The following is a 43,491-nucleotide window of genomic DNA, read 5'->3' as shown; positions in this document are numbered from 1 at the left end:
TACGGCGGTCATGGCGGAGGGGAAACGCCCGGTTACATTCCGAACCCGGAAGCTAAGCCCTCCAGCGCCGATGGTACTGCACTCGTGAGGGTGTGGGAGAGTAGGACGCCGCCGGACAAACTTCCAGAAAGGCCACCCCGTATGGGGTGGCCTTTCTGCGTTTCAGTGGTCCCCGGACTGCGGCTGGTTGATCGACTCGGGTATCTGAAAGTCGTGGTGTCCCGGGTCATTTGTTGGCCCGCTTCGCTGAAACCGCGGATTGGAAGTGCGGCGGCGCAGTCCTGGGTCTGCCGTCTGCGGCTAGTCTCGGCAGGTGGATGACGTCCTGATACCCCTGGTGTTCGCCGGCTGCGTGGCGGCGATCCTGTGGGCTCTCTGGTGGCTCGCCTCCCGGGTCCGCCGTCGGGGCATCGGGGGCGAGGTCATGGGGCCGTTCGAGGAGATGTGGCACCCCGCGGCGCACCGGTTCCGAGCCGAGATCCGCGTGCACGAGACCGGCACCGTGCCGATGCCACCGCAGGGCGGCAAACGCGATGGGCGCGGCGGTGACGTCACCGAGCTGACCGCGGAACCGAGCTGACCCCAGAGGACCCACCTGCAGGGCCGAGCTCGGAGCGGACCTCAGGAGGGCTTCGGTCCGCAGACGTAGCGGGGCTCCGCGTCGTAGCGCCAGGTGAACTTCTCCCGCTTGACCACCACGCCGCCCTTCTTGATGACCCGGAAGGCGTCCTGGGTGAAGCCGTTGATGCCGTTGGTCTCGATGCACGAGGGGCCGGGGGTCAGGTGGATCTGCTTCGGCGTCGTGATGTTGCGGCGCGGGCCGTACTCCGTCTTGACACTGTCGTAGATCTTCGTGCTCCAGATCGACACGGTGACCGAGCTGGAGGTGTACGACGTGTCGATGAGGACGCCGTAGTCGGTGTTGTTGCGGAACTTGAAGTCCAGGTTGGGCCAGAAGATGGTCGACTCGATGACCGCCGGGTACCTGTCGAACCAGTACGAGTGCGGCTTGTGCTCGACGTCCTCCAGGCCGGCGTAGTAGGTCGCGTTGAACAGCGTGGTGGTGAACTGCGAGGTGCCGCCGCCGACCCCCGGCACCAGCTTGCCGTCGAGGATGACCGGTGCGTCCCGGTAGCCCTGGGCGTAGCCGCGTTCCCCGGTGTGACCGTTGAGCGAGAACGTCTTCCCGGGCAGCACGACGGTGCCGTCCACCTTCTTCGCGATCGTCGCGATGTTCTGGCTGCGTGACGAGGCCATTCCGCCGGTGAACCGGGTGGTGAAGGTGGAGACCCGCTCCTTGATGCCCAGGCCGGCGAGCTTCTCCGCGGTCAGCTGCGGCGGCGTCGGCTTCAGCTCGCCGGTCACCTCGCGGCCGTCCGCCTTCGGCAGCACGGCGAGCAGGTCCCGACTGAGCGCCGCCGTGTCCAGCTGCTGCCCGGACTGTCCGTCCTTGACGGTGGGCCGGCCACCGGAAATCGCCATCGTGGCGTCCTTCGGCGGCACCTCGATGGCGGCCAACTTCTCGCCGAGCGCGGTCCGCAGGCGCTTCACGTCCACCGTGGGGGTCAGCTTGCCGGTCTTGTCGGCGTTGAACCGCAGGCTCTTCGCGATGGCGGCGGGCGGGACCGTCACCGAGCCCTTGGTGGTGCGCAGGGTGACCGGTGCGGCCACAGCCGGCTTCGCCAGCTCGTCGACCAGCCGATCCAACTCCTCCGGGGTGGTGGCCGGGTGGGTCTCCACCAGGGGCACGGTGACCGGCTCGCCGGCCAACCAGCCGGCGCGGACCACCTCGGCGGAGCGTTCCGGGTTCAAGGCCAGCCCGGGCTTGGGCTGTACGACCTTCGGCGTGGTGCCCTGATAGGTGATCGCCGGCATCGTCATCCCCTGAGCCTGGTCGCCGAGCACCTTGCGGAGCGCGTCGTCCAACCGGCCGACGTCGACTGTCACCACCGGCTCGACGGTGCGGGAGCCGACCAGCCGGCTGACCGGGTGCGCGTCGGCCTCAGCCGCCGCCGCGACGGTCGCCGGTACGTCGACGGCCAGCCCCACATCGGCCGGCTTGATCTCGGCGGTACGCCCGTCGACGGTGACCTTCAGCGGCGTGGTCAGCGTCGCCGCCCGCCGGTCCAGCTCCGCCCGCAACTCCCGGTCGGCGTCCGCGCGGCTCCGGCCGCCCAGCTCGGTGCCGAGCACGCTGGTGCCACGGGGAACGTCACCGGCGTACGCCCAGGCGCCGGCACCCGCCACAGCGGCGAGGACACCACCGGTGATGCCGGCGGCGAGCAGCATCCGCACCCGACGTGACCGGCGCGGGCCGTTGTCGGGTTCGCCGGGAGCGGCTGTCGTGACCGGCTCAGATCCATCGTCCGGCCAGGTGACGGCGGTGACCTGCACGGTGGGCCGGTCGTCGACAGGTGGACTGTTTTCGCCGTACAGCGTCACTGCAACCTCGATCGCCAGGGTGCCGCGGGAGGTCCTCCCTCCCGGAGGCACCTACGGTAACCAATGCCCAGCCGTCCTCGTAGCTGCGCCCACCAGGCGCTGCCACCGCGTGTCGTACGGCGTGTCGCACCGACCCGGGGGCGGTGCCGGGGGTGGATCACCGGCGTGGCACGGTGACCGGGTGGGCACTGCGGAGCGGGTGTTGGCGTACGGGGGCGGCTGGCTGGACCGGGCAGGCCCGTTGCGCACCGACCCGACACGGTTGAGCGAGCTGTTCGCCGAGCCGACCACGGTGCTGCTGGCCATGTGGCGGGACCGCTGTCTCGTCGACGGCGACGGGCCGGTTCGGCTCAGCGCGGAGCGCGCGGCGCTGGTCCGATCCGCCGCCGGTGAGACCGTCTTCCTGGGGCTCGACGCGGAGGTCGCCGTGTTCGCTGCGGACCTCTCCGACCTGCCCGAGCGGTCCGCCCTCGAACTGGCCGGCGCGGTGCGGTCCGTCGACGTGCGGGCCCTGGTCGGGCGGCTCGAACCCGGTCACGCGGCCGTCCAGGCGTACGGCAGAGGTTTGTTGCACTGGCACCGGCAGCAGCGGTTCTGCGGGACGTGCGGCGCGGCGGCCGTCACCGGCGGCGGCGGGCACCTACGGACCTGCACCGGCACGGCATGCGGGCGTCTGCTGTTTCCCCGGATCGAGCCGGCGATCATCGTGTTGGTCGAGGCACCCGGTCCGCCGGGGCGGTGTCTGCTGGCCCGGCACGCGGGTGCGGCCGAGGACGCGTACTCGACGCTTGCCGGTTTCGTCGAGGTCGGCGAGAGCCTGGAGGATGCGGTCCGCCGGGAGATGGCCGAGGAGGCGGGAGTGACCGTCACCGACGTGACCTACCAGGGGTCGCAGGCGTGGCCGTTCCCCGCCGGCCTGATGGTGGGCTTCCGGGCCACCGCCACGTCCGACGAGGTACGCGTCGACGGCGAGGAACTGCTGGAGGCGCGCTGGTTCACGCGGGCGGAGCTGCGGGACCGGGTGGCCTCGGGGCGTCCGCTCGGTCGGGTGGACGCGATCGACCACCGTCTCCTGGCGGACTGGCTCGCGGAGGGTTAGTCGGGCTCGCCCACCGGTGCCCGGGCTGGCCGACGGGCCGCCACCGCCATCGTGGCGGTGACGACGACAGCCGTGCCCAGGGCGGCGAGAACGAGACCGGGGACGGTGTGCGGCCGGAGCGTCGCGGTGACGGCCAGCAGACCGGCCATACCCACCCACAACGGTGCCGCCGCCCACCGTGCGCCGGCCGCGAGACGGTCGTTGAGCAGCACGAACGTCACCGCGTAGAGGGCGCCGACCGCCGCGAAGAGGGGCGCGTACCGGCCGAGGTGGTCGTAGTCGGGCCCGCCGGCGAGGCGGAAGGCGAGCCCACCGGCGAGCGCCGAGGCGAGCACCAGCACCAGGCCGCATCCGCCGGTCACCGCGAGCGCAACAGTTCGGCTGCGCCGGTCGCCGCGGGCCAGCCGCGGTAGGGCGAGGACGGCGGCGACCTGCGGCGCCCAGAGCGCGCCCTTGCTCAACACGGTGCCGACCGAGTACGCCCCGGCGTCCGACGGGGGCAGCAGTTGCCGGGCCAGCAGCAGATCGGCGTAGGAGACGACGAGCATCGCCAGCGTCGCACCGCAGCCGGCGACAATCTGAGCGACGGTCAACGGTGGGACGTCGGACTGTCGGCCGGGCTCGCGGGCGAGTCGGGCCAGCACCGCCGGGGTCAGCGCGGCGGTCAGCGCGCCGGCCGCCAGCGCGCCGGTCGGTCCCGCGCCGAGTAGCAGTCCGGCGATCACGCCGCCGTAGCGGCCGGCGGCGAGCACTGCCATCCCGATGGCGAGTCGTACGAAGCGCTGGCCACCCTGCAACTCTCCGAGGGACCGGGAGGAGAACACGATCGCCGCCGTGGTGACCGCCAGCAGCGCGGGCGTCTCGACCGGGAGGTCCAGGGCGGTGACCAGTAGTGGCGTCGCCGCGATGAGGGCCCCCGCGCAGACGGCCGCGGTGATCGCGGTGAGCCGTCGGGTGTCGGAGGACCCGTGCCGGGCGTGGTGAACGGCGACGGCCAGTTGCAGACCGAGCCCGGGCACACCGGCGATGGCCACCAGAGCGAGGGCGGCGGCGAGCGCGCTGAGGTCGGCCGGGTCGAGCCGCCGGGCGGCCAGCACCGGCACCAGGTACGCCAGGCCGTTGACGAGTACGCCGGCCAGCGTGACGCTGATCCCGGCCGCGCCGAGACCGTTGTTCCGTCGGACCGGTTCCGCCGGCTCCTCCGTCTCCGCCGGCTCCTCCGTCCGCTCTGTCGCCTTCGGACGGACGGGTCGCCGAAGGCTCACGTGATCTCCGAGAAGGTCGGCCGCTGCCCGTCGGCCGGTCCGGTCGCCTGGTCCGGGCCGGTCGCTGGGTCGGGCTCGGCCTGGTCAGGTTCGGCCTGGTCAGGCTTCGCCGCGTCTGGTTTCGATTCCTCAGCGACCAACGCAGCCGCCGCAACGGCCGAGGTCACGGCGGTCGGCGTGGTGCGGCGTACGGGTCGTCGACGGGCGGTGGTGGAGAGCCAGAGAGCACCCAGGGCGACGACGATCATGAGTTGCAGCAGGGCGTCGGTGTTGCGTTGCGCCGAATTCAGGTGGAGCCACCCGGCGAGCACTACGAGCGCGCCCGGCAGCCAGGTCTCCACGGCCCGGCTGATCGTCCTGTCCCGACGTGGGTCGGCTGACCAGGGCAGGCGGCGCGGGCCGGGCACCGCCAGCATGAATCCCGCAGCGACCAGCAGGCCGCCGATGAGGCCGCTCCACAGCACCAACGCGCCGGCCCCGACCGCCAGCAGCGGCAGCGAGCGGGTGACCCGGCGTCTGCCGCGCGGTACGGGACTCGTCGAGGTTCGCCCGGTGGGCTGTCGGGCGGGCAACACCGCGAGGAGGACTACCGCCGCCAGCAGGATGCCGCCGAGCAGAAGGCCCGCCCGGTACGTCGTGTCCGGGGCGAAGCGGAGTACCACCTCCCCGGAGGTGCCAGCGGGAAGAATCCAGCCCTGCTGCCATCCGTCCACCACCAGCGGCTTCAGCGTCCGCCCGCCGATGGTCGCCTCCCAGCCGGTGTTGGTGTTCTCCCGTACGGCGAGTACGCGGTCGACGGGGTGGTCGGCCACCCGTACCCGTCGTTCGGTGGCTGCCCAGGAGCCGACCTCGATGGCGCTGGCGACCGCCGCAGGGGCCGGCGTGGGCGTCCGGGGCACCAGGGCGACCCGAGTGGGCGAGGCGAGCTTGCTCGGTGTGGTCACGATGCGGTGCTCCCCGCGGCCCAGGTCGAGCTGTCGGGGCGTGTTCCGCCCGCACGGTGTCACCGCCATCTCGCGCAGTTCCAGCAGGTCGCGGAGTGTGCCGCGGAGCGTGGTGGTCACCCGGGACGCACCGATCTGCAGCGTCGGACCCGACCCGCAGGCCAGCGTCAGGGGTGCGTCGGGGCGCGGTTTGACGATTGACGCTCCGGGCAACACCGTCACCTCGCCGACCGCGACGGGCAGCTTCTCCGGCAACCGCAGCTTGTACGGGTCGATGCTGGTGGCGGCCGGCTTGTCGAGGAACTGGATGGTGATCTCGTCGGTCCGCATCGGCGGGTCCAGGCGAAGGAGCCCGTCGTCGCCGAGCAGGCTGCTTCGGAAACCGTCGTCGCCGACCACCCGCACACTGCCGAGGCGGGTGGTGGCCGCCTCGTCGTCCACGGAGAACCGGAGCCCGGTGATGGTCTGCGGCTTGAGCCACTTGAGGCGCAGGATCGGTGCCTCGTCGCTCACCGCCGGTGACCAACTGGTGGTCGGGTCCCCGTCGAGTGCCGCGCCGGCCCGACCGGTCGGGTCGGCGACGGCCGTTGAGGAGGCGCTGACCTGCGCTGCGAGGCGCAGCGGCTGTGCGTCGGCCACCAGATTGTCGAGAGTGGTGTCCAGGTCCGGACCGGCCGTGGGCCGCGCCCACAGCTTGGCGTCGTAAGACCCGGCGGCGGGCAGGGTGAGGGTCCGGTCGATGCTGGAGGCGTCCTCGGATCCGCGGACGGCGTCGGTGGAACAGTGGGGGTGGCCGTCGACGGTGAAGCAGGCCGGTGTGGTGGGCGCCGCCGACACGACGACGGTCGCCGGCCGGTCGGTGGCGGGTGCGGCGGGAAGGACAAGGGTCCGGCTCGTCTGGACGCCGGGAATCGTGATCTCGGCGAGGCCGACCGACCCGTTGCCGAACGAGCGGAGGTCGTACGCGTCGTCGATCGAGATCTTGACCGTGCGGGTGGCGTGGACGCCGGGCAGCTCGAAGACCATGTGATCGCTGAACTGTTCCACGGTGCGGCTCTCGTACCCGGCGGCGACGGTCACCGTCGTGGGCAGGGCGTCGGCCTTCAGGTCGAACCAGACCTCGACCCGGGTGATCCGGGTCGGGTTGGCGAGGCCCACCTCGACCCACTGACGGTCGCTGGGCGAGTACGGCGCGGACTGCCAGGACGTTTCCGGATTGCCGTCCATCGCCGCGTACGGCTGGTGCTCGGGGCGGGCACCGCCGGGGGAGTCCACCTGCGAGCGGGCGGTCGACGCGCGGATCGCGCTGATGCCCTCGAAACGGGCGACGGTGGACTGCTGCGCCCCCCACTCGGGCAGGTAGTCGTGGGCGGGGGCCGTCACCTCGAAGGTGTCGTCGGCGGTGAGGGTCTGTGAGGCGTTGTCACGCGATCGGCCGAACGACACGTCGCGCCTGCGCAGCCCGTCGGTCATCGCGACCGGCCCGGCGATGCCGGCCGCCGTCGCATCGCCCGCCAGGACCGTCGGCGCCGCGCCGAGCTGCCCTGCCGCGGCGAGGTCGAGGAGCGACTCGGGGCCGCCCACCACGGTGGTCACGGCGTCACGGTCGTACGCGACAACCGGCTCGACCGGCCGGTCGACCCGGTAGACCTCCAACGCCCGCACGGGCACGTCGAGCCCCTGGTCGCGGAACTCGTCCGGGGACGAGGGCCCGCCGCGCACCGGGCCGAAGGAGGTGACGCGGGTCAATCCGGGTGAGCGGTCCAGTGCCTGGCGGACCACAGCCGGGCGGGCCGTGTCCGAGCGGCCGTGGTCAAGGTCGGCGCGGAACAGGACGTGGCTGATCCCGGACCGGGCGAGCAGGTCGGCCAGGCCGGCCGACCCGGCGCCGGTGGCGAGTGTCGACTCGATCGCGTCCAGCAGCCGGATCGTGGTCGGTGGGGTGAAGGGGATGGAGTTGCGTACCGCCCACCGGCTGTTCAGCAGCGGTTGGGCGATCTCATCGGTGGTGTTACCCCAGTCGTACGAGGGGAAGCGCGCCCCGGGTACGACGAGTACCCGCCCGCGCCCGGTGTTCGCGTCGAGCCAGTCGGTGGCCTCGTGCCAGTAGCCGGGCACCGCCTTGACGCCGCCGGGCGTGGCGAGACCGCCGGCGAGCGCGGGCGTGGCAACCGCCGTGACGGCGACCATGGCCACACCGGCTGTGAGCCAGGCGCGTGCGACAGTTCGTGGGCGGTGCTGCTCGGGCGCGGTGCGTGCCGCGCGGATGGCCAGGCCGATGAGGTGCGCCATGCCCAGGGCCAGGGGCAGGCGGAGCAGGACGTCGAACTTGTGCACGTTACGCAGGGGGGCACCGATGCCGTCGAGGAACTCCCGCTGCGGGCCGGCGAGGATGTTCGGCAGGTCACCGACGTGCCCGAGACCCACGAGCGCGGCGCCCAGCACCAGACCGGTGATGAGGAACCGGCGGTGCGGCATTCCGCGTCGGGACAATCCGAGGACACCGAGGGCGGCGACCACCAGTGTGGCGGCGATCAGTAGTGCCTCGTTGGCGAGTCGTGCGCCGGCCGGAAGGATCGGCCCGAACGGGGTGGCGAGGTAGGCGAGCCAGTAGGAGGCGCCGCGGAGGGTCGTCACCGCGTCGGTGACGCTGGTCGTGTTCCGGGCGGTCTCGATGTAGTCCAGGAAGGGTGGGCTGTACCGGCCTAGAACGAGCAGCGGAACCAACCACCACGCCGTGGCGAGCGCCACCGCGCCACACCAGGCGGCGATGGCGGTGACGCGGCGGCGTACGGGCTGGAGGGTGGCGAGCCAGAGCAGGGCGAGTGGCACCACCGCGGCCACGGCTGTGGCGTTGACTCCACCGGCGCAGGCGACGGCGACGGCCGACCCGGCGACGGCGCGCCGCAGCGGGGTGCCGCCGGCGAGGCCCACCAGCGGGATGAGCACCCAGGGGGCGATGGCGCTGGGCCAGGACTCCACCGAGGCGTAGCCGAGTTGGGTGAGGATGCGGGGTGACAGCGCGAAGGCGACACCGGCGATCATGCGTCCGGCGGGCGTGCCGATACCCAGCCTGCCCGCCAGCCGTACCACTCCCAGGTAGGCGACACAGAAGATCAGCGCCCACCACAGCCGTTGGACCACCCACGGCGCGATGCCGAGTTCCGATCCGAGCAGGAAGAACGGGCCCATCGGCCAGAGATATCCGTACGCCTGGTTCTGTAGCTGACCGAACGTGCCGGTGGGGTCCCAGAGGTGCAGCGAGCGGAGCAGCCAGCCGGCCGGGTTGACACTCAGGTCGATCTTGGTGTCGGGGACGACCTGGCCCGGGGCCTGCTGAAAGGCGAGGGCGGTCAGCGCGATACAGATGACCAGGTGCCGGAACCGTCGGGCCGTGTGCCGGCTCCGACTGGACCCCGGAGCGGCGCCACCGGTCACCTCTGCACGCATTTCGGCTCCTGTCTTCACCGGCCGGACGCGCACCTGCAGCCGACTACTGTCGCGCGACGTTATCCGGACCGGGCACGGACGGGCGACCAGGGGCGCTGCGGTGGCGTTATCGGGAGAACGGCCGTCCCCACGGCGTGTAAGCGTGTGGCAGGCTGCCGACCATGTCAATGCCAGAAGCTGAGGTCGAGACGCGTCCGGAAGGCGTCACGTCCGATGGCGACCGGCCGGGGCCGATCGGCCGATGGGTCCGTGCCGACCGCGTCCGCGCGGTAGCGATCGCCCTCATCGTCGTGTCCGTCGCCTGGCGCGCCGGCCTTGCCACCCGTGGCTGGTTCTCGCAGGACGAGTTCGTCATCGCCGCCCAGGTCCTCGACACCCGGTTGGACGCGGACTTCCTCCTGCGTACCTTCAACAACCACCTCATGCCCGGTGGCCTGCTGGTGGCGTGGGCGATGGTGCGGGTGGCGGGTTTCGTCACCTGGCCCTGGGTGCTGCTGCTGGCGGTCGGCCAGGCGGCTATCGGGTTCGCCGTCTACCGGCTGCTGCGCGATCTGCTCCGGCCAGGCTGGGGGCTGCTCATCCCGCTGTGCCTGTTCGTGTTCAGCCCGCTGACGCTTGAGGTCTCCTCGCTGTGGTTGGTCGGGCTGCTCGTGATGCCGATGCAGTTGGCCCTGGTCATGGCGGCGACGGCACAGGTCTGGTACGTGCGGACCGGTCGGCTGCGACACCTCGTGGTGGTCGTCCTGTGGGTGGTGTTCGGCCTGCTCTTCGACACCAAGTCCCTGCTGATCGTGCCGCTGCTGTTCCTGCTGACCGTCTTCCTCTTCACGTCGGGCGGCACCTGGCGCAGCCTGGTGACGACGATCCGCCGACACTGGCCGGCGTGGCTGGTGCTCAGTGCGCTCTCGGGGGCGTACCTGGCCTTCTATCTGACCCGTCCCGCCCGCGAGTTGGACGAACCCACCTCCGCCGGTCAGGTCCTCACATTCCTCGGTGACCTGGTCGGCGAAACCGTCGTTCCGGGTCTGCTCGGCGGACCCTGGCGTTGGGCGTACGCCGGTGACGGTCCTCCGGCCGTAAACCCGTACGACATCGCCAAGTGGCTGTCGTGGGCGGTGCTGGGGGCTCTCATCGTGGTCACCGCGCGGCGGCGCCCGTCGGCCCGGCGGGCCTGGCTGCTGCTCGCGTGCTACCTCGGGCTGGTCGCCGCGCTCTTCGCCGTGACCCGCCTCGGTGGGCCGCTCGGCTCGTTCGTGGGCATCATTCCCCGGTACGTCGCCGACGTGGTGCTGGTCGCCGCGATCTGTGTCGGCGCGGCCCTGCTGGGAACGAAGGACGTCGATGAGGACGACGTGTCCGCGTGGCCGGTGCCGACCGTTCTGCGGGAGCCGGGTGCCTTCGCGGTCGGTCTGGTCTCGATAATCGTCGTCCTGGCCACCATCGGGGTGGGCACGCTGTGGAGCACGGCCCGTTTCTGGGACAACTGGAGCACCAAGTACGGACGGGACTATCTCGCGACGACGCAGATCGAGCTTGCCGCCGCCGCGCCGGGCACCGTCTTCCTGGAGACCACCGTCCCGGACCGCGTCATCGCCGGCTACTTCTGGCCGGACAATCTCCAGTCGCACTTCTTCCGCCCGGCCGATCGGCGGCCCACCTTCGTGGAGGAGGCCGAGAAGCCGTTCATGTTCGACGACTTCGGCCGGATCCGTCCGGTCGTGGTTCAGGGGCGGAAGATCGTGCCCGGGACGGTGCCCAACTGCGGGCACCTGGCGGAGGGTGGTGTACCCGCCCGGATCCCGTTGGACGGGTATCTGGAGGAGTGGCCGTACGCGGTCCATTTCGGCTACGTCAGTTCGGGCGACTCGACGGCACTCTTCCGTCTCGGGGACGCGGTCCGGGTGATCACCCTGAAGCGCGGGCTGAACGACGTGTTCTTCCTGCTGGAGGGGGCGGGGGACGCCGTCGAGGTCACCGTGAGCACCTCGGAGGTCCGGGTGTGCACCCAACTGATTACCGTCGGCCGCGCGGTGCCGGCACTGTGAATGGTTGAGCAGACCACCGGCGTCGGGGCCCCACCGGTGCGGCGGGCGCGGGACACGTTGCCGCTGTACGCCGTTGCGGCGGCTGTCACGGTGCTGGTGCTGGCCCCGCTCGCGGCACCGGGCTACGCGCTGCTGTACGACATGGTGTTCGTACCCCGGCAGCCGCTGAGTTGGGATCTCGTCGCCCCGGCGCAGACTCTGCCCCGAGCGGTGCCGATGGACGCACTGATGTCCCTGGTCACCCAACTCGTGCCGGGTTGGGTGGTGCAGCGGGTGGCGCTCGGTGGGGCGGTTCTCCTGGCCGCGGTCGGTGCCGGCCGTCTGGTGCCGACGGAACGGCTCGCGGTCCGGTTGCTCGCCGCGGTGGCGTACGCGTGGACGCCCTACCTGGCTGAGCGGCTGCTGATCGGACAGTGGGGTCTGCTGCTCGCGTACGCCGCGCTGCCCTGGTTGGTCCGGGCGGCGCTGGACCTGCGGGCGGGTCGTGACGGCGCGCTCGCCCGGGTGGTGCTCGCGGCCGCTCCCGCCGCGATCACTCCGACCGGTGGGTTGATCGCGTTGGGCACTGTGGTCCTGCTGGTGTCGGACCGGACGCGCCTTCGCCGGTCGGCGTTCGTGGTGGGTGGCGTCGCGTTACTCAACGCCCCCTGGGTGACCGCGGCCCTGGTCACCGGCGCTGGCGGGTCATCCGATCCGGCGGGGGTGGCGGCGTTCGCGGCGCGTTCGGAGAACTGGGCCGGTCCGCTGGTGGCGCTCGCGGGTACGGGTGGCGTCTGGAGCGCACAGGCGACCCCCGCCAGTCGCGCGGCACCGCTGGTGCCGCTGGCGACCCTGATCCTGCTGATTCTGGCCGGTGTCGGTGCCGGCCTGCTGCGGCGCCGGGTGCCCCTGGGTACGGCGGTGCGGCTCGCGGTGCTCGCCGGGATCGCCTACCTTCTCGCCGCCCTCGGGGTGCTCCCCGGCGGGGCCGCTGTGTTGCGCTGGGCGGTGGTGCATCTGCCGGGTGGAGGGCTGCTTCGAGACGGCCAGAAGTTCCTGGCCCCGTACGCCCTGCTGCTGGTGGTGTGTGCCGCGTTGGGAGCGGAGCGGCTAATGGCCAGGATCGACCGGGAGGTGGCGGGGGTGGTTCTGGTCGGCCTGCTGCTCCTACCGGTGGCCGTCATGCCGGACCTCGCCTTCGGCGGTGCCGGTCGGCTTCGTCCGGTGAGCTATCCGGCGGACTGGCAGGCGGTGGCCGAGCGGGTGGCCGGCGAGCCGGGGGAGATCCTCGCGCTGCCGCTGTCCGCCTACCGGGCCTACCCATGGAACCCGGGACGTATCGTCCTGGATCCGGCGCCGCGCTACCTGCCGGGGACGGTGCTGACCGACGACACGCTCCGGGTCGGCGACATCGCGGTGGCCGGGGAGAATCCACGGCTCCGCGAGGTGCGCCGGGTGCTGGCCGAGGGGCGGCCCGTCTCGGCCACCGGCGTGCGCTGGGTGGTCGTGCAGCACCAAGGGCCCAGCGAGGTCGACCCGGCGACCCTTCGTGATCTCGAAGTCGTCCACGAGGGACCGTTTCTCACTCTCTACCGAAACCCGGCTGTTCCTCCGGAATCGGACCCCCGAGGATTTGGTGCGTGGGCCGTCGTGATGGCGCTCGGCGCTGCCCTTCTGGTGGTCATGGCGGCCGCCATTTCGGCACTACACCGGCGTCCTACCGCGTGGTAACGTCCGCTCGCACGTCTCGCCATTGGAGGATTGGCATGCGTAGAGCTCTGACCCTGGTCGTCTCCGGCATGGTGGCGGCGTTGCTGGGGATCCTGGCCCTCGGCGGGCTCTCGGCCGCCGCGACCGCCACCGACAAAGAGGCGGCCAACGAGGCCAAGAGTGTTTCGGAAGCGGCCAAGCGTGCCGGAAAGAAGGACCCGTACGCCCCCGAGGTCTACGGCGACAGGTAGGACGGCTCGCCCCGCTGCTGCACTGGGCGGGGCGACTCCACCCCGCTCAGCAGGTCCGCGAAGCGCCCACCCGCGGCCTGCCAGGTGAAGCTCGCCGCGTGCTGGCGGGCCTGCGCCCCCATCTCTCGCCGCACGTTGTCCTCGTGCAGAAGCGTGCGCACCTTCGCCAGGTAATCGTCGATGTCGTCGGCCAGCAGGCCGGTGCGCCCGTCGACGACAGCTTCGGCGACCCCACCCGCTTCCCGGAACGCAACCGTTGGCGTGCCGGCGGAACCCGCCTCGACAATCGTCAGGCCCCAGCCCTCCTTGAGTGACGGGGTCAGGGCGACCCAGGCCGAGGCGAGCAGAGCGGCTTTTTCCTCCTCCGTCACGAAGCCCCGGAAGTCCACCCGCTCGGTGATGTCCAGCTCCGCGGCGAGTTCACGCAGGTGCGACTCCCACCAGCCCTGGCCGGCGACGACCAGCCGCAGCTGGGGCAACTCGTCGGCGAGGGCCGCGACCGCCCGCAACGCCACCTCGACCCGCTTGTGCGGCACCAGCCGATTCAGCGTCACGAGCAGCGGGAACGGCGCCCGCTCGGCGTCGGTGCGGGGCAGCGCCGGGGTGCCGTTGTGCACCACGGCGACCTGCTCCGGCGGTACGCCCAGCACGGCCAGTTCGCTGCGGGTGGCCTCGGAGACGGTGACGTACCGGCACCGCCGGTAGACGCGCACGGCGAGCGACGACTCGACCCACCAGCCGAACCGGGCGGCCCACTTCGGAAGGACCACCGGCCACTGTTCGCGATGCACGTGGTGGATCAGCTTGACCACCGGGCGCCGTGCCCACAGTGGGGAGAGGAACGGCAACCCGTTGCAGACGTCGACCAGGATGTCGGGCCGCCCGCCCCGACGGCTCGACAGCGGGCCCACGCCCAGCGCGCCGGCCAGGTAGCTGAGCGCCGCCCAGAGGTAGACGGTGTGTCTGCCGCCGCGCCGCACCAGCCGGACGCCTGCCTCGTTGACCTCGTCGCCGGGTGCCTCGCTGTGGGCGGCGCAGAAGAGGGTGGCGCGGAAACCGCGCGCCACCAACTCGGCGGCGATCCGTTCCACGTACACCTCGGAACCGCCACCCTCGGGGTTACGGGTGTCTCGCCAGTTGAGGAACAGCACGTGTCCGGGCATGCCGAAGCGACGCTCCACGCGAACCCTACTCTCAAGTAATTTAGGGACGCGCGTCACACTAGGGGGCTGGGGTGCCGGCCGGCAATGCCCTGATGGGGCAGCGTTGATCGACTGTCGTCACGTGCCAACAGTGGGTGCCGGCGTGACCGTCGGCGCCGCGACGGCCGGTGCGGCCACGTCGACGGCGGGTGTGCCGGACGCCTGCCCGCGCCTGGCCGGTCGCTTCCGTCGCTGCGATCCGAGCATCTGCAGGGGCCGCTCGACGCCGTAGTAGCTGACGGTTGCGTACATCAGACCGAAGACCATGGTGAGTGCGAAGGTGTTGAACAGTCCGCCGGTGAAGAGCGGTCGGTCGTCGATCAGGTAGATGAGTTCGATGACCAGTGGGTGCCACAGGAACAGCCCGTACGAGACGGTGCCGAGCCACCGGGCCGACTCGGCGGCGAAGATCTCCTTGACCCGCGTCCGCCCGCCGAAGGCCACCGGGATCAGGATCAGCGTCGCGATCGCGAGGTACAGGGTCAGCTTGACCGCGAACTCGGCGGCTGTCGGACCGGCGAGGTCGCGGGGTCCGGCGATGGGCGTCGTCGCGATCGCCATCAGGGCGACCGCCGCTGCCCAGCAGGCAATCGGCGCGGAAGCGAGATCGTCCAGTACGCGGAAGGCGGCGGGCGCGGTCCCGGTGCGCAGGGCGACGTGCGCCGCCGCCAGGGCCATCCCCGCGCCGAACCAGGCCGCGTACGAGGGGAGCCACATGGTGTGCAGGCCATTGCTGAGCCAGCCGATCCCCAGCAGCGCGAGCCATCCAGCGGTCACCAGCAAACCCCCGCAGACGATCACGACGGTTCGGACGGGGCGCCATGACCGACCAACAGCGAGCACGGCGATCAGCGGCAGGATCAGGTAGAACGCGACCTCGGTGGCGAGACTCCAGGTCTGGCTGAGCCCGGAGCGCAACTGGCCGGGCTCGTAGATCTGGGTGAAGGTGAGGTGGCGGATCCAGTCACCGGCGGACGCCGGCCGATTCTGCGGCAGGACGATCAGGCAGACCAGCACCGCCAGCCAGTAGGCGGGCAGGATTCGTAGGGCCCGCCGCCAGAGGTACCGCCCGGTGCGGGGTCGGGCCTGTCCCGTTGCAGCGTTCAGGGCCCACGGTCGGAACAGCAGGAATCCGGAGAGCACGAAGAAGATGGCAACGCCGACGTCGAGCCGAGCCAGCCAACCGCCCCACGGGGTGTTCATGGTGGCAGCGGTCTGGAACCCGATGTGGTGACCGACGACCGCCACGGCGCCAATTGCTCGCAGCGCGTCGAGTGCGGGGAGTCGGTCGGTGACCGGAGTCTGCGGAATTGTTGGCGCGGCGGTTGTGGACATCTGGACATCCAGGGGGTCGCTTTGAAGGTGACCGGGGAGTAACCTCCCGCCATGTTAAGGATCGGGTGCCCCGGACAACAGGTCGTAGGGCGGCAGGCTACAGGAGGATGAGTGAAGCTTCGCGTGGGCGCCGCGCTCTTCGGGCTCGGTGTTTTGTTGCTGGTCTTCGCGGCTGGGCTGCCGTTTTACGTGGCCCCCTCCGTGACCAAGCTCCCGTATGACCTTGAACCAACGACGTCCGTCGCGGAGGCAAAGAACGCCAAGTTCCTGAAGATCACTCGCGTCGGCGAGTCGGTGAGCATCGAGGTCCTGCAAGGTGACCTCGTCTCCAGCGTCGAGGTCATTCCTCAGCCGGACGACACGAGGGACCGGCTTCCGGAGGAACTCAAGGGCGAAGCGGTGATCTGGGACGTCTACCAGACGGTCCGGCGTGCCGACACCCCTGATGTGGTCAGCCAGTACAGCACCGAGCTGGCTCTCGACCGGATCTCCGGCGCGGCTGCCCCGTGGAAGGAGCAGTGGCTCAACGAGAGCGGCGCGGAGCAGACTCCGGTCGGGAACGTGAACTACTCCGGCCAGATCTACAAGTTCCCGTTCGGCACCGACAAGCGGGACTACCAGGTTTTCGACCGTGACCTGAAGCGGGCCGTCCCGGCGAAGTTCGTCGGCACGGAAAAGATCAAGGGCATCGAGGCGTACCGCTTCGAGCAGCGCATCGAAAACGAGGTGCTGAACACCCCGGAGGCGAGCCTCAAGCCGCTGCTCGGAAGGTTCGCCCCCGGCGCCACCAGCGGTCAGATCGTCTACAGCAACACCCGTACGCTCTGGGTCGACCCGGTGACGGGCTCCTATGTGAACGTCCGGGAACAGCAGAACAAGGAATTGCGCCCGGACACCGGCACCGCCACGGTGCTGCTGGACGCGGACTTCAACTACAACGACGACACGGTCAGTCGCAGTGTCGAGACGGTCAAGGACAACCGCTTCAAGATCGGCCTGATCAGTTTCTGGGGCCCGATCGTCGCCGGTGTCCTTGGTCTGATCGCCCTCGTCGTCGGCGTATGGCTGGTGATGCGGACCGACGACGGTGCCGCCCGGCACCGCGCCGACGCGGCTGTGACACCCGGCGCCGACCCGACCCGTACCCGGGTGGACCAGGAGCCGGTACGCGACGCGGAGACCGCCGAGCAGCCCAGGACCGAGCCCGCAGGCGGTCCACTGACCGACGAGATCCCGCCGGCGTCGACGAACTGGAAGTCCGAGGACCCGACGGTGCCGACCCAGCGCCCGGCGCACGGCGAGGTGGAGCAGCGCTGACGGGTACGACGCGATGCACGTTCGAGGGGTGGACCGCACATGCGGTCCACCCCTCATTCGCGAGGCGGCATCTACCTCGGATGCCCTGCGCGGCGCACGGCGTACCGCGTACAGACCCAGTCTTCGCTGTACAGCCGATCGCGCCACTGCCCGACGATCTCCCCGTCGTGTGCGGCCATGAGCCGCACCATGTCGGCGTGCGGTATGACCGTCATTTTCATCGGCGCCGGGTAATTGAGCAGGTGGCACTGTGCCCAGCTGATCAGGCGGGCCGGCGCCAGATGCCAGACGATGCCCCTGGCCGTGTGCGCCGGTTCGGTGGGAAACCCCACGACGGCGGTGCCGCCTGGCCGCAACACGCGCAGGAACTCGGCCAGATAGCGATCGATGGCGGGGCGCGGTAGGTGTTGCAACACCAGGGCGCTGTAGACCAGGTCGAAGTGGCCGTCGGGGAACTGGCTCAGGTCCGGTGCGTCGTTGAGGACGAACCGGATGTTCTCGGCGCTCTGGTTCAGTCGCCGGGCGGTCTCCAGCATGGTCGGAGCGATGTCCACACCGACGACCTCGTCCGCGTGCGGGGCGAGTGCCTGCGACAGTCGCCCGACGCCGCAGCCGAAGTCGAGCACCCGCTCCCAGCGGGTGGGCAGGCCGAGTTGGCGAAGTTGGCCGGTCGTCTCCTCGACGTCGGTGCGGCCGGTGGCCAGGAACTCCCCGACGTCCCACCGTCCGCCGCGTTTGCCGGGCTCGACGAGTACGGCCCAGAGCGGATCTTCAGCTCCGAGCTTGGTCCAGTCGCGTCGCACGTCGTTCAGATGCACGCCGAAACCCTAGGACCTCGTGCCGTTCGGTGGGGTCCTGCTGTCTCCGGGATCGCCTGGATGTTCGGGCGAGAGGACGAGCCGAACGGCTCTCCGCAGCCTGCGTGCTTTACATCCGTTACCTAATTGTAATTCCTCGATGCCCTGCGACTCTCCGCTGTCGGGAGGCAGAGTTGTGCCGCCTATGTCAGCCGCCGAGGCTTATGTCCACACAGGTAGTTCCACGATTCGTGACATCGACCGGCTGTCGGGTCGCCCTCGTGTTGCCGCCGGATGGCCAGGGGGTTGTGAGTCCCGCCGCAACGGGTGCACGATCAGGCTCGATCGTTACCCGCCGGTAACACGTGACGTGCCCGGTGCGAGGCCGCCAGTCCGGGACCGGCCACCTGAGGAGGAACCCGTGCAGGATCGCTTTGAGGATCAGGGTCGTACCCGTTGGCGGCGGTTCGCCGCCATGGCGGTCCCCGCCACCGCTGCCGTCGGCGCCATCCTGTTCGGCATGTCGACCGGCGCCATCGCGTCCGACGTCACCGTGTCCGGACAGACGTTCAAGATCGGCGCGGCCCGCCTCGAGGGCGACGGCTTCAAGCAGTACGGCGGCGTCGTCCGCGAGAAGGGTGAGGACGGCAGGACCCACCCGATCGCCGTCGCCGAAATCAGCAGCGCGGAGCTCTACGACCTCTGCCAGTCCATCCGCTCCGACCTGCCCGGCCTGCCGGTGGTGCTCACCATCAACGCCGGTGAGGGCAAGGAGCCTGCCCGGGCCAAGGACCTGCTGATCGCCATGGACTCGCTCGACGGCAACGCGACGTTCACCAACATCAAGATTGGCCGGGACGCGAGCGACCTGAACGCGACGGCGCAGAAGGGTTCATTCGGCCAGAACTCCGACCACGTCACCATCACGAACCTGCAGCAGGTGTCCCGGTACACCACGGCGGCCACCTTCAACCTGGTCGGGCTCCGGCTCAAGGTCAACGTGGGCGACGAGGCCAAGGGCAAGGAGTGCTTCTGACGTGAGTCGGGCCTGCGGTGGCCGACCACCGGGGGTGCCGTTCCCTTCCCCGTCCCCGCTCCGCCAGGAGGAGTACGTGACAACCGCCAACGCGTCCCACGCCCGGCCCGGCGGCACGGCCCAGGCGTGGCAGGCCTTCCGCCGCTGGCAGCGGAGCCGACCGTTCTGGGGTGGCCTCTTCATCGCCCTGTCCGGGGTGGAGATGTTCGCCTCCACCCGGATGACGATCAACGGCCTGAGCTTCCACAGTGGAGCCACCGGTCTGCTCTCGCTCCTGATCCCGGTCATCCTGGTGACCTGCGCCCTGCTGCTCTGGTTGAGCCCGACGCAGCGGCTGTTCTACTCGGTCGTCGCGGCGGTCACAACGGTCTACTCGCTGATCGGGCTCAACCTCGGCGGCTTCTTCGTCGGTCTGCTGCTCGGCATCGTCGGCAGCGCGCTCGCCTTCGCCTGGACCCCGATCCGACCCGCGCCAGCCGCTGCCGACCTGTCCGACACCGAACTGCCCCTCGCCGAACAGGTCGATGCGGATCAGCCTGGCGCGGATCAGCGCGGCACGGATCAGCCTGGCGCGGATCAGGCGGACGCGGATCAGCCCCACGCCGAGCAGCGCGGAGTCGAGCCGCTCGACACGGAGCGGCTCGACACGGAGCGGATCGCAGTCGGGCAGGCCGACGCGGCCGGCGAACCGGTGAACCGCCCGGCGAGCGACGCGACCGACGCGGGCGCACCCCCCGAGTGGCCGGGACGTTCTGCTGATCCGCGGGTGTTCGGAGTCGCACTGTTGGTGCTGGGCCTCGCCGCGGCCGGCCTGGCCACCCAGCCCGGAGCGGTGCAGGCCGCACCGACGCGACCCGCCGCGACAGCCTGCCCGACCCCGTCCAGGTCCGTCACGCCGTCGCGCAGCCCCACCACTCCCACCAGGACGCCGACCCCGACACCGAGCGCCAGCCCGGAGCGGGACGGCAACATCATCACCGACATCCTGGATGGAATCGGGGACCTGTTCAACGGTGGACGCAACGAGAAGACCGCGACGCCGTCGGCCACCCCGACCGCCAGCCCGTCGGCGAAGCCGACAGTCACGCCGACGGCCCGTCCCGGGTCCACCGCCTGCCCAACACCGAACCCGGGCGGGTCAGGCAAGCCCGGGGCCACGACGCCCGACAAGCCAGACAAAGCGGAGCCGGGCAAGCCGCTGCCCCGCATCGCGGCAGACCCGGATCTGCCGATGGTGGGCCAGACTCCGTCCAAGCTCACCGGCTCCAAGGTCACCATGACCGGGCTGCGGTTCGACGGGACCACCGAACTGCAGACCGAGAAGGGCAGCCTCAAGGTGCTGAAGTTCAGCATGCGGGAGGCGGTGACCGACGACTTCCTGCTGGTCGCCAACGGCCCCGACGGGCGCACCCAGCGATACAAGACCGACCGGCTGACCGTCCGCGGTGACGTGGCCTTCTACTCCACCCGGTTCGTCGGCAAGCTGCTCGGCATCAAGCTCACCCTGACCCCGGACCTGCCGTTGCCGGACGGGATCCCGGTCACCCTGCCGATCTCGATCACGTTCACCGACCCGGTCATGGATCTGGCGTACGTCACCAGTGACACGCTGACCGCCCGGCCGTCGTTGGCGCTGGCACTCGGCTGAACGGCAGCAGTCCCGATGGCTCCGGGTGCTGGCGGTACGACGAGCCGCCAGCACCCGGACCAGTCAACGACTCAGAGCCGGGCCAGCGCCCGACGCAGCGGGTCGAGACCCAGCGCACCCAGGTCCAACGCCTGCCGGTGGAACTCCCGCAGGTCGAAGTCGGCGCCCTTGCGGGCCTTGGCGTCCTCGCGAGCCTGCAACCAGATCCGCTCACCCACCTTGTACGACGGCGCCTGCCCCGGCCAACCGAGGTAGCGGTTCAGCTCGAAGCGCAGATTCTCGTCCGGGACCCGGCAGTGCGCCCGCATGAACTCCCAGCCCAGCTCGGGCGTCCACCGCTCACCCGGGTGGAAGCCGAAGGGGTTGTCCTTCGGGATCTCCAGCTCCAGGTGCATGCCGATGTCCACGATCACCCGTGCCGCGCGCATCGCCTGGCCGTCGAGCATGCCGAGCTTGTCGCCCGGGTCGTCCAGGTAACCCAGCTCGTCCATCAGCCGCTCCGAGTAGAGCGCCCAGCCCTCGCCGTGCCCGGAGACCCAGCAGAGCAGCCGCTGCCAGCGGTTGAGCAGGTCGGCCCGGACGGCGGTCTGCGCCACCTGGAGATGGTGACCCGGCACGCCCTCGTGGTAGACCGTCGTCACCTCCCGCCAGGTGGAGAAGTCGCTGATGCCCTGCGGCACGGCCCACCACATCCGACCCGGGCGGGAGAAGTCCTCACTCGGGCCGGTGTAGTAGATGGCGCCGTCGCTGGTCGGGGCGAGGCAGCACTCGATGTGACGGACCTGCTCCGGGATGTCGAAGTGGGTGCCGTGCAGCTCGGTGATCGCCTTGTCGGCCAGCGCCTGCATCCAGTCCCGGAAGGCCTCCTTGCCCTGGATGGTCCGGGCCGGGTCGGCGTCCAACCTGGCCACCGCCTCGTCGACGGTGGCACCCGAGCCGGCGATGCGCCCCGCCACGACGCGCATCTCCTCCTCCAGCCGGGCCAGCTCCGCGAAACCCCAGGCGTACGTCTCGTCCAGGTCGATCTTGGCACCGAGGAAGTACTGAGAGGCGAGCTCGTAGCGCTCCCGGCCGGCGGCCTGCTTGTCCCGCCCGTGCGGGGCCAGCTCGGTACGCAGGAACTGGCCAAACTCGGCGGTCGCCGCCGTCGCCGCCGCTGCGCCCCGGCGCAGCTCCGAGCCGAGCGTGCCCTCCGCTCCCAGCCGCTCGACCAGCCCGTGGAAGAAGTTGTCACCGGTCGGGTCGACCCAGATGTCGCACTGCTTGGCCACCTCGACCAACTGCACCTTCGAGCTGACCGCACCGGCGGCGAGCGCCTCGCGCAGGGTGGTCTTGTAGCCCTCCAGCGCGGCGCCGAAACCGTTGAGCCGGGCGGCGATGTTGGCCTGGTCGTCGCTGGTCGCGGTGGGCATCAGGTCGAACACCATGCGGATCTCGTGCAGTCCGCTGGTGATCACACTGACCTCGCTGGTCACCTCGCCGGCATCGTACCGGGCGAGGTCCAGGCCGAGTCGTTCCTGCATGGCCTCCTTGGCGGTCCGTTCCGATTCGGTCTCCGGCTCGGTCACCTCCAGCTCGGCGAGCGTCCGGCGGGTGAGGTCCGCGCGGGCCCGGTAGCCGTCGGGCGACAGGTCGTCGAGCTGATCGTCATGGCCGGCGATGCCGACGAAGGTCGCGCCGGTGGGGCTCAACGGCGCCCACTCGGCCACGTAGCGGTTGGCGAGTTCATCAATTCGTCCCACGCTGCGACACTACGTGACCACCCCACCGCCTTGTCGCCGACGTTTGTTGTGTTCGAGCTGCGGGTTCGGGCACGGCGTGACGGCCGAAAGGCGCGCGACTTTGTCGTACGGTTACGGCAGAGTGTCAGGGGTGACCACCGATACCACTCCTGACAAAGCGCCGGTCCGCGCCTGGCTGCCCGGCTTCGTCGCCCTCGCCGCGATCTGGGGATCCAGCTTCCTGTTCATCAAGGTCGGGGTGGCCGAGCTGCACCCTGTCCAACTGACCCTCTACCGGGTCCTCGCCGGCGCGCTGACCCTCCTGGTGGTCCTCGCCGTGCTGCGCGACCGGCTGCCCCGCGAGCCCCGGGTCTGGGCGCACCTGACCGTCGTCGCCGCCTTCGGCGTGTCAGTGCCGTTCACCCTCTTCGGTTACGGGGAGCAGCGGGTCGAGTCGATGCTGGCCGGCATCTGGAATGCCACCACCCCGTTGATCGTGCTGCCGCTGGCGGTGCTGGTCTTCCGCACCGAGCGGCTCACCGTGCGCCGCGCGGTCGGGCTCGGGCTCGGTTTCGTCGGGGTGCTGGTGGTGCTCGGGGTCTGGGAGGGCATCGGCGGGGCCCACTTCGTCGGGCAGCTCATGTGCTTCGGCGCGGCGGCCTGCTACGGCGTGGCCATCCCGTACCAGAAGCGGTTCGTCGCCGGCAGCACGCACTCGGGTCTGTCGCTCTCCACCGCGCAACTGCTGCTCGCCGCCGTGCAGTTGGCGATCGTCACTCCCTTCGTCGCCGGCCTGCCGCCGCTGCCCACCGAGCTTTCGGCGGGGGTGGTGGCGAGTGTGCTGACCCTCGGTGCGCTCGGCACCGGCCTCGCGTTCGTCATCAACATGCGCAACATCCGGGTGGCCGGCGCGAGCACCGCGTCCACCGTCACGTACCTGATCCCGATCTTCGCGGTGCTGATCGGTGCCGTGGCGCTCGACGAACGACTCAACTGGCACCAACCGGTCGGCGCGCTCATCGTGCTGCTCGGGGTCGCGGTCTCGCAGGGGATGTTCAGCCGCCGCCGGACCAGCCCGGTCGTCGGCGTCGGCGCACCCGCCACCCCGGCCGCCGAACCCGCCCGCCGCTGACCGGCCACCTGTTCGACAGAGCCTTCAGAAATCGGGGTGTCCTGCGGACCCGGACACCCCGATTTCCTGAAAGGCGAGTGGATCAGCGCCGTGCGGCCGTCGAGCGGGCGGGTCGGGCTGGTCAGCGCCGGTCGTGCGTCCAGGCCACCAACTGCTCCGCCGACCACGTGTTGACCACCCGGTCGGCGGGGACACCGCACAGTGCTGCGCGTTCGCAGCCGAACCGTTGCCAGTCGAGCTGGCCGGGCGCGTGCGCATCCGTGTTGATGGCGAACCGGCAGCCGGCCTCCAACGCGCGGCGGATCAGACGCTTCGGCGGGTCCTGCCGCTCCGGCCGAGAGTTGATCTCGACGGCGGTGTCGTGCTCGGCGCAGGCGGCGAAGACGGCGTCCGCATCGAAGTCGCTCTCCGCCCGGGTACGCGCCCGGTGCCCCCGATCGCCCGGACCGGTCACCCCGGCGGGCCGGGACGACACCATCCGGCCCGTGACGTGGCCGAGGATGTCCAGGTGTGGGTTGGCGACCGCCTTCACCATGCGCCGGGTCATCTTCGACCGCTCGTCCTTCAGCCCGCTGTGCACCGACCCGACCACCACATCGAGGCGCGCCAGCAGGTCGTCTTCCTGGTCCAGGGAGCCGTCGGCGAGGATGTCCACCTCGATCCCGGTGAGGATCCGGAAACCCTCAGGCAGCGCCGCGTTGACCTGCGCCACATGGTCGAGCTGCTGGCGCAGCCGGGCCGCGGTCAGCCCCCGGGCCACCGTCAGCCGGGGCGAGTGGTCGGTCAGCACCAGATACTCGTGGCCCAACTCCACCGCGGCCAACGCCATCTCCTCGATGGGCGAACCGCCATCGGACCAGTCCGAGTGGGTGTGGCAGTCGCCGCGTAGGGCGGCGCGCAACGCCGTGGCCTCGGCGTCCAGGTCGCTGCCCTCGGTCGCCACCAGCCGACGCAGGTAGACCGGCTCCTCACCGGCGAGGGACTCCGCCACACAGCGGGCCGTCACGTCACCGACCCCGGCCAACTCGGTGAGCGTGCCGTTGCCGGCCCGTTCGGTCAGCTCGGCCGCGGGCAGGCCGGCCAACGCCTTCGCGGCCGACCGGAAAGCGCGTACCCGGTAGGTGGCCTCGTTGGCCCGTTCCAAGAGGAACGCGATCCGGCGCAGGTCGGCGATGGGATCCCTCGCGCGTGTCATGTCAGGGCGCCTTCGGGCAGCCGTGCCGGCGTTGCCATGCGGTGACCTCGGCGGCCGGCTCCCGGTTGCCGCCGCCCCGCCAGGAGTCCAGGTAACGCGCCGGCCAGATCACCCCACGCCGGATCCACCAGCCGTCCTTACCGGTGCACGCCGGCGAGATGCCGAAGTGCACGTGACAGACGTTGTTCGCGTTGCCCGTGCGGCCCACCTTGCCGAGTTGCTGACCGGCGCGGACCCGCACCCCGGCGTCGACACCGCTGGTCACGGCGCTCAGGTGCGAGCCGTAGTACCGCACCCCGTCGTCGCCGAGCAGGGAGACCGACAGCCCGCCGTTGTCCGGGCCCTGTGGCCCACGCTTTCGGTACCGGTCGACGCGGCTCACCTCCAGAACCGTCCCGTCGGTCACCGCCACGAACGGCTCGCCGCAGTCGGCGAAGAGGTCCGTCGCCGGGTACGCCCCGTGCGTCGGGTGGTAGTCGACCTTGTCGGCGCGTACCGGAAAGACATGCTTCAGCCCGACGCGGGGTGCCGTCGCCGACGGCGCCGCCGGGCTCGGGTCGGTCGCAGCCGGCGTCGGCGGCTGCGACGCCGGCTGGTCGGCTGTCGCCCAGACCGACGGTGGCGTCGGCGCGGCGCCGTCGGGCACCCCCGGCCGGGTGGTCGCGCAACCGGCGGCCAGCACCGGGGCGAGCAGCAGCAGGACGGGGTACGCCGGACGAGCGCGGCGGCTGATCGTCGGCGAGGCCATCCGGTCATCCTGGCAGAGCCGGTACCGTGGGCACGAGCGGCACGCGTGAGGAGGGCAGCGACGGTGACCTTTGCCCGACCCGAACCTGGCCCGGAATTCGGTGCCGCCCGGCCGATGCCGCGTACCCCGTCGGGTCTCTTCCCCTCCGGGCCCCCGGCCCGGCCCACCTACCGCGAGCCGAACCCGGTCACCGGCGGTGGTGTCGCCGCCGGTGGTGGCGCGGCAGCCGCCTGGCTGTTGCTGTTCGGCCTGCTCGGCACCGACGTGGCCAGCTACGCGTGGTGGACGGTTTTCGCCGGCCTGCTGGCCTGGGTCACCGCCCTGGTGCTGGTCCGCTACGGCGACCGAGGGGTGGCCACCGGGGTCGCCATCGTCACGGCCGGTGGCTGGAGCATCGCCGCCGCCGTGGTGGCGGTCCGTTGGGCCACGAGTGGCGACTGGCCGCTGTGGTGACCGGCACGGACCGGCCCCGGAACGCCGCCCGGTGACTGCGCCGCGTGCCCGGTTGGCTGCGTAGCGAACGCCGTCTTGACGTGGCCGCCCAGACTCGGCACGCTCGGCACTATGGTCTGGACCACTCCGCGACAGGATCCCGATCGCAGCCGCCGCCGCCTGCAGTTGCTGGCCGAGCTGGCGGGTGCCCGGGCGGTCCGCCAGCGCAGCCGACCACAGCGGCAGCGCACCGAGCGTCTGCGCCAACTCATCGCCACCCGCCGTCGAGTCGTCGGCTGATCCGACTTTGTCAGGAATGACCCGCCCTTCGGGGCGTTGACGGGTCGCCTGCCGACCCGACCGGCTAACGTGCACGCGTAACGAGTCGACGCTGTGTCGAGGGCTATTGGGGGGACCGTGTCGTACTTCGCTGCGGCCGTGGTGCGCGACGACAGTGGCTGGACCGCCGCCGAGGTCAGCCTGCGTGGCGCCACCGACATCGACGAGGTCGCCGACCGGCTGCGTGACGTCGACCAGGAGGCCGACGTGTCGCTCCTCTTCGTCGAGGCCGACGACGCGTACCTGGTGATCCTGCGCCTGGACGAGGGCGAGGACCTGCGGGTGTTCGGTTCGGACTCCGCGTACGCCGAGGAGTCGCAGTTGGGGGCGCTGCTGGTCGGTGACCTGAAGACCTCGGTCACCGGGCTCGACGGTGACGACGAGCCCCGCCCGGCGACCAGCGGCGACGACGAGAGCGAACAGCCCGTCGTCGACCCGGAGGCCGACCCGGTCGGTGACGCCGACCTGCTGGCCAACCTCGGCATCTCCGCGCAGAAGCTGCTGACGCTCTGCACCCACGAGGGGATGATGCCGGCGGACGTCACCGCCGAGATCTGCCAGGTGCTCGGCTGCGCCGACGAGGTCGAGGAGCTGCGTGAGGTCTGAGCCGGCCGACGCCACCGATCCGTCGCTGGAGTCGATCCGGCCGGGCCAGCCGACCCCCGGTGCGGTGGGCCGCGCCGGGCCCGGCGCCCACGAGGGTCTTGCCGACAATGGTGAGGTCGGCCGGCGGCAGCGGCACGAGCTGTGGATGCGCCGTGCCCTGGAGGTCGCCGTCGCCGGTCCGCCGGTCGACGACGCGGTCAGCACCGACGTCGACGACGTGCCGGTGGGGGCTGTGCTCTACGGCCCGGACGGCACCGAGTTGGCCACCGGACGCAACGAACGGGAGTTGACCGGGGACCCCACCGCGCACGCCGAGGTGCTGGCCCTGCGCCGAGGCGCCGAACGCACCGGCCGCTGGCGGCTGGACGGCTGCACCCTGGTGGTCACCCTCGAACCGTGCACCATGTGCGCGGGGGCGCTGGTGCTGGCCCGGGTCTCCACCGTCGTGTTCGGGGCGTGGGAGCCCAAGACCGGCGCGGCCGGATCGCTCTGGGACGTGCTGCGGGACCGCCGGCTCAACCACCGCCCCGAGGTCTACGGCGGGGTGCTGGAGGCCGAGACCGCCACCGTCCTGCGCGCGTTCTTCCGCTGACCTGCCGGCGGACTCAGGCCGGGGGCAGGCTGACCGTGACCTCCAGCCCGCCGCCCTCGCACGGTCGGGCGGTCACCGTGCCGCCGTGCGCCCGGGCCACCGCCCGGACGATGGAGAGCCCCAGGCCGAATCCGCGCCCGCCGCCGACCCGCTCGCCGGAGAGCCGGCGGAACGGCTCGAAGATGGCCTCCACGTCATAGCCGGGCACCACCGGGCCGCTGTTGCGCACGGTGAGCGTCGACAGACCGTCCCGCTGCCCGGTGCTCACCCGGACCCAGCCGCCGGACGGCACGTTGTGCCGCAGCGCGTTTTCCACCAGGTTGGTGGTGAGGCGTTCCAGCAGCACCGGGTCGCCGTGGACCATCGCCGGCGCCAGCTCCCGGGTCGTCGCCGGCCCACCCTCGCCCACGACGGCCTGGTCCAGCACGTGGTCGGCCAGATCGGCCAGGTCCACCCGGGATCGGGCGGTCACCTCGTTCTCCGAGTCGGCCAGGGTGAGCAGCCCGTCGATCAGCCGTTCGTGCCGCTCGTTCACCGCGAGCAGCGACTCGCCCAGCCGGCGTACGTCCTCGGAGGCGCCGGTCCGGGTGACCGCCAGCTCGATGAGCGACCGGTTCAGCGCCAGCGGCGTACGTAGCTCGTGCGAGGCGTTCGCCACGAAGCGGCGCTGCCCGTCGAAGGAGCGGTCCAGTCGTTCCAGCATCTCGTCGAAGGTGTCGGCCAGCTCGCGTACCTCGTCGTGCGGGCCGGGGAGCGAGATCCGTTCGTGCAGGCCGCGGCCGCCCACGGCGATCCGCCTTGCCGTCCCGGTGATCTGGTGCAGCGGTTGCAGCGCCCGGCCGGCGATGAGCCAGCCGAAGGCGATGGCCACCACGGAGACCAGGCCGAGCGCGATCCCGCCCTGGGTGAGCAGTGAGTAGAGCGTCTGGTCCCGGGCGTCGTCCTGGGCCTTGCTGATGATGAGGCGCAGCTGCTCGGCCTGGTTGCCGGAGAGCTTCGTCCCCACCTCGGGGACGATCGGCTTGACGTCGCGCAGCGCCACCCCGAACGGCTGCGCCGTCCGTTGCTCGACGAGCACGTAGGTGACTGCGAGCAGGACCAGCCCGGCGACCAGGAAGAGGCCGCCGTAGATCAGGGTGAGCCGGGCCCGCAGCGAGAAGCGCTTCACGGTATTCGGTATCCCACACCGGGCACGGTCTCGACCACCGGCGGCTCGCCCAGCTTGCGGCGCAGCTTCATGACGGTGACCCGGACGACGTTGGTGAACGGGTCGATGTGCTCGTCCCAGGCGCGCTCCAGCAACTCCTCGGCCGACACCACCGCGCCCTCGGCGCGCAGCAGCTCGACAAGCACAGCGAACTCCTTGCGGGAAAGCGGCACGTACCGGCCGTCGCGGTGCACCTCGCGGCGCGCCGGGTCGACCAGGACGCCGGCCCGGGTCAGAGTGGGCGGCGCGGCCCGGCGGGTGCGCCGGCTCAGCGCGTGCACCCGGGCGGAGAGTTCCACCAGGGCGAACGGCTTGGTCAGGTAGTCGTCGGCACCGAGCGCCAGGCCCGCCACCCGCTCCCGCACCGCCGCCGCCGCGGTGAGCATCAGCACCCGGGTCTCCCCGCCGCTGTCGACGATCGCCCGGCACACCTCGTCGCCGTGCACCACCGGCAGGTCCCGGTCCAGGACGACCACGTCGTAGTCGTTGACGCCGAGCCGTTCCAGCGCCGCGTCACCGTCGTAGGCGACGTCGACCGCGAACGCCTCGCGGCGCAGCCACTCGGCGATGCTCTCGGCGAGCAGGCTCTCGTCCTCGACCACCAGCACCCTCACCCGCCAATAGTGCCCCGGGCCCGGATAACGCCACCGTAAACGTCGGCGGTTACGCCCGGGATACGCCCCTTGTCGTCAACTGACCGGGACGCCCGGCGGGTTCCGTCGGGCGGAACGCAGCGCCCGGTGGATCCACCGGGCCCGGGAGAGGAAGCGTGCGATGCGACGAGGACTGTTCGCGCTGCCGCTGCTGCTCGCGTTGGCAGTCGCCGGCTGTGGCGGATCGGGCGACGAGCCGGCGGTTGCGACCGCCGGTGGTGGCGGGGCGCAAGCGGCGTCCGCCAGCCCGGCGGCCCAGCTCAGCGACGACGAACGGCAGCTGAAGTTCAGCGAGTGCATGCGGGAGAACGGGGTGGAGGTGCCGGATCCCGAGCCGGGTGGCGGTCGGGTGTTCAGGTTCGGCAAGGACACCGACCCGCAGAAGGTGCAGGCGGCGATGGAGAAGTGCCGCCAGCACCTGCCCAACGGTGGGGAGAAGCTCAAGCTCGACCCGGAGCAGGTGGAACGGCTGCGCAAGCTCGCCGTCTGCATGCGGGAGAACGGCGTGCCGGAGTTCCCGGACCCGTCGGCGGACGGCGGGATCCAGTTGCGGCTCGACCAGGTGAACATCAAGGACCCGAAGGTGAAGGCCGCGATGGAGAAGTGCCGGCAGTACGCGCCGAAGATCGCCGGAGCCACCCGGTGAAGGCTGGTCGTCTTCGGCTCCGGACGGTCGCGCTGACCGTCGCCGTCGTGGTCGCGGCAGCGGCCGGCGTCGTGGCCGCGGTCGGCTTCGGCGGCACCGACCGGGGTACGGCGTCAGCCGGCACCACCCCGCCGGCCACCGCCGTGGTCACCCGCCAGACGCTGACCGACGCGCAGGACGTGGACGGTGAGCTGGGCTACGGAAGCCCTAAGACGGCGACCACCCGGATCGGCGGGACGATCACCGGTCTGCCGGACACGGGCACGGTGGTGAAGCGGGGCGGACGGCTGTACGCGGTCGACGACGACCCGGTGCTGCTGCTCTACGGGTCGCTGCCGGCGTACCGGGTGCTCGAACCGGGCGTCGAGGGGGCGGACGTCGCGCAGTTCGAGCGGAACCTGCGGGCGCTCGGCCACGACGGCTTCACGGTCGACGACGAGTACACCGGCAGCACCGCCGACGCCGTGCGGGAGTGGCAGGAGGATCTCGGGCTGCCCGAGACGGGCCGGGTCGAGCCGGGCCGGATCGTCTACGCCGACAACGCGGTGCGGGTGGAGGGCCACCAGGCGGCGACCGGGGACGTGGCGCAGCCCGGTCAGGCGGTGCTCACGTACACCGGCACCAGCCGGCTGGTCACCGTCGAGCTGGACGTGGACGACCAGCGGCTGGCGAAGCAGGGCGGCGCGGTGAGCGTCGCCCTGCCGGACGGTGACCCGGTGCCCGGAAAGGTCGAGTCGGTGCAAACGGTGATCGAGGCTGGCTCGGACGGCGCGGCCGGGCAGTCCACCGAGGCCGAGACGAAGATCGAGGTGACCGTCTCGGTGACCGATCCGGCGAAGCTCGCGGGGTACGACCAGGCGAGCGTCGAGGTCACCTTCACCGCCGCCGAGCGCCCCGACGTGTTGACCGTGCCGGTGGCGGCGCTGCTCGCGCTCGCCGAGGGTGGCTACGGGATCGAGGTGGTCGACGGTGGCCGGAGCCGGATCGTCGCGGTGACCACCGGGCTCTTCGCCGCCGGCCGGGTCGAGGTCAGTGGGCCGGACGTTACCGAGGGCCTGACCGTGGGGGTGCCGGCGTGACCGGTGACGCCGTGGTGCTGGACGGGGTGACCCGGACGTACCCGGGCGGGGTCGTCGCGTTGCGCGAGGTCTCGTTGCGGATCGGGTACGGCGAACTGGTGGCGATCGTCGGTCCGTCCGGTTCCGGCAAGTCGACGATGCTGAACCTGATCGGCACCCTCGACCGCCCGTCCGCCGGCCGGGTACGGATCGACGGATACGACGTGGCGACCCTGCCGGACCGGCAGCTCTCCACGCTGCGGGCCCGCCGGATCGGCTTCGTCTTCCAGCAGTTCCACCTGGCCGCCGGCACGCCGGTGCTGGACAACGTGGCCGACGGGCTGCTCTACACGGGCGTACCCCGACGGGAGCGGCGGCGGCGCGCGGAGGCGGCGTTGGAACGGGTCGGGCTGGGCCACCGGCTGACCCATCGACCGCACGAACTCTCCGGCGGGGAGCGGCAGCGGGTGGCGGTGGCCCGGGCGGTGGTCGGTGAACCGGCGGTGCTGCTCGCCGACGAGCCGACCGGCAACCTCGACTCGGTCGCCGGCGCCGCGGTGCTCGCCCTGCTGCGGGACCTGCACGCGGCAGGCACCACGGTCCTGGTGATCACCCACGATCGGGAGATCGCGGACGGGCTGCCCCGGCAGGTGCGGATGCGCGACGGCCGGGTGCTGGCCGACCCGGCCGTCGGCCGTGTCGAGGAGGTGCGCTGATGGCGACCGACACCCACCTGCGGCCGGTGCCGGTGGACACCCGACCACGGCTGACGCCGGCCCGGCTGGGCCCGGGTGACGTGTTCCGGGTCGGCGGGGTGGGACTGCGCACCCGGCCGTTGCGCGCGTTCCTCTCCGCGCTGGGCATCGCGATCGGTATCGCGGCGATGGTCGCGGTGGTCGGCATCTCGTCGTCGTCCCGCGCCGACCTGGACCGCACGCTGGACCGGCTCGGCACCAACCTGCTGACCGTGGCGCCCGGGAACACGCTCTTCGGTGATCAGGCGAAGCTGCCCGTGGAGTCGGTGGCCATGATCGGCCGCATCGCGCCGGTGACCGATGTCGCCGCCACCGGCCAGTTGTCGGACACCCCGGTCTACCGCACCGACCGCATTCCGCCTGGTGAGACGGGCGGCATCGCCACCCGGGCCGCCCAGCTCGGGCTGCTCGGCACTGTCGGCGCGACGGTACGCAGCGGCACCTGGCTGAACGAAGCCACCGAGCGGTATCCGGCCGTGGTGCTCGGCGACGCCGCCGCCCGACGGCTGGGGCTCGGCGCGGCCGGACCGGACGTGCAGGTCCACCTGGGTGGGCGCTGGTTCACCGTGGTCGGCATCCTCGCCCCGGCCCCGCTCGCCCCGGAGCTGGACAGTTCGGCGTTGGTGGGCTGGCCCGCCGCGACGGCGTACCTCGGCTTCGACGGGCACCCGACCACGGTCTACACCCGGTCGCGGGAGGCCTCGGTGGAGGCGGTCCGGGGCGTGCTCGGCGCCACGGCCAACCCGGAGGCGCCGAACGAGGTGCAGGTCTCCCGGCCCTCGGACGCGCTGGCCGCCGCGGCCGCCACCGACGAGGCGTTCACCGGGCTGCTGCTCGGGTTGGGCGCGGTCGCGTTGCTTGTCGGCGGGGTCGGGGTGGCCAACACGATGGTCATCTCTGTGCTGGAACGGCGCGCCGAGATCGGCCTACGGCGGTCGCTGGGGGCCACCCGGGGGCAGGTCCGGGTCCAGTTCCTGGCCGAGTCACTGCTGCTCTCGGCGCTCGGCGGGGCTGGCGGGGTGTTGCTCGGCATCCTGGTCACCACCGGCTACGCCCTCTGGCGTCAGTGGCCGACCGTGGTGCCGGTCTGGGCGATGGCCGGCGGCGTCGGGGCGACCCTGGTGATCGGCGGTCTGGCCGGCCTCTACCCGGCCGTCCGCGCCGCCCGGCTCGCACCCACCGAGGCGCTGGGCTGAGGGTCGCCGGGACGGTGCGTCCTTCGGTGCGTCCGCTGTTGCCCAGGCGACAGCGGACGCACCGAAGGCGTTGCCGGGCGCGTCAGGCGGTGGGACGGAGCAGGGTTGCGGCCACCGTCCGGGCGGCCTCGGTCCACGGCGCGGGCCGCAACGTCGCCGGGTCGAGGCGGACGATCGCCCGGCGCCCCTCGGCGTGCACCGTGTCGCCGTCGACGGAGCGGAACTGGAAGGCGTACTCGGCGCTGCTGGTGCCGAGGTGTTCGAGCCAGAAGTGCACCGCCACCGGGCCGGTGGCGACGATCGGCGCCCGGTAGGTGATGGCGAACTCGCGGACCGCGTGGAACAGGTCCGGCGGCGTGGCGCTGCCCCGGTAGGCCAGCCCCCGCTGGGTCCAGTACGGCGTCAGGGCCCGTTCCAGCAGCACCGCGTATCGCGCGTTGTGCAGGATGCCCATCGCGTCGAGGTCGTCGAAGTGCACCGTGACGTGCTCGACGTGTCCGAACTCGACGGTGGGATGGTCGGCGACGGCGTGGGTCATGAGGGGCCTTCCGTTAACAGGGTCGGGTCGGGGCAGAGCGCCTGCAGGCGGTCCAGCAGGCCGGCGCGGGCGTACCGATAAGCGGCGTCCGGGTCGAGCAGCCGGGACTGCATCGCGGCACCCATCCCGAGCGCGTCGATCTCGTACGCCAGCTGCGGGACGTCCAGGTCGTCGGGGAGTTCACCGGCGTCGACCGCCTGCTGGACGAGGCGTTCGAGGAACGCCGTCCACTGGCTGTACGTCTCGGCGAGCCGGTCGCGGACCGGGCCGGGGCGGGCGTTGAACTCGAACTGGGTGTTGGCGAAGAAGCAACCACCGGGCAGCACCCGACTGGCGTAGAAGCCCAGCCGAGCGTCGTGCAGGGCGCGGAGCCGCCGTACGCCCCGCGGTGCGAGCAGCGCCGGCTCCACGATGCGCTCCTGCCAGAGCGCCACGGCCCGGTCGATCGCGGCGAGCTGTAGCGCCTCCTTCGACCGCCAGTGGGCGAAGAGGCCCGACTTGCTCACCCCGAGCCTGTCGGCGAGCTGGGCGAGGCTGAGCCCGTCCAGGCCGGCCTGGGTGGCGAGCACCACGGCCGCGTCCAGCGCGGCGTTGCGGGTGCGTTCGCCCCGGGCGAGGCGTCCGTCGACGGTCATGTCGACACCGTACTAAATAAGCACGATCGGTCGTATTGTTTTACTAGGGTGACGGTCGTCACCCATCGACAGCACGCCGCCCCGCCGTCCGGACGGACGACGGGGCGGCGGATAGGACGGAAGGTCAGGCGATGATGGTGTCCAGGGCGACCTCGACCATCTGGCTGAAGGTCTGCTCGCGCTCCTCGGAGGTGGTCTTCTCGCCGGTCTTGATGTGGTCGCTGACGGTCAACACGGTCAGCGCGCGAGCCTTGAACCGGGCGGCGATCGTGTAGAGCGCCGCGGACTCCATCTCCACCGCCAGCACGCCGTAGTCGGCGAGGGTGTCGTAGAGGTCCGGCCGGTCGGTGTAGAAGGCGTCCGCCGCCAGGATCGGCCCGACGTGCATGCTGATGCCGCGCCGCTCCGCCACCTCGACCGACGTCCGCAGCAGCCCGAAGTCGGCCACCGGGGCGTAGTCGATCAGCCCGTCGAAGCGCATCCGGTTCATGTTCGAGTCGGTGGACGATCCGATCGCCGCCACCACGTCCCGCAGTTGCAGGTCGGTACTGAGGGCACCGCAGGAGCCGACCCGGATCAGCGTCTTCACGCCGTAATCGTTGATCAGCTCGTGGGCGTAGATGGAGGCCGACGGCATGCCCATGCCGGAACCCTGGACGGAAACCTCGACGCCGTTCCAGCGGCCGGTGAAGCCCAGCATGCCCCGGACCGTCGAGTAGCAGGTGGCGCCCTCGAGGTAGGTCTCCGCGATCCACTTGGCCCGCAGGGGGTCACCCGGCATCAGGACCCGCTCGGCGATCTCGCCCGGCTTCGCGCCGATGTGCGTACTCATGGCAAAGATCCTGCCAGGCCGGGCCGGGCGATACCGGTTCGGCGTCGGAACCAGCGGTCCTGTACCCTCGTCGGCGGTGGCGTGTCCGAGCGGCCTAAGGAGCACGCCTCGAAAGCGTGTGAGGGTTAACGCCCTCCGAGGGTTCAAATCCCTCCGCCACCGCTCTGTAGTGCGGAAACGCCCGGTTCGACCCGTGAGGATCGAGCCGGGCGTTTCTTCGTCGGCCGGTGGCGCGGTGGTGGTGGGTCAGCAGGGGCCGACGCCGTCGTGGAAGAGGCGGCGGGCCCAGTCCGCGTACCCGGCGATGGTTTTTCGGACCGTGCGCCCGTCGTGGAGGAACAGGTACGCGCGGTCGCCGCTGCGGGCGAGCAGCCCGTCGAGGCGATGTGTCCCCTGTGGAGCGCGAAGTCGGCTGACCCGGGGGTAGCTGTCCCAGACCTGGTCGACGGGCGAGCCGACCGTGATGCCCTCCGGTGTCCGCATCGGGTCGCCGACCCAGAGCAGCACGAGTTTGTCGTCCATGAAGACCGGGCTGACGGTGTCATGGCCGGCGAGCACCGGCCCGCAGGCGTCCAGGCTGGTACGCAGGATGCCGCGTCGGGTCAGCTCGTCCTCGGTGGCACCGAATTCGATGTTCCGCAGGCCGTTCAGGTCGATGATCTCCACGCTGCCGACGGGCCGGCCGTCCGGGATCGGCCCGGCTGGTGGTACGCCGCTGCCGGCGATCGAGGCAGCAGTCATCAGCGTGGCAATAAACGCAAATTGTCGCAATTTCATGGAATCCCCCAGTCCCCAACGGAACGGGAGCATTCAGGTTGCTGGCAGTGGCCGGATTACTGGTTTTCCCACTGCTCGACCAGCTCGTCCCAGTAGTCGGCGCTGAGCCGACGCCGCCCGTGCGCCAACCAGCCGTTGGTGTTCCGCTCCAGGTGCAACCCCAGTTCGGCGAACGGGTCGATCCAGGTACCGGGCTCGACGCCGAGTCGGGTCAGGGCCCCGTTGATCGGCCAGAGCGGGCGGGGCGCTTCCAACTCGTCGTCGAAGCACGGACCCCAGGACAGCTCCCCGCTCAACCACACCGCCGCCGACTGGTAACCGGAGCCAGCACCGAACTCCGCCTCCAGGTACGCCACCGGCCCCGACTGTGACCAACGGGTCAGCACCTCGACCAGGGCCGTGGACAGCACCAGGCCGAAGGGACACTCGGTGCTCCGGTCGTCAGTCGCGAAATCCGGCAACGACCCGGTCAGTTCGATCACCAACTGTGGGGTGACCGGCAGTAACGCGAAGTCCTGGCGCAGTTCGCCGAGGACCGCGTGGTCCAGCTCGGTGGTCTGCTCGCGGAGCAGTTCGGCGTCCGCGACCACCGCGCTGAGCTGGTAACTCATCAGTCCCCCGTCGTCCACAGGGTGTGGATAGAACATGTGTACGACGGCGGCGGGCTCCGCCGGCCCTCGGGACCGTACCCGCCGTCCGCGCTCACCCCCGAATCAGCCGATGTGGTTCGTCATCGCACTGTCCGTTCGCCTCGCCGGCCGCTCCGGCGGCCTGTCCAGCAGCGCGGTTCAGATCATCACCCAGCGTACGGCCGGTGTGCCGGACGATCCCGAGTCTGACGACCGCTTCGGTGGCGCGTTGGCGGTCGGCGACGTGACCGGCGACGGTAAGGCGGACGTGCTGGTCGGCGCCCCCGGCGAGGACATCGGCTCGCGGGTCGACGCCGGCAGCGCCACCCTGCTCAAGGGGTCCGCCGCAAGGCTGACGGGGGCCGGTGCGCAGGCGTTCGACCAGAACCACTCGGCCGTTCCCGACGGGTCCGAGCAGGGCGACAAGTTCGGTTCCGCCGTCGCGCTGCTGAACCTCAGCCGCGCCGCCGGGTTCGACGCCCTCGTGGCGTCCCCCGGGGAAGAGGTGAAGGGTGACCTCGCCGGTTATCCGTCCGGGGTCGTCGACCCGTTCCACGGCTCAGCCGGTGGGCTGGTACCGCAGAACAAGACGTGGAGCGGTCTGTCCGACCGGACGGCGATCGTCTGGCCCCAGCGCTTCGGTCTCCGGATCGCCGGGCCGCAGAGTGGCGGCCCGCTGTTCTGACTGCCCACGACCACGATCTTGCGCCCTCCCCTGTCGCGCCGGCCACGGTGCCGAGATCTTGGACAGTTTCCGTTCTGCGCGGACGGAAACTGTCCAAGATCTCGACGAAGTTGACGGGTTGGGGCGCATTCGGCCGCGCTGGGCCGAGGGCCGGCCGGAGGGGGCGGCGCTCGTCGGGCCGTGGGTCGCTCAGGCCCCAACGTCGACCTGCACCGGGCGAGCTTCGTTCAGGTGCGCCGGGCGGGTTGGTGACGACGGCGCGCCGGGGTCGTGGCGCCCGACAAGAGTTGCCGCGTCCCAGGTGGACGGTCGTGGAGGCGTCCTCATGTTAATCTCGCTCAGCTAAGCATGATCACCTTGAACGACCGAGGGACACATGACGGCCGACGTTCCGCACGCGGGAGGGCTGCTGGACCCCGGCGGTGCCATGGATCGGCTCGCCGAGTGGAAGGGTCGCCTCGACCAGCTGGCCACCGCCACCGACGCGATGAGCGAGCGCATCCAGGAACTGCGGGTGACGGTCGCCGACGGCAACGGGTTGGTGGAGGTCACCATCGACTCCGTCGGCGCGCTCGTCGACCTGCACCTGGGGCAGCGGGTCCAACGGGTCGCCCCCGATGTCGTCGCCCGGACGATCATGACCACGATCGCTACGGCCAAGCGGCAACTGGCCGACCGCGCTCAGGAGATCATCAGCGACACCCTGGGCACCGATTCGCCTGCCGCGCGGGCGATCGCCGAACGCGTCGGGCAGCAACTGCGTGACGCCGAGCCCGCGGTCGGTGGCCCGGACGAGCAGCACGGCCGGTGGTGACCCGGTGAGCGGCGGGTTCGAGGTCGACGCCGAACAGATCCGCCAGCACGCACGCAACATCGAGGCGTTGCGCGCCCGCTTCGGCGCGGTCAAGAACGCCAGCGCGCACATCACCCAGGACGACGCCGCGTACGGGCTGTTGTGTGGGTGGATCTCCGGGATCCTGGAGGGCCGGCACACCCGGCAGGACGAGCTGATCGCGTACGCCGAGGAGAACCTGGCCCTGGTCGTGAAGGGGCTGGGCACGACCGCCGACAACTACGACAACGCCGACGTCGACTCCGACAACACGATCCGCAAGGTGGGCAGCCAACTGGACCCGGCGTCATGACCGACGCCTCGCTGATCGCCGACGTCCAGTCGACCCGTAAGCCCTGGACCGGCGCGGCCGCCGCGGACAGCTTCCAAGGTCTGGTCGACGCCATCCACAGCGAGGGTTGGGTCGACGACCTGCTGGCTGGTGCGGCGTTCGGCGTCGAGGCCGTCGCGACGGTGCTGGATCCCTTCAGCGCTTTGCTCGCCAACGGGCTGGGCTGGGCGATGGAGTACTTCGAACCGCTGCGCGAAATCCTCGACCAGCTCACCGGCATGCCCGACGTGGTGACCGCGCACGCGGCGACCTGGAACAACATGGCCGCCGAACTGGAGAGCATGGCCACCGACCTCAAGACCAGCCTCGGGGTGGACCTGCCCGGCTGGCAGGGGCAGGCCGCCACGGCGTACCAGACGTTGATGGCGCACAACGTCACCGGGATCGACGCGTTGAGCGGCATCTCCGCCGCGATGGCCGCCGCCACCCAGGCCGCCGGGAACCTGGTGGCGTTCACCCGCGATATCGTCCGCGACCTCATCGCCGACCTGGTGGCGCGGGTGATCGTGTGGGCCGTCGAGGCGATCTTCGTGGTCACCATCCCGGCGATCGCCGCGTCGATCGTGGCGGCAGTCGTCAAGTGGGGTGGGCGCATCCTGACGTACGTCGGCGCACTGATCTCCAGCCTCACCAACCTGTCCAAGCTGCTGAACGGCTAGGGCGAAGGCGATGGCGAAACCCAGGACGCCCCCAGGCGGGAACGGTGACGGCGGAACCACGTCGCGGCCGGGTGACGGCGACAGCGACATCCCGGGGCAGCGGCGACGCAGTTCCAGCGAGGTGCCCGAAACCGTCACCGGCGGGCAGGACTTCGCCGCCGAGGAGTTCAAGCTCGGGCGGCCGGGCGGCGAATCCGGCGACCCAACAGGTCGCCCGTCCGGCGGGGACGACGGATACCAGAGCCCCAAGCCCGGCACCCCCGAGTACGAGCGGCGGCTGGAGGAACTCGCCGCCGACCCGGCCCACAACGGCAACATCAGCGCGAAGTCCCGGATCGAGGCCGAGGTCGGGCTCGCGGCCGAGGCGGACGGCAAGATCCCCGGGCCGATCCAGCGGGCCGAACTCGACAACTCGGATCCCGCATTTCAGAAGGACCAGGGCGAGTTCATCGATTCCAACGGGGAGAACTGGGACGTCAAGTCCCCCAATGATTTGTTCCCGGCCGGGCGGCGGGCTGGTGAGCCGATGCCCGAGGGTATGAAGGGTCGCTACGATGGCGAGGAGTTCGAGCAGAAACTCGCCGACGAGGTCGCTGGTGGACAGAACGTCATTCTCAACACCCGGAGCCTGTCGCCGAGTGCGTTGGCCGATCTCAAGGCGCGGGTCGCTGGTCGACCGGAGTGGGACGGCAAGGTGGTGTTCGACAAATGAGTAGATACAAGCGGACCAGCGGTGACGTGATTCGCTGGCCGGACAGCCCCGACGCGCGGGAAGCGCTGGAGGAGTGGTTCGCCGACGCTTCGGCCACCGCGTACCTGTCCGGGGATTTTCTGGATTTTCGCGGTGCGGACCTCAGCCGTCTCGACCTGGCCGGCGCCTATCTCGCCAATTCGCATCTGGTCGGCGTCCGATTCGAGGAGGCCAACCTCGGCGACGCCAACCTGAGCAACGCCGAGTTGCAGGGCGCTGATTTCTCGTTCGCCGACCTGGCCAAGGCGGAAATGGTCGGTTGTTCGGCCGGTAATGCGCTGTTCCGGTCGGCGCGGCTGTTCGCGGTGCAGCTCGACGACGCCGTTCTGGAAGGGGCGGATCTCCGGCACGCGATTCTCAATTCCGCCAAGCTCTACAAGACCGACCTGCGTGGCGCCAATCTTGAGCTGGCCAGTCTGCGCTGGAGCACGCTCGGCAGCACGGGCATGCCGACGGTGCTGACCGGCGCGCGGATGTTCGGCAGCCAGTTCGAGGGCGCGAAGGGTGCCGTCGTCGGTCCGGTCCTCGTCGACGAGGGGGCGACCCGGTCCGTTGGCGGCGCCGAGCTGGAGGCGTGGTTCTCCGGGCAGGGCGCGGAGCACGTCCAGGTGGTCGGCTGACGCCACCGCACAGACGACTCAGGGCCGGTCCCCGTCGGGGCCGGCCCTGTCGTTGGTGCTGCTCAGGCGAGCGGAGGATACGAGATTCGAACTCGTGAGGGTGTTAACCCAACACGCTTTCCAAGCGTGCGCCCTAGGCCTCTAGGCGAATCCTCCGCGAGCCAGGATACAGGCCCCGCTCGGCCGGGCCACCCCACCACCCCCTGAAGATCGACGGGCGGTCGGGTAGGCTGGGCGTCACCTCCCGTGCGGCGGTATCTCGTGAACCTCCCCAGGGCCGGAAGGCAGCAAGGATAAGCGAGCTCTGCCGGGTGCACGGGAGGCCTTTTTGTCTGTGGGCTGGTTGATCCACTCGACATTCATGATGTCGCGGTGTCCCGGCCCCACGGACACCGCGGTTTCCAGGAAGCCGAGTCGATCAAGGCAGGAAGCCGAGTCGATCAAGTCCGTAGGCCCGGGCGCCGCGGCGGGGTGGGTGGTCACCCGCGCCCGACCGGCGCAGAATGGCTCGGTCGAGAGGAGGCGGGACGAGTGACGCTGGCGCTCTACCGCAAGTACCGGCCACGTACCTTCGCTGAGGTCATCGGTCAGGAGCACGTGACCGAGCCGCTGTCGCAGGCGCTGCGCAGCGGACGGCTCAACCACGCCTACCTCTTCTCCGGCCCACGCGGCTGCGGCAAGACCTCCAGCGCCCGGATCCTGGCCCGGTCGCTCAACTGTGAGCAGGGCCCCACCCCGGAGCCGTGCGGCAAGTGTGAGTCCTGCCGCTCGCTGGCCACCGACGGCGCCGGTTCGATCGACGTGATCGAGATCGACGCGGCCAGCCACGGTGGTGTCGACGACGCCCGTGAGTTGCGCGAGCGCGCCTTCTTCGCGCCGGCCAGCAGTCGCTTCAAGATCTACGTCATCGACGAGGCGCACATGGTCTCGACCCAGGGCTTCAACGCCCTGCTCAAGCTGGTCGAGGAGCCTCCGGAGTACGTCAAGTTCATCTTCGCCACCACTGAGCCGGAGAAGGTCCTCGGCACGATCCGGTCGCGGACCCACCACTACCCGTTCCGGCTGATCCCGCCGAAGGTGCTCCGCCCGTACCTGGAGCAGCTCACCCAGGCCGAGGGCGTCGCCGTCGAACCGGCGGTCTTCCCGCTGGTGGTCCGCGCCGGCGGCGGCAGCGCCCGGGACAGCCTCTCCGTACTCGACCAGCTCATCGCCGGGGCCGGCCCGGAGGGGGTCACCTATGCCCGGGCCGCCGCGCTGCTCGGGGTCACCGACGCCGCGTTGATCGACGAGATGTGCGACGCGCTGGCCGCCGGTGACGGCGCCGCCGCGTACGCCACCGTCGACCGGGTCGCCGAGGCCGGTCACGACCCGCGCCGGTTCGCCTCCGACCTGCTGGAACGGCTGCGCGACCTGATCGTGCTCCAGCAGGTGCCGGACGCCGCCGCGAAGGGCCTGATCGACGGCCCGGCCGACCAGATCGAGCGGATGGCCGCCCAGGCCTCGCAACTCGGCCCGGCCACGCTCTCCCGTTGCGCCGACATCGTGCACGACGGCCTGGTGGAGATGCGCGGCACCACAGCGCCCCGCCTGCTGCTGGAGCTGATCTGCGCCCGGATGCTGCTGCCCGGCGTGGACGACTCCACCGGCGGCCTCCTCCAGCGCCTGGAACGGATGGAACGCCGGCTCACGGTGGGCGGCACCGACGCGCCGTCGGCAGCCGCCGGCTCCGCGCCCGCCAACCACCCAGGGGTACGCCCACAGCCAGCCACCCCGGTCCCGGCTGCCGCCACCCCCGCGAACGCCCCGACCTCCGCACCGCCGTGGGAGGTCGACCCGGCCGCGCCACCGGCCCGGGGCGCTGCGGCCCCGGGTGCTCCCGCGCCGGCCACCGGCGCACCCGCCTCCGGTGCTCCCGTCTCGGGTGCTCCGACCTCGTACGTGTCGACGGCCGACTCGCCGATCCCGGCGTCCCCGGGTGCGTCGACCGGCTCGGTCGCTGCTGACCCGACCGTCCCCGTCTCGCCCGCCGGGCCGGCCCCGCGTCGCGTGGTGCCACCGTCGGCGGTGCTTCCCGACCCGGCCACGCCCGCGCCGCCCCGCCCGGGGGCACCGGCTCCCGCGCTGGACGCCGTCGCGGTGCGCCGCGTCTGGCCCGACGTGGTCGGCAAGGTCAACCGGACCAACAAGCGGATCGCCGCCCTGATGCGGGACGCGGTGGTCCGTGAACTCGACGGCGACATGCTGGTCCTGACGGTGAAGTCCACGGTGCTGGCCAAGATGATGGCCGACCACGCGGCGGTGCTCACCGACGCGCTCTACGAGGAGTTGGGCGGGCGCTGGCAGATCCGGTGCGAGGTGGCCGGCGAGCGCGGTGGCACGTCGCTGTCCGGCCCTCCGCGCTCGCAACCCGCCGCCCCGGCCCGCCCCGCAGCCGCGCCCGCCGCGACCCCGCCCGCCGCCGGCCCGACGAGCGCGCCGCCAGCCGTGCCGGGCTCGAACGCCGCCCCTGGATCGAACCCCGCGTCAGGCTTCGACCCCGCGTCAGGGCCGAACACTGCGCCGGGCTTCAACCCCGCCTCCGGCTCGAACGCTGCGCCGGGCTCCCACCCCGCGCCGAGCCTGAACCCCGCGTCAGGCCCCAACGCTGCGCCTGGCTCGAACTCCGGGCCAGGTATCAGCGCAGCGGCTGGCACGAACGCGCCAAGTGCGAACGCCGCCGGGCCGGGGACTGGGACACCCGGCGACCCGAGCGGCGCTGCCGGCCCGGCTTCGCGGGGCGGTGTCGGTGCGGGTAGCGGTGGTCACGGTGCAGGTCGCCAGGGTGCGGTGCCGTCCGCCCCGGCGGCGGACGACGAGGGCGACTGGCCGGAGGCGGCCCGCCCCGGCGGCGGTGCCCCCGTCGCCGAGGCGACGGATGACGAGGACTGGCCGGAGGCCGCCCGCCCCGGCGGCGCGTCGGCCGGCAGCGGGTCGAGCCCGGACGGCTCCCAGCCCGCGTCGGCGTCAACCGGCGCGAACGGTGGCGGCACCAACGGCAGCGCTGTGAACGGCACCGGCACCAACGGCACCGGCACCAACGGCGGCGGCGCGAACGGTGGCGGACCCGGCGGTTCGGGTGGTCCCGGGGCGGCGGCCGGTGGCGCTAGGCCGGACGGGCGGGGTAACCCGACACCGGCGGCCCGGCAGCCAGCGACAGCCGGTGGCGCACCGGTGAGCAGCGCCATCGCCGCGGCTCGCGCGGCGGCGGCGGGGCGCGGTGCGCGTACCGGAGCGGCAGCCCGGCCCATCGCGGACGCCGAATGGGCCGGCGAGCCGCCCTACGACCCGGACTTCGACGGTCCGACGCGAGCCGGCCGGCCCGGCGGCGCGGCACCGGCGGCG

General features: G+C 71.4%; 40 protein-coding genes, 2 tRNA genes, 1 rRNA gene and 1 other RNA gene (1 of these 44 cut by a window edge). 27 read left to right on the top strand and 17 right to left on the bottom strand.

Going from position 1 to position 43,491, the window contains the following annotated elements; translation table 11 throughout:
- A 5S ribosomal RNA gene (gene rrf / locus QSK15_RS28590) occupies nt 1-117 on the top strand.
- Between the two features lie 196 nt (nt 118-313).
- Complete coding sequence (locus tag QSK15_RS28585; RefSeq protein ID WP_285797138.1) at nt 314-580, top strand: hypothetical protein; 267 nt, start codon at nt 314-316, stop codon at nt 578-580.
- Between the two features lie 41 nt (nt 581-621).
- Here the strand turns inward: QSK15_RS28585 and QSK15_RS28580 are convergent, their stop codons facing one another.
- Complete coding sequence (locus tag QSK15_RS28580; protein WP_285797137.1) at nt 622-2,442, bottom strand: VanW family protein; 1,821 nt, start codon at nt 2,440-2,442, stop codon at nt 622-624.
- A gap of 181 nt (nt 2,443-2,623) precedes the next feature.
- Here QSK15_RS28580 and nudC point away from each other — a divergent pair, with 181 nt between their 5' ends.
- The gene (gene nudC / locus QSK15_RS28575; protein ID WP_285797136.1) at nt 2,624-3,541 is read left to right on the top strand and encodes an NAD(+) diphosphatase; all 918 of its coding nucleotides are present in this window, start codon (nt 2,624-2,626) and stop codon (nt 3,539-3,541) included.
- Here the strand turns inward: nudC and QSK15_RS28570 are convergent.
- Together QSK15_RS28570 and QSK15_RS28565 are read right to left on the bottom strand one after the other, a co-directional pair.
- Entirely contained in the window at nt 3,538-4,806 is a 1,269-nt protein-coding gene (locus QSK15_RS28570; RefSeq protein WP_502889656.1) for a polysaccharide biosynthesis protein, read from the bottom strand. The genes nudC and QSK15_RS28570 overlap by 4 nt on opposite strands.
- The gene (locus QSK15_RS28565) at nt 4,803-9,200 is read right to left on the bottom strand and encodes an alpha-(1->3)-arabinofuranosyltransferase (RefSeq protein ID WP_285797135.1); all 4,398 of its coding nucleotides are present in this window, start codon (nt 9,198-9,200) and stop codon (nt 4,803-4,805) included. The genes QSK15_RS28570 and QSK15_RS28565 overlap by 4 nt, the downstream gene beginning before the upstream one ends.
- Before the next feature lie 167 nt (nt 9,201-9,367).
- Here QSK15_RS28565 and QSK15_RS28560 point away from each other — a divergent pair, with 167 nt between their 5' ends.
- The 3 genes from QSK15_RS28560 to QSK15_RS28550 are packed head-to-tail and all read left to right on the top strand — an operon-like array spanning nt 9,368 to nt 13,185.
- Nucleotides 9,368-11,245, top strand: coding sequence for a hypothetical protein (locus QSK15_RS28560; RefSeq protein WP_377617879.1), 1,878 nt, complete (start codon nt 9,368-9,370; stop codon nt 11,243-11,245).
- A complete protein-coding gene (locus QSK15_RS28555) occupies nt 11,246-12,955 on the top strand; it encodes an MmpA family trehalose lipid delivery protein (protein WP_285797133.1) in 1,710 nt (569 codons plus the stop codon).
- A 35-nt stretch (nt 12,956-12,990) separates the two neighbouring features.
- Nucleotides 12,991-13,185, top strand: coding sequence for a hypothetical protein (locus QSK15_RS28550; protein ID WP_030328187.1), 195 nt, complete (start codon nt 12,991-12,993; stop codon nt 13,183-13,185).
- Here QSK15_RS28550 and QSK15_RS28545 read toward each other — a convergent pair.
- Together QSK15_RS28545 and QSK15_RS28540 are read right to left on the bottom strand one after the other, a co-directional pair.
- The gene (locus QSK15_RS28545) at nt 13,170-14,348 is read right to left on the bottom strand and encodes a glycosyltransferase family 4 protein (protein ID WP_285797160.1); all 1,179 of its coding nucleotides are present in this window, start codon (nt 14,346-14,348) and stop codon (nt 13,170-13,172) included. The genes QSK15_RS28550 and QSK15_RS28545 overlap by 16 nt on opposite strands.
- Nucleotides 14,349-14,465: 117 nt before the next feature.
- On the bottom strand, nt 14,466-15,722 hold the full coding sequence (locus tag QSK15_RS28540) for an acyltransferase family protein (protein ID WP_285797132.1): 1,257 nt from the start codon (nt 15,720-15,722) through the stop codon (nt 14,466-14,468).
- 111 nt (nt 15,723-15,833) lie between these two features.
- Here QSK15_RS28540 and pgfA point away from each other — a divergent pair, with 111 nt between their 5' ends.
- Nucleotides 15,834-17,039, top strand: a complete 1,206-nt coding sequence (gene pgfA / locus QSK15_RS28535; RefSeq protein WP_285797131.1) for a cell envelope lipid trafficking protein PgfA — start codon at nt 15,834-15,836, stop codon at nt 17,037-17,039.
- A 71-nt stretch (nt 17,040-17,110) separates the two neighbouring features.
- Here pgfA and QSK15_RS28530 read toward each other — a convergent pair whose 3' ends face one another.
- Nucleotides 17,111-17,857, bottom strand: coding sequence for a class I SAM-dependent methyltransferase (locus QSK15_RS28530; protein WP_285797130.1), 747 nt, complete (start codon nt 17,855-17,857; stop codon nt 17,111-17,113).
- Nucleotides 17,858-18,257: 400 nt separating this feature from the next.
- Here QSK15_RS28530 and QSK15_RS28525 point away from each other — a divergent pair, with 400 nt between their 5' ends.
- Nucleotides 18,258-18,872, top strand: coding sequence for a DUF6230 family protein (locus QSK15_RS28525; RefSeq protein ID WP_285797129.1), 615 nt, complete (start codon nt 18,258-18,260; stop codon nt 18,870-18,872).
- Nucleotides 18,873-18,948: 76 nt separating this feature from the next.
- The gene (locus QSK15_RS28520) at nt 18,949-20,520 is read left to right on the top strand and encodes a DUF6114 domain-containing protein (RefSeq protein WP_285797128.1); all 1,572 of its coding nucleotides are present in this window, start codon (nt 18,949-18,951) and stop codon (nt 20,518-20,520) included.
- Between the two features lie 71 nt (nt 20,521-20,591).
- Here QSK15_RS28520 and QSK15_RS28515 read toward each other — a convergent pair whose 3' ends face one another.
- Nucleotides 20,592-22,262 carry a DUF885 domain-containing protein gene (locus tag QSK15_RS28515; protein ID WP_285797127.1) on the bottom strand — a complete coding sequence of 557 codons (1,671 nt, stop codon included), beginning with the start codon at nt 22,260-22,262 and terminating at the stop codon, nt 20,592-20,594.
- Nucleotides 22,263-22,392: 130 nt separating this feature from the next.
- On the opposite strand from QSK15_RS28515, the gene QSK15_RS28510 reads away from it, so the two are divergent.
- Nucleotides 22,393-23,373 (top strand): DMT family transporter, encoded by a 981-nt coding sequence (locus tag QSK15_RS28510; RefSeq protein ID WP_285797126.1) that lies wholly within the window; start codon nt 22,393-22,395, stop codon nt 23,371-23,373.
- A gap of 121 nt (nt 23,374-23,494) precedes the next feature.
- Here QSK15_RS28510 and QSK15_RS28505 read toward each other — a convergent pair whose 3' ends face one another.
- Complete coding sequence (locus QSK15_RS28505) at nt 23,495-24,568, bottom strand: PHP domain-containing protein (protein WP_285797125.1); 1,074 nt, start codon at nt 24,566-24,568, stop codon at nt 23,495-23,497.
- 1 nt (nt 24,569) lies between these two features.
- Entirely contained in the window at nt 24,570-25,316 is a 747-nt protein-coding gene (locus tag QSK15_RS28500; protein ID WP_285797124.1) for a M23 family metallopeptidase, read from the bottom strand.
- Between the two features lie 114 nt (nt 25,317-25,430).
- On the opposite strand from QSK15_RS28500, the gene QSK15_RS28495 reads away from it, so the two are divergent.
- The 4 genes from QSK15_RS28495 (at nt 25,431) to QSK15_RS28480 (ending at nt 27,285) form a co-directional block, all read left to right on the top strand.
- The gene (locus tag QSK15_RS28495) at nt 25,431-25,769 is read left to right on the top strand and encodes a hypothetical protein (RefSeq protein WP_285797159.1); all 339 of its coding nucleotides are present in this window, start codon (nt 25,431-25,433) and stop codon (nt 25,767-25,769) included.
- 111 nt (nt 25,770-25,880) lie between these two features.
- On the top strand, nt 25,881-26,048 hold the full coding sequence (locus QSK15_RS28490; RefSeq protein ID WP_167337265.1) for a hypothetical protein: 168 nt from the start codon (nt 25,881-25,883) through the stop codon (nt 26,046-26,048).
- Between the two features lie 117 nt (nt 26,049-26,165).
- Nucleotides 26,166-26,693: a tRNA adenosine deaminase-associated protein gene (locus QSK15_RS28485; RefSeq protein ID WP_285797123.1), complete on the top strand. Its 528-nt coding sequence runs from the start codon at nt 26,166-26,168 to the stop codon at nt 26,691-26,693.
- A gap of 145 nt (nt 26,694-26,838) precedes the next feature.
- Nucleotides 26,839-27,285, top strand: a complete 447-nt coding sequence (locus QSK15_RS28480; RefSeq protein WP_279515566.1) for a nucleoside deaminase — start codon at nt 26,839-26,841, stop codon at nt 27,283-27,285.
- A gap of 13 nt (nt 27,286-27,298) precedes the next feature.
- Here the strand turns inward: QSK15_RS28480 and QSK15_RS28475 are convergent, their stop codons facing one another.
- Together QSK15_RS28475 and QSK15_RS28470 are read right to left on the bottom strand one after the other, a co-directional pair.
- Nucleotides 27,299-28,453 carry a sensor histidine kinase gene (locus tag QSK15_RS28475; protein ID WP_285797122.1) on the bottom strand — a complete coding sequence of 385 codons (1,155 nt, stop codon included), beginning with the start codon at nt 28,451-28,453 and terminating at the stop codon, nt 27,299-27,301.
- Nucleotides 28,450-29,106 carry a response regulator transcription factor gene (locus QSK15_RS28470; RefSeq protein ID WP_285797121.1) on the bottom strand — a complete coding sequence of 219 codons (657 nt, stop codon included), beginning with the start codon at nt 29,104-29,106 and terminating at the stop codon, nt 28,450-28,452. Before QSK15_RS28470 ends, QSK15_RS28475 begins: the two co-directional genes overlap by 4 nt.
- A 160-nt stretch (nt 29,107-29,266) precedes the next feature.
- Here QSK15_RS28470 and QSK15_RS28465 point away from each other — a divergent pair, with 160 nt between their 5' ends.
- Genes QSK15_RS28465 through QSK15_RS28450 form a run of 4 tightly spaced genes read left to right on the top strand, consistent with a single transcriptional unit; the run spans nt 29,267 to nt 32,800 of the window.
- On the top strand, nt 29,267-29,791 hold the full coding sequence (locus tag QSK15_RS28465; RefSeq protein ID WP_285797120.1) for a hypothetical protein: 525 nt from the start codon (nt 29,267-29,269) through the stop codon (nt 29,789-29,791).
- Nucleotides 29,788-30,870: a peptidoglycan-binding protein gene (locus QSK15_RS28460; protein ID WP_285797119.1), complete on the top strand. Its 1,083-nt coding sequence runs from the start codon at nt 29,788-29,790 to the stop codon at nt 30,868-30,870. The genes QSK15_RS28465 and QSK15_RS28460 overlap by 4 nt, the downstream gene beginning before the upstream one ends.
- Nucleotides 30,867-31,565, top strand: a complete 699-nt coding sequence (locus tag QSK15_RS28455; protein WP_285797118.1) for an ABC transporter ATP-binding protein — start codon at nt 30,867-30,869, stop codon at nt 31,563-31,565. Before QSK15_RS28460 ends, QSK15_RS28455 begins: the two co-directional genes overlap by 4 nt.
- Nucleotides 31,565-32,800, top strand: a complete 1,236-nt coding sequence (locus QSK15_RS28450) for an ABC transporter permease (RefSeq protein ID WP_285797117.1) — start codon at nt 31,565-31,567, stop codon at nt 32,798-32,800. Before QSK15_RS28455 ends, QSK15_RS28450 begins: the two co-directional genes overlap by 1 nt.
- A gap of 82 nt (nt 32,801-32,882) precedes the next feature.
- On the opposite strand, the gene QSK15_RS28445 is transcribed toward QSK15_RS28450, so the two are convergent.
- The 3 genes from QSK15_RS28445 to deoD all read right to left on the bottom strand — a co-directional run bounded on the left by QSK15_RS28445 (nt 32,883) and on the right by deoD (nt 34,805).
- On the bottom strand, nt 32,883-33,338 hold the full coding sequence (locus QSK15_RS28445; protein WP_285797116.1) for an acyl-CoA thioesterase: 456 nt from the start codon (nt 33,336-33,338) through the stop codon (nt 32,883-32,885).
- Nucleotides 33,335-33,973: a TetR family transcriptional regulator C-terminal domain-containing protein gene (locus QSK15_RS28440; protein ID WP_285797115.1), complete on the bottom strand. Its 639-nt coding sequence runs from the start codon at nt 33,971-33,973 to the stop codon at nt 33,335-33,337. Before QSK15_RS28440 ends, QSK15_RS28445 begins: the two co-directional genes overlap by 4 nt.
- A 124-nt stretch (nt 33,974-34,097) precedes the next feature.
- Entirely contained in the window at nt 34,098-34,805 is a 708-nt protein-coding gene (gene deoD / locus QSK15_RS28435; RefSeq protein ID WP_285797114.1) for a purine-nucleoside phosphorylase, read from the bottom strand.
- 75 nt (nt 34,806-34,880) lie between these two features.
- Here deoD and QSK15_RS28430 point away from each other — a divergent pair.
- Nucleotides 34,881-34,967: transfer RNA gene (locus tag QSK15_RS28430), tRNA-Ser, on the top strand.
- An 84-nt stretch (nt 34,968-35,051) separates the two neighbouring features.
- Here QSK15_RS28430 and QSK15_RS28425 read toward each other — a convergent pair.
- Nucleotides 35,052-35,546, bottom strand: a complete 495-nt coding sequence (locus QSK15_RS28425) for a hypothetical protein (RefSeq protein WP_285797113.1) — start codon at nt 35,544-35,546, stop codon at nt 35,052-35,054.
- Between the two features lie 92 nt (nt 35,547-35,638).
- A complete protein-coding gene (locus QSK15_RS28420; RefSeq protein WP_285797158.1) occupies nt 35,639-36,193 on the bottom strand; it encodes a hypothetical protein in 555 nt (184 codons plus the stop codon).
- A gap of 109 nt (nt 36,194-36,302) precedes the next feature.
- Here QSK15_RS28420 and QSK15_RS28415 point away from each other — a divergent pair, with 109 nt between their 5' ends.
- The 6 genes from QSK15_RS28415 (at nt 36,303) to QSK15_RS28390 (ending at nt 40,110) form a co-directional block, all read left to right on the top strand.
- Nucleotides 36,303-36,896: an FG-GAP repeat protein gene (locus QSK15_RS28415; RefSeq protein ID WP_285797112.1), complete on the top strand. Its 594-nt coding sequence runs from the start codon at nt 36,303-36,305 to the stop codon at nt 36,894-36,896.
- A gap of 376 nt (nt 36,897-37,272) precedes the next feature.
- Nucleotides 37,273-37,710 (top strand): YbaB/EbfC family nucleoid-associated protein, encoded by a 438-nt coding sequence (locus QSK15_RS28410; protein ID WP_285797111.1) that lies wholly within the window; start codon nt 37,273-37,275, stop codon nt 37,708-37,710.
- 4 nt (nt 37,711-37,714) lie between these two features.
- Complete coding sequence (locus QSK15_RS28405; protein WP_285797110.1) at nt 37,715-38,041, top strand: type VII secretion target; 327 nt, start codon at nt 37,715-37,717, stop codon at nt 38,039-38,041.
- Entirely contained in the window at nt 38,038-38,739 is a 702-nt protein-coding gene (locus QSK15_RS28400) for a WXG100 family type VII secretion target (RefSeq protein ID WP_285797109.1), read from the top strand. The genes QSK15_RS28405 and QSK15_RS28400 overlap by 4 nt, the downstream gene beginning before the upstream one ends.
- A gap of 10 nt (nt 38,740-38,749) precedes the next feature.
- A complete protein-coding gene (locus tag QSK15_RS28395) occupies nt 38,750-39,451 on the top strand; it encodes a hypothetical protein (RefSeq protein ID WP_285797108.1) in 702 nt (233 codons plus the stop codon).
- Nucleotides 39,448-40,110 carry a pentapeptide repeat-containing protein gene (locus QSK15_RS28390; protein ID WP_285797107.1) on the top strand — a complete coding sequence of 221 codons (663 nt, stop codon included), beginning with the start codon at nt 39,448-39,450 and terminating at the stop codon, nt 40,108-40,110. Before QSK15_RS28395 ends, QSK15_RS28390 begins: the two co-directional genes overlap by 4 nt.
- A gap of 71 nt (nt 40,111-40,181) precedes the next feature.
- On the opposite strand, the gene QSK15_RS28385 is transcribed toward QSK15_RS28390, so the two are convergent.
- A tRNA-Ser gene (locus tag QSK15_RS28385) sits at nt 40,182-40,266 on the bottom strand.
- Nucleotides 40,267-40,348: 82 nt separating this feature from the next.
- Between QSK15_RS28385 and ffs the strand changes: the two genes are divergently transcribed.
- An RNA gene (gene ffs, locus QSK15_RS28380) (signal recognition particle sRNA small type) lies at nt 40,349-40,438 on the top strand.
- Between the two features lie 203 nt (nt 40,439-40,641).
- A protein-coding gene (locus QSK15_RS28375; protein WP_285797106.1) for a DNA polymerase III subunit gamma and tau crosses the window boundary here: on the top strand, nt 40,642-43,491 show its 5' portion. Its footprint extends 153 nt past the window's final position; 2,850 of the gene's 3,003 nt are visible here — the first part of the coding sequence; the start codon lies at nt 40,642-40,644; its stop codon lies beyond the right edge, outside the window.

It is taken from the genome of Micromonospora sp. NBRC 107095, from assembly GCF_030269705.1.
Taxonomy (GTDB): domain Bacteria; phylum Actinomycetota; class Actinomycetes; order Mycobacteriales; family Micromonosporaceae; genus Micromonospora; species Micromonospora parva.
Note: the sequence above shows the minus strand (reverse complement) of the source record. Positions and strands in the feature narration are given on the sequence as shown.

What these genes read in the sequence shown, in the direction of transcription:
- QSK15_RS28565 (WP_285797135.1), bottom strand. Translation starts at nt 9,200, where the DNA reads ATGCGTGCAGAGGTGACCGGTGGCGCCGCTCCGGGGTCCAGTCGGAGC.
- QSK15_RS28560 (WP_377617879.1), top strand. Translation starts at nt 9,368, where the DNA reads ATGCCAGAAGCTGAGGTCGAGACGCGTCCGGAAGGCGTCACGTCCGAT.
- QSK15_RS28555 (WP_285797133.1), top strand. Translation starts at nt 11,246, where the DNA reads ATGGTTGAGCAGACCACCGGCGTCGGGGCCCCACCGGTGCGGCGGGCG.
- QSK15_RS28550 (WP_030328187.1), top strand. Translation starts at nt 12,991, where the DNA reads ATGCGTAGAGCTCTGACCCTGGTCGTCTCCGGCATGGTGGCGGCGTTG.
- QSK15_RS28545 (WP_285797160.1), bottom strand. Translation starts at nt 14,348, where the DNA reads ATGCCCGGACACGTGCTGTTCCTCAACTGGCGAGACACCCGTAACCCC.
- QSK15_RS28540 (WP_285797132.1), bottom strand. Translation starts at nt 15,722, where the DNA reads ATGTCCACAACCGCCGCGCCAACAATTCCGCAGACTCCGGTCACCGAC.
- QSK15_RS28505 (WP_285797125.1), bottom strand. Translation starts at nt 24,568, where the DNA reads ATGACACGCGCGAGGGATCCCATCGCCGACCTGCGCCGGATCGCGTTC.
- QSK15_RS28500 (WP_285797124.1), bottom strand. Translation starts at nt 25,316, where the DNA reads ATGGCCTCGCCGACGATCAGCCGCCGCGCTCGTCCGGCGTACCCCGTC.
- QSK15_RS28495 (WP_285797159.1), top strand. Translation starts at nt 25,431, where the DNA reads ATGCCGCGTACCCCGTCGGGTCTCTTCCCCTCCGGGCCCCCGGCCCGG.
- QSK15_RS28490 (WP_167337265.1), top strand. Translation starts at nt 25,881, where the DNA reads ATGGTCTGGACCACTCCGCGACAGGATCCCGATCGCAGCCGCCGCCGC.
- QSK15_RS28480 (WP_279515566.1), top strand. Translation starts at nt 26,839, where the DNA reads ATGCGCCGTGCCCTGGAGGTCGCCGTCGCCGGTCCGCCGGTCGACGAC.
- QSK15_RS28465 (WP_285797120.1), top strand. Translation starts at nt 29,267, where the DNA reads ATGCGACGAGGACTGTTCGCGCTGCCGCTGCTGCTCGCGTTGGCAGTC.
- QSK15_RS28450 (WP_285797117.1), top strand. Translation starts at nt 31,565, where the DNA reads ATGGCGACCGACACCCACCTGCGGCCGGTGCCGGTGGACACCCGACCA.
- QSK15_RS28445 (WP_285797116.1), bottom strand. Translation starts at nt 33,338, where the DNA reads ATGACCCACGCCGTCGCCGACCATCCCACCGTCGAGTTCGGACACGTC.
- QSK15_RS28440 (WP_285797115.1), bottom strand. Translation starts at nt 33,973, where the DNA reads ATGACCGTCGACGGACGCCTCGCCCGGGGCGAACGCACCCGCAACGCC.
- deoD (WP_285797114.1), bottom strand. Translation starts at nt 34,805, where the DNA reads ATGAGTACGCACATCGGCGCGAAGCCGGGCGAGATCGCCGAGCGGGTC.
- QSK15_RS28425 (WP_285797113.1), bottom strand. Translation starts at nt 35,546, where the DNA reads ATGACTGCTGCCTCGATCGCCGGCAGCGGCGTACCACCAGCCGGGCCG.
- QSK15_RS28420 (WP_285797158.1), bottom strand. Translation starts at nt 36,193, where the DNA reads ATGAGTTACCAGCTCAGCGCGGTGGTCGCGGACGCCGAACTGCTCCGC.
- QSK15_RS28415 (WP_285797112.1), top strand. Translation starts at nt 36,303, where the DNA reads ATGTGGTTCGTCATCGCACTGTCCGTTCGCCTCGCCGGCCGCTCCGGC.
- QSK15_RS28410 (WP_285797111.1), top strand. Translation starts at nt 37,273, where the DNA reads ATGACGGCCGACGTTCCGCACGCGGGAGGGCTGCTGGACCCCGGCGGT.
- QSK15_RS28400 (WP_285797109.1), top strand. Translation starts at nt 38,038, where the DNA reads ATGACCGACGCCTCGCTGATCGCCGACGTCCAGTCGACCCGTAAGCCC.
- QSK15_RS28395 (WP_285797108.1), top strand. Translation starts at nt 38,750, where the DNA reads ATGGCGAAACCCAGGACGCCCCCAGGCGGGAACGGTGACGGCGGAACC.
- QSK15_RS28390 (WP_285797107.1), top strand. Translation starts at nt 39,448, where the DNA reads ATGAGTAGATACAAGCGGACCAGCGGTGACGTGATTCGCTGGCCGGAC.